Genomic DNA, 57,671 nt, shown 5'->3' with positions numbered 1-57,671 from the left:
ACAGATAGAGGTATTCCAAAAGGATTCCGTAACATGCACGGTTTCGGCTCACACACATACTCAATGTACAACGATGCAGGTGAACGTGTATGGGTTAAATTCCACTTCAGAACACAACAAGGTATCGAAAATTACACAGCAGAAGAAGCTGAACAGGTAATTGCTAAAGACCGTGAATCAAGTCAAAGAGACTTATTCAACGCTATTGAAGAAGGCAATTTCCCTAAATGGAAAATGTACATTCAAGTTATGACTGAAGAACAAGCAAGAAATCATAAAGATAACCCATTCGACTTGACTAAAGTATGGTTTAAAGACGAATATCCATTAATTCCAGTTGGTGAATTCGAATTAAATCGTAACCCAGAGAACTATTTCCAAGATGTTGAACAAGCTGCATTTGCGCCAACAAACATCATCCCTGGTATAGACTTCTCTCCAGATAAAATGTTACAAGGTCGTTTATTCTCATACGGAGATGCGCAACGTTACCGCTTAGGTGTTAACCACTGGCAAATCCCAGTAAACTCTCCAAAAGCTGCAACAAATGTTTGCCCATTCTCAAGAGATGGACAAATGAGAATAGATGGTAACCAAGGTGGCGGAATTAACTACTATCCAAATAGTTATGAAGCGCATCAATCACAACCTGAATACAAAAAACCAAGTTTAGAACTTGAAGGTGAATTATACGAACACGACTTCCGTGAAGATGACGATAATTACTATGAACAACCAGGTAAATTATTCCGTTTACAATCACCAGAACAACAACAACGTATTTTCCAAAATACAGCTAACGAAATGCAAGGCACTACTGACGAAGTAAAACACCGTCACATCCGTAACTGTTACAAAGCAGATCCTGACTACGGTAAAGGTGTAGCAGACGCATTAGGCATTGATATCAACTCAGTTGATTTAGAAGGATAATATATAAATAGCGTATAGGACATTCATTGTCCTATACGCTATTTTTTTAAGTAGTGTCTGAGACATCTCGGTGTCTCAGACTACATTATTATGAAGTTTAGAAATTGAGTATCGCTAACTATCATTATTCTGAATTGTGGTAGTTAGAGCGCTGTAACTTCCATTATTTCGAATTGTGGTGATTAGAATGCGCTAACTTCCATTATTCTGAATTGTGGTAGTTAGAACGCTGTAACTTCCATTATTTCGAATTGTGGTAATTAGAGCGCTGTAACTTCCATTATTTCGAATTCTGGTAGATAGAAAGTACTCATTTAGGGACACTTCTCGGAATTCTGTCCCTAACGACACTTCCACTTATTATAATTGACTTACTTTTTTAGCTTTAATCATGTGTAAGAAATAGAATGCGACTAATCCTAATAAAGCTACGATAGACATTGCTAGATATAATCCTGAATATCCAATCGAATGTGTGAAGTTACCTAATACATATGGTCCGAATCCTAATCCGAAGTCTAAGCCGATGAAATATGTTGATGTTGCTAATCCCATCGCTTCTACTGGTGATACTTTAACGACTAATGCTTGGAATATAGATTGTAAGTTACCGAATCCTAATCCTATAAATGCACCTGCGATTAATAAGATCACACCATTACTTGCAATACTAATTAAGAATAAACCGACAATTAAACATATAAATGCTGGTATTGTAACGATATTCTCACCGCGTTGGTCCATAATTCTTCCTGTAAATGGTCTTGTAATTAAGACTGCTACTGCATAAACAACAAAGAAGAAACTTGCTGCATCTACTAAATGATTTTCTTGTGCAAAGAATTGAATGAATGACAATACTGATGAATATGCAATACTAACAATTACAACTACGATTGCAATTGGTAAGGCATGTACTGAGAAGAAATCAGTAAGTTTAAATCCTTTTTTCTTTTCTGTTTTGACACTAGCCATTACAGGTGTTTCAACTTTCATGAATAGTGACATAACAAATGCTACAACAATAAGTATCGTACAAATTGTAAATAGTCCAGACATTGGAATGTGTTGATATAGTAATAAGCCTATAAATGGTCCGATTGCTGTACCGAGTACCATACTTAAACTATACATACTGATACCTTCACTACGACGTTGTGCTGGTGTGATAAATGCTGCAATTGTTCCTGTAGCTGTACTTGCTACCCCACTTGCAATACCATTTAAAATACGTACGATTAATAACAATGCGAATGATGATGCAGTCACGAGATATAAAACATTTGTGATAACTAGTAGAATCCCACCGATGACTAATACTTTTTTACTACCTACTATATTGATATATTTACCTGTTAAAAATCTACCTACTAATGATCCAACAATAAATAATCCTGATGCTAGACCAGCCATACTGTCTGAAACTCCAAATGTTTCCTTACTATAACCACCTACTGTTACTAATAGTAAGTACATTGATAAAAATATAAAAAAGCTAATAACAAAATTAAATATAAAATCTTTTGTCCAAATCGGTTTCTTAATTTGGTCATTCATTACTCTGTTTCCTCCTCTATTAAATAACTTCTCAAATTCTCTAAAATCTCTTGTGCCTTATTAAGTTCCGCTTCTTTGACACCAATTGCTTGCAGACATTTTTCTTGAAATACACCAATTCTATGATGAATTTCATCGAATTGATTTTGACCTTGCTCAGTTAATGTAAGGAATTTTTCTCTTTTATCTTCTTTACTATTAACTGCTTGAATCAATTCCCGTTCGATTAATTTTTTTATAATTTTACGAGCTGTAGGTTTCTCAATAAAAGAACGCTTAGAAACTTGAACAAGTGTGGTTGGTTGATTAAATGCGATATCATGTAACACTTTATACTGTGCAGCATATAAATCAAAAGGTTCTAATATTTCATTAATATGATGAATATATGGTCGATACAAATTTGTATAGGAATATAAAAAGTTCTTCATTGTTTTCACCTTTTCTCATAAAAATATAGTTAGCTTTGCTAACTAATACTCAATTATTCTACGCCCATTGTCATGTTATGTCAACACCCATTTACACTTCTGACAACAATTTTTCAAAAATTTCTATTATAATTAAATTAAACAAATATAAGGAGGAACATGATATGTTAAATGATTTCTATGAAAGATTATCTAAGAAAGAAAATAAAATGATTGAAATCAGAAGATACTTACATGAGCATCCTGAGTTATCTTTTGAAGAAAAAGATACAGCCCAGTATATTGCTGACTTTTATAAAGATAAAGATGTCACATTACAAACGCATATCGGAGGAGAAGGCATTTACGGTATTAAAGTAACAATTGATTCTGGTAAACCAGGTAAGACATTAGCGTTACGCGCTGATTTCGATGCTTTACCAATAAAAGAAGATACCGGCCTACCTTTCAGTTCTAAAAATGAGGGTGTCATGCATGCATGTGGTCATGACGCGCATACTGCATATATGATGGTCCTTGCTGAAACTTTAATTGAAGTGAAAGATCAACTTAAAGGTAAGATTGTCATCATTCACCAACCTGCTGAAGAAAAGCCACCTGGTGGCTCACAATACTTAATTAAAGATGGCATTCTTGATGGCGTTGATAATGTCATCGGCGTCCATGTCATGAGCGCACTTGAAAGTGATCACGTTTATTATAGAGAAGGCAATGTTCAATCTGGTCGAAATATATTTAAATTAAAAATCACAGGTCGTGGTGGTCATGGTTCGTCACCACATTTAGCAAATGACCCAATTGTTGCAGCAAGTAGCTTTGTCATGTCTGTACAAACAATCGTTTCAAGAAGATTGAATCCATTTGATATGGGCGTTATTTCTATCGGTTCATTTGATGGTAAAGGACAGTTTAATATCATTAAAAATGAAGTCACACTTGAAGGTGACGTTAGAGGTATGAACGAAGAAACACTACAACTCATTGAATCAGAAGTTAAACGACTTTCTAAAGGTCTAGAATCTATGTATGGTGTTCAATGTGAACTTGAATATACGAGAGATTATCCAGTTCTATATAATGATCCTGAATTAACGAAACAAGTTGCGAAAGCAATTGAAGCGGCTAATATTCCTGAAGTTAAAAGTGTTGAACGTTGCGAACCACAACCACCATCAGAAGATTTCGCTTACTATGCAAAAGAATTACCATGTACATTCTTCTATGTAGGCGCAAGTCCAAAAGATAAAGAAACATTCCCTCATCATCATCCTAAATTTGATATTGATGAAGGTTCTCTACTTATTACAGCTAAATCAGTAGCTGCTGTTACCTTTGATTATTTAGGTGTTCAATAATCCATTTACTTAACAGATGTTAAGTATTATCACACTGAGTGTAAATTTACCTGACTCATATTTCTTTTTTCTTATTTTATATTTTATACTTTTAAAAAAATAAGGAGTTGAGGGAAGATGAGTCAGACAGATACACTTTTATTATTCGGATGTACGTTGTTAGTTTGGTTAATGACACCTGGATTAGCATTATTTTACGGAGGATTAGTTCAATCTAAAAATGTTTTAAATACTTCGATGCACAGTATTTCAGCAATTGTTGTTGTAACATTCACGTGGGTATTAATAGGATTTTCTATTAGTTTTGGTGGTAACAATTTATGGATAGGTGATTTCTCACACGCATTATTAAACGGTGTTGGATTCACACCTAATGGTAATTTTAGTGAAACCATTCCATTCGCATTATTTATGCTTTTCCAATTAACATTTTGTACCATTGCCGTTTCAATTCTAACTGGTTCAGTAGCTGAAAGAATGAAATTCGGACCATTTTTAATCTTTATGAGTTTATGGGTCATTCTAGTTTATAGCCCAGTAGCACATTGGGTATGGGGTGGCGGCTGGATTCACAAACTTGGTGCAATTGATTTTGCTGGTGGTACAGTTGTCCATATTTCATCTGGTGTTTCTGGACTTGTACTTGCCCTACTACTCGGTTCTAGAAAACCTAGCAATAAGAAACCGCCACATAATTTAGTCATTACTTTAATCGGTGGTATTCTCGTATGGTTCGGTTGGTTTGGCTTTAATACAGGATCAGCACTCACTTTCGATTCAGTTGCCATGCTCGCATTTGTTAATACAATATTAGCATCATGTGCAGGTATTGCCGGTTGGTCTATCTTTGAATATATTCAAAAGAAAAAAGTCACTTTAATCGGAACATTATCAGGAATGTTAGCCGGACTCGTAACGATAACACCAGCAGCAGGTTTTGTCGGTTACGGAAGTGCAATGATTCTTGGAATATTAGGCGGATTCGTTTGTTACTATGTTATCACGCACCTTAAAGTATTACTTAATTATGACGATGCGTTAGATGCATTCGGTTTACATGGATTTGGAGGCGTCGTTGGTGCAATAGGAACAGGTTTATTCCAAAATTCTAGCGTTAACTCAACAATAGCAGACGGTGTATTTTTTGGTGGTGGCATTATGCCAGTAGTTGTACAAATCGTTGCAGTCGTCGTAACAATCGCATTTAGTGGCATCATGACATACATTATCGCTAAAATCATCAGTATCTTTACAACATTAAGAACAGACGAAAAAGCAGAACTAGAAGGCTTAGATGCCGTATTCCATGGCGAAACCGCATATGGATACGAACTCAAACAAGAAAAAGCATAAAAATATATAGCTATAAAAAACAAGCATATCACTTAACTGAACCATTCAGTCATAAAGTGATATGCTTATTTTTGTTTATAATATTTCTATAATCCCAAACCACATCATTTAAAATAATCACCATACATCCAATTAAATAACCATTGTAAATTAACCTGAGGCTTAGGTTGAACATCTATAATAGGCTGAAGAATATCCCTAATCTCCTGTTTAACCCGCTTCTCATTCACTTTTCTTAAACTAACATCACTGCCATCATTCTTCTTCACATGTTCGATTTTATAAGCATTATTAAATCTAAATTGAGTTCTAGCATGATTTACAAAGTCTATATATTCAAATTTATCATTTTCAGTATTAAATTCAATATAAGACTCTAATTCTTTATAACGACTCTTTTTATTTAATTTTTTCACTTTAAAATATCTATAATCATACAAATAAGAATCTTTATATTTGTATACAAATGAATCATCTTTAGGTTTTTCAATAGCTTTTAAATTTTTCATAACCATAATAACTTCTGGATCTATATTAGGACTATGATCAATATGTTTAGCGTAATATACAGAATAGTATTCCATATGGCTGATTAAAAGGTATCTGGATATTAATAATATTACAATTAGAGGTATAAGATACAAAATCGTTACCTCAAATGTCTTATAAATCGCACGTTTAATAAATTTAAATATTATCATAAAATATTCACTTCCAACATTAATATTCATTCCTAAAATAATCTTTATACCACCAATTAAATAACCACTGAAGATTAATCATAGGTTTAGGCTGAACATTAATTACAGGTTGAACAATTGTACGTACTTGTTTTTTTATTTCAACTTCATTAATATTTGAAATAGGTTTTTCTTGTCCTGATCTTTCATTAAATAAAATCAATTTATACTTTTCATTAAATAAATATATATCATGATTTTCTATATATTCAATTTCATTTTTGGAATCTCCCATAATTACAGAACGATGATATTCAGGATTTTTTGTATCTTCACTATTAATTCCATCTACTGAGTATTTTAAACAATTACCGATTCCATATATACACGTTGGAGTATAAGTTACACCCTCTATCTCTGGCGTTTCTGCCCTAGCGATATTTTTTATTAACATCTCAACTTCTGGATCTCTACCTTCGTCATGTTGTATATGTTTAGCATAGTAAACGGAATACTTTGAGAAGTTTAAATATAGATATAATGAGAGAATTAATACAACTAACGTGAACCTAAACAGGTTTAGATAAAACGCAAAAAATATCCAGACTTTATACTGTTTTATGCTATTCCACATGACTTGCTCACCTTCTAAATAACCTTTTTAATTTTCTAAATCCATTTCTTATAAATTTTTTACTTTTGCTGATACTACTTGTTATCTTCCTTGAATACCTTCTAGTTCTGTTCACAATAGTTTTTACTGGTCTATAAATTCTTCTAAAGACAAATTTCCTTGCAGGAGTATAAATTCTTCTAGAAACAAATTTCTTTGCAGAAGTATAAATTCTTTTAGAGACAAATTTCCTAACAGGAGTATAAATTCTTTTATTAAAGGCTCTTCGAATAGATTTTATTTTTCGAGCAACATATTTAATAGTGCGGCTATTATTAATTTTTCTCTTAATAATTCTTTTTATAGGCGAAATTATTCGTTTAGATAGCTTCATAACATTTTGCTTTATTTTTCTTCTAATTGAAACTAATTTTCTTTTTATAGGTTTAACAATCTTTTTTACAATATAGTTTTTAATATTACTTTTAACCTTCTTTAATTTCCTAGTCACTTTATTTTCAATGTTTTTTTTGACTATTTTTATATTTTTTTTGGTTCTTTCAATAATATTTTTTCCTTTTTCCACAAAAAATTTAGGTGTAAATTTTATAAATTCATATATATATTTTCTACCTAATATAAGCCCACCTAAAGTAGCAATAGATACAACAGATAAATAACCCGATTTATTGTCAATATCTTTTTTAACAATGATTGGTAAAATCTCACTCTTCAGTTTTTCTCTTTTGTAATTTAAATTCTCTGTACTGTAATATTTAATAATTCTCTCATTTAAAGGTAAGTCTTTAAATTCAGGATGATAATACATAATCATTGCATCAATATCAGCAGTCTTATCTTTTTTATCAATATGTGTTAATAAATCACCAGTGAGGGCATTTAATTGGAAAAATTTATCTTTTGATGATATGCCATCATATTTTTCAAGTGGTAAACTAGCTATTTTCTTTATAAGTTCCTTATACCACACACTCTTTTCAACACTTCCTATAGTAGCACCCATATGAGGGAGATCTATTTCATAGTCCTTCGACATATGTAAGTGATGAAGAAGATTATCACTTTTAATTACTTTATTTTTTCCTTCTATAATTTCTATCTCAAAATTTGCTTTAGGATATTTCACTTTACTTTTATCTATTTTCCATAAATCATTAACTGAATTTTGCAATGTATTATTTTTATAGTTATGATATGCTAATCCGTTTGCTATATAATGGTTTATTTCATTAAAATTACCTTTATACTGTTTATTCGCCTCTTCTGCTAGTTCATTTAAGAACCTTATGAATTCAATTTGTTCTTTACCTTTAAGACCTGTATTAATTGCAAACCAATCTATTTTGACTTTCTTTTTATATTTATGCAAATTATTATGTGACATTGGCTTATTATGATGTACTTCTTTAATTATTTTCTTAAAGTTTGTTATATAGTTCCTTTGTTCAGAAAATTTTGTATAACTGACTATTCTTTTTATTGCGTTATTTTTATTTTGATAATTTTGATATGCCTGAGGTATTTTTAGTTTTTTTGGCAATCTAATGTATGAAATGTTACGAGGTTTATATATGTTTTTCGTAGATTTTTTTTGTTTCATGCTTATAGTATTCTTGCTTTTTGAATTTTTAGTTTTAGTATATGTGGTTTTTTTGCTTTTTGATTTTATAGATTTATTTTTTATAGGCAATGCTTTAGTATTTTTTGTTTTTTTGTTCTTTTCTCTATTTTGATTAGTTTTATTTAATTGATTTGAAGGTTTAGTAGGCTTCTTAATATTTTTCTCTTTTACATAAACAAAATTATAAGTACTATCCTTATTGATAATTGACTTAAATATTTTAGGTTTATTATATCCTTTTATATTTGGAGGATTAAAGTTAATTTCGGTTCCTTTATCATAAGTATTTTTTAAAGAATCTCTAATCTTATTACCGTTTTCATCAGAAAAATTATAAATAATTTGAGGTTTTAATTGATAAAAAAGGTTAATAACTTGATCATTTTTATTTTGGTTATCAATTTTATAATATAACTTCGTATATTTATCTATTTTCGGAAATGGTATCTTATAATTTTTGTTATTATAACCTGTATATGTTTTTGATGCTAAAATTTTTTCTCCTTTTAAATTTAAATAATTAACTCTGTATTTTTGTTTAATTTTTGTATTCATTTTTACCTGTAAACTGCTACCAAAAATATCATATCTAACAGCAATTGCATAGTTATAGGAATCATTTCTCCGCATAGGCGCAGGTGAATAAAATGTATAATCAAAGTTAGATAAAAACCCTACTCCCAAATAACCACCTTTAGGTAAATCAATAGATCCATTCAACCCTTCAACACCTGGAGTTGCATCGTAAATAATATTATTAGAAACCTTGAGATTTGAATCTTCGGGAATTACTTCCCCAAGATTAGATAAATTACTTTCAACTCCCTGAGCAGCATCAATATCAGTTGATATAAAATTTACAAGAACAGGATTTTCCTCATAAGTACCATGTTTCACTATTTGATAAAATAAACTTAGTTTATTTGCTTCATTATATAATGTTACTACTGAGTTCCCATTTGTATTAGGAATAAACTGTTCACCTGTAAATGCTAAACCTTTTACTCTATTATCATTATTATATCCAGAGTTTTTCTTCCAATCTTCCTTATCAGAATTCTTTACAGTCCAAAGTAAATCTAAGTTAATACCTGATTTTGTTGTTCCAACAAAATTAATTCTCCCTTTATCCCCATTATTCATGCTATAAGCTTTAACTGGAACATTAGGAGTATTTTGACCTCCAAATGTATCACTATGATTAATAATACCTTTCTCTTTACCAGTTATAATATCTACATATGTTTTATCTGACCAATGTAATCCTTCTTTTGTTAACAAATTATCATCTGTTAAATTCTCACCGGTTATATTTAATTTAATATTATCGAAATATGAAATTCCAGATTTATTTTTGTCTCCCTTTCCTTCAATTTCAACATCTACAATTCTTGGATTTTTAGTGTATGTAGGATTATTATTTTCCGCTGAAGCTATGACTGATTTATCATCATTTGATTCTATATTTTTTACTGTAATAGTATCTACTTTTTCGTTAATTTCTATTGGTTGACCTTTACTATTACTAAGAACTGTTGAATCCTCAGAATTATTAATAACTTCGGTTGCGAATGTAATCGATTGGTTAAGTATAAACATAGTAACAATAAATAATAATATACTAATTAATTTCCATGTCTTCATTACACTATTCCTTTATTCAATTTTTCTTATAATAATCATCTGTTTTTCTACTATTTTCAATAATACTAATAACTTAAATTTTCTCCTACATTTGATTTCCTCCTTGTCTATTTTTGAATTAAGCTTATTTATATATCGATATTATATTATATAATCCACCTTCTATTTTCAAGCAAATATATAAAAACCCTATTCATCATGTTGATGGATAGGGGTTAATGGCTATTACTCCGCTTCTTTCTTCTTACGTGGATAGCCTATTACAATCGAAACGATACCGCATATGCCTAATAAATATGGATAAAATGAATATGGTAATAGTGATACTGTTGATATTCCTGCGACGCTTGTTGCTGCTAATACTTGTGCGCCGTATGGGATAATTCCTTGTACTGTACTTGCAAATATATCTAATATACTTGCTGATTTTCTGCGATCAATTTGATAATCATCTGCTATTTCTTTGGCGAGTGGTCCTGCTGTAATGATTGAAATTGTGTTGTTAGCTGTTGCTAAATTCGTCACGCCTACTAAACTGGCAATACCAAATTCTGCGCCGCGTTTAGATTTTAATCGTTTCGTTACGGTATTGAGCAACCATTTTATTCCGCCATGATATTCTATTAGACCAATCATACCGCCGATTAATAATGCGATCATAGAAATATCTTGCATGCCGATAAGTCCGTCTGAGATTGCTTTTAAATTTTCTGATAGTGTAAATGAGCCGTCTAATAATCCTATTAAGCTTGCTACGATGACACCAAACACTAATACCATCAATACGTTCATTCCACATAATGCACTAATTAATACAAATAAGTATGGAATGACTTTAATGACACTATAGCCACCTTGACTGGCATCTGTCATACCTGCATCTTTTGTAACAAACCATAGAATAAGTACTGTTAAAATTGCACCTGGTAATACAATTAAGAAATTCATCTTAAATTTATCGCTCATTTTCGTTTGTTGCGTTCTAACTGCTGCAATGGTTGTATCTGAAATCATGGATAAGTTATCACCGAACATTGCACCACCTACGACAGTTGCTGTTGTTAAAGCAAGTGAGATATCTGTCGCTTCTGAAATACCTACGCCTACCGGTGCTAATGCTGCTACTGTTCCCATTGATGTACCCATAGCTACTGAAATAAATGCACCAACTATGAATAAACCTGCTAGTAAAAACTGTCCGGGAATTAAAGATAATCCTAAATTAACAGTTGAACTTACAGCACCCATACTTTTAGCTGTTTGACTAAACGCACCTGCCATTAAAAAGACAAATACCATTAATAAAATGTTAGGATGAGCTGCGCCTTTTGTAAATATATCTAATTTCTTAGCTAAAGGTGTCTTTGGATACATGGCACATGCAAAGACTGCCGCAATAAGAATCGCTACATTTAAAGGTAAGTAATTAAAATCTTTCATGATTAATCCAGTACCTATAAACAGCGTTACAAATACGATTAACGGTAATAAAGCTATAAATGATCCTTTATGATTAATTTGATTCATTATTTTCTCCTCTTAAATATCTTGAATACTTTAAAAGGGTACAGGACATATTGATTCTCGTCAATTATTAATTTTTAATTTTACCATTTGATGATTAATTCATCAAAATCAGGTAATATAACTATCATAAGATTAAAGCAAATGCTAAGGGGTTCAATTATGATTATTAGTAATACAATCAATGATTTTTTTAATAACTTTCATTTAAATGAACAGTCTAGGCTTTCATATTTTACAAAGTATCATACAGAGTTTCAACATGCAGGTTATGATGAACATGTACTATGTCAAAATATCCATCCAACACTTCTTAAATTAGAACAAGACCTTCCCTTAATTTTAAAAATAAACACAACATTGGTTCATATTATCTTTGAAGTAAGGCTTAAATTTTTAAAGCAATATCAAACATATTTAAGGCCAGATATTTATTTTCTTGTTGGGACATATAAAGAAGATGCTTCAATTCAATTAGAAGATAACGCACATTTATATTTATTTATAGAATCTCTATGTCATAAATATGATGTATTATACGATGTGATAGCCTACTATTTTGCGAAGTTATACATATATGAAGTCATTAAAGATTACTATCCTGAAAAGGTCACGACGACTATTTTCAACAATAAACATGTCATATTAGAAGAAGCGATTATCTTACATATCTTAACGACACTCAATTATACATATCCTTATAAAGACAGACATGACTTTAAAGCCATTCAACAATCAGCTTCTAAACTTGAATATGAACTAACGACAGAAACAATCCTTCAAGTCATTCAAAAATAAAAAATACTTTCATATCCCATTCGTTTAAAAGAATTGGTTATGAAAGTATTTTTGTTTATAAAGTTTTCATTAAATCTCTAATTAATATTGTGATGTTATGTTTTTTAGATTGTTCACTTAAGAAAAGTGCAATTTCTAATTGTTTCTTATCTGTATCATTTAGAATGCCCATCTCTAATCGTGATTGCACAATATTATAAACTAATTCGCTATATAACATATATCTATTCGATTTAATCGTAATATCTAATGCAGATTGAGCATAAGCTAAACATCTGTCATAAGCTTTTTCATTCGAGTAAATATTAGATAATGTATATAACAATTTGATTTGATAATTATCGTCTACATTATAGCGTTTAGCAATTTCTAAACCTTGTTCTAATGATGACTTTGCTTTTTCATTTTCATTCTGTCTATAGTAGTAAATTGCGCGCGTATTACAGATAGAAACTTGTAATTTCTCATACATATTATGATCCATTAAACGATAAGCTTCTTCTATTAATTGTAGAGATTGTTCAACATCATCATGCTTATAAAAAGTAATAATTGATCTTACCCACTTCGAAGCAGCAATTTCATCTGTTGAACTATTTGATAAATAATTGCCATCTATAATAGGTATTAGCGCATCATAATCACGCTCTTCTAACAATCTTTCTATTACTTTTAACTTCTGTTCTAATTGTGTATCTAACTCATCGCCAATATATAAATAGTCCATACTACAATTTAATCTTCTTGAAATGTTAAATAGTAGTTGAGATCCCGGTTGTAATTCATTCTTTTCTATTTTTGAAATTTGACTTTGAGTCGCAATACCTTGCGCTAAATTCTGTTGAGATAGCTTTAAATCTATTCTCCTTTGTTTGACACGTTCTCCTAATTTCATATATAACGCTCCCCGTATTCAGTTATCGAATTAACATGTTTGAATAACCCACGCTATGCATATCATCTGGTATCGGTGTTGCTGTGTATATTTGTCCCGTCAAATATACACGACCTCGATTCATAAGCATTTTACGATGTATCATATGTTTCGAATTCTGCATGTTAATGTCCTCCTCTTTATTTTAAGTCTCAATGTGTGAAAATACAATTATTTTATCCAGTTACGCCTACTGAATTCCAAGCATTGACTACTTGTTGTACTTCTGTTGAGTTTGCACCATATAAATCAGACGCTGCTTGTTTTAATGCAAATTTAGTATCTAAGAATGAAGAGTTTGAACTTAAGTATTGTGTTAAAGCTCTATAATAGATGTCTTCTGATTTTTCTTTTCCAATTTTAGTAATCGTTAAATAAGCTGCTTTATTTGGAATACCACTATTAATATGCACACCACCATAGTCACCTTGTTCAGTATTTGGCAAGTTCTGATAGTTATTCATATGTGCAGGTTGATTATATTGTTCTGGGTTTGAAAGACTTCTTAATCCATCACCTGGTTTACCTGGTGTGTATGCATCTTCTCCCATTAGCCAGTCTTCAGGGTCAACGAAGTAACCAAACACATCTGACATTGATTCATTTAAAGCACCTGGTTGATTCTCATATACAAGATTTGCACTATGTTCTGTCACAGCATGTGTTAATTCATGTGCAACAACATCATCTGCAGCTGATAATGATGTAAATGTTTTGCCATCACCATCTCCATACACCATATATTGGCCATTCCAAAAGGCATTATTATAATTTCTATCAAAATGAACAATAGAATTAATTTCTGCACCGTTTCCATCATAACTATCTCTATTGTGAGTGTTTAAATAGTAATCATAAGTTTTAGCAGCATTAAAATGCGCATCCACACCTGCAGCTTGATTTTTACTATTAAAGTTTGTATCCGTATCTGTCATAAGTGAAAAGCTAGACGTGCCATTCTTTGCATCATAAGTATGGATTGTTCCAGAATGTGTTTCATCTTGTAAACCATAACCATTGCTTATTTTTGTTAAATTGAGTGGCTTTTTAGTATCCCCATTAACACCTACTCCACTCCCAGCAATATGTTCAATTTTATTTTTCTTACTTACGACTTCACCAGTCTCAGCATCAATTTTAATTTCCCAACGTGCTGGTTTAGGATCTAAATAAATAATTTCAACATTATAGACTAATTTTTTCTTTTCAGCATTAATCACTAATTCATCTTTATTAACGACTTTTTGTCCTTTAATATTTTTCACTTCATTTTGACTCACGCCGATACTTTCAAAAGCTTTATTAACCGCTTGATCTTTAGATAAGCTTTGTTTATTTGTATATGTAACTTTTTCTGTATTGACGTCCCCATTGACGAGTTCTAATTCTTGATTATGATTGGTATGTATCTTGACTTCTTTATCTTCGACAACGTAGTTATCTACTTTAGGTTTTAAAGTATAATGCGTATATCCTAAGTTATCTTTAAATTCATTTGCTACTTCAAATTGTTTGTAACTTTTCTTAATATTTGGATTGCCTGGTAACTGACTCAAAATGTCTTGCGCTTCAGCTTTTGTGTTAATTTCTTGTTTAGGAATTGATTTTAATTCCTTTTGATCTAAAGGACTACTTTCTTTCGCACTTGCCACATTTGATAATCCTAAAGTCAAAGCCATAACTGAAGTAAAACCTACTGATAAAATTTTTTTCGATCGATACATTTAATCCACCCCTATATATTTTTAGAATAAGTACAATTTAATTATATATAAACTGAAGTATAAAGTCATTATAAAAAGTGTAATTTTATATTACATTTATATTACATATAGAATATCGACATATATTAATTTGGTTTGCTACATTTTGATTTCACGACATACTTACACTAATATATATATAAAGAAAGCTTTAAAGGAGGATGCTGATGTTTACAATTATTAAAAATGGTGATGTATATTCACCGAACTATAAGGGTCAGCAATCGATACTTATTCAAGGGCGATCTATTATTAAAATCGGAGATATAGATATTGAATTAATAAAGCAACTGGATCCAAACTTAAAGATCATCGATGCTACAGGATATACGGTTATGCCTGGGATTATAGACCCACATATTCATTTGCTCGGAGGTGGCGGAGAAGCGAGTTATGTAACACGAACACCAGAAGTCCAATTAACAAATTTAATATCAAATGGTATTACAAGCGTAGTTGGATTAATAGGTACAGATGGTATTTCTCGAACACTAACGAGTTTATATGCAAAGGCTCAAGCATTAGAAGCTGAAGGTGTCTCTACATATATGTACACAGGTAATTATCACTTACCCGTTACTACAATTACAAACTCCATCAAAGAAGATTTGTTTTTAATTGATAAAGTGATTGGTACTGGTGAGATAGCAATAAATGATTTCAGATCATCTATCCCAATAACTGAAGAACTCGCGAGAATTGTGGCTGATACAACAGTTGGTGGTATGCTAAGTGGAAAAGCTGGTGTAACACATTTTCATATAGGTACAGGTAAACATAAATTAAAACAAATTCATGACCTAGTCGATCATTATGATGTTAAACCAAACAAACTATATGTTACACATTTTGATAAAGGTATAGATTTATTAGAAGAAGGGATCTCATTAAGTCATAAAGGTGTGTATGTTGACTTAACAGCAAGTACAAATACAGTAGAATACGTCAATTATTACCGTTCTCATGGTGGAGATATTTCGAAATTAACCGTTTCTTCAGACGGACATGGTAGTTTACCTAAATTCGATGAACACAATCAACTTGTAGGTTATGATGTAGCAAAATGCAGTACGCTAACAGACCAATTATTTAATTTATTGGTACAAGACTCGAACTGGGAAGAAGTGATTGCTTTATTTACTTCAAATGTCGCAAACGTATTAACACTGCATCATAAAGGTCATATCGAAGAACACTATGATGCAGATATATTAATAATTGATCCGAAAAAGAAACAAATAAAAGATGTATTTGCAAAAGGACAACATATGTTTTCAGATTATAAAATGATTAGAAAAGGCATGTTTGAATAAGATACAAAACAAGCAGGGACAAAATTGTCCCTGCTTGTTTACAATTCCTACTTAAACACCATCTATAAATTCTACGGAATCAAGCTCTATTTGCTCGCCGTCTTCTTTACGTTTTTTAATATGGAATTCTCCCCATTTACATAAGTGCTCTAGTAATTCATTTAATGTACTGCCATATTCTGATATCTCGTATTCAACCTTTGGTGGTACTTGTTGATATACAATTCGATTAATAATGCCATCTTTTTCTAATTCTCTTAATTGTTGCGTTAACATTTTTTGTGTAATATGTGGAATAGCTTTTTTAAGTTCAGATGTTCGCATTGTCCCATGCTTTAAATGACACAGTATCACTGGCTTCCATTTACCGCCAATGACATCTATCGTTGCTTCTACACCAATATTATATTCCGTAACTTCCATCATGATTCCTCCCTAAGGCACTTTTTAGTACCTATATGACTTTAAAGTGCGTACTTCCTATTTACCTTATTACGTTTTAAAATATCACATATCTTATAAAAAAGGAAGGAATTTAAAAATTGAAAAACAAATTTTCAAATCAACTCGCACTTATTTCACTTGCTATCTCAGCTTTTGCTATTGGTTCTACTGAATTTATTAGTGTTGGGTTACTCCCATTAATTAAAGACGCCTTTGATGTGACGATCCCATTAGCAGGACTTACTGTATCTTTATATGCTATTGGTGTTACAGTTGGCGCACCTATTTTAACGCCTTTAACAAACAATATGAAAAGAAAGACTGTTTTGATACTCATTATGGTTGTGTTTATCATCGCTAATGTATTTGCAGGACTTGCAACATCATTTAGTTTATTACTAGCTATGAGAGTGCTTAGTGCTTTCTCACATGGTGTATTCATGTCTATTGCAACAACTATTGCAGCTGACTTAGTCCCTGCGCATAAACGTTCAAGTGCCATCGCCATGATGTTTACAGGTTTAACAGTTGCAACGATTACAGGTGTCCCATTTGGAACTTGGGTCGGTCAAAACTTCGGTTACGAAATGTCATTCTATACGATTGCTTTAATAGGACTCATTAGTTTAATCGCAAATATATCATTCGTTCCAAAAAATTTAACAGAATATGAGCAAGCACCTATTATTAAACAACTTGCTGTCTTTAAGAACAAACCACTTATGTCTATTTATTTAATTACAGCGCTTGGCTACGGTGGTACATTTGTTGTTTACACATATATGACTGAAATTTTAACGAATATTTTAGGTTATGAAACAAATAGTATTGTTATTATTTTGATTTTGTATGGTGTAATGGTTGCGATTGGTAATACATTAGGTGGAAAATTAACGAACCATGCCCCAACAAAATCATTAACGATTATTTTTCTATTACAAGCATTAACGTTATTACTAGTCGGATTTACGATACATTTTCATGTCGTTGGTCTTATCAGTATTTTATTAATGGGACTATTCGCATTTATGAACGTACCCGGCTTACAACTGATTGTCGTACTTTTTGCTGAACGTAATAGTAAAGAAACTGTCAATTTCGCTTCAAGTTTAAATATATCTGCATTTAACATAGGTATTACACTTGGATCTGTTATCGGCGGATTTATATTAAATCATTTAACATTATCAAGTACACCTTATTTCGCATTCATCATGGTGCTTGTAGCAAGTATCTTAATGTTTGTCGTCAACAAACATGAAACAACTGAACCTTTACAAACAACTTAGTAATAATAGAAAAGCGAGAAATGTATGAGATATCAACTGGTACCTCATGTGTTTCTCGCTTTTTAAATACTTCAAATTTCTTCATTTTTTAATATTTTTCGTGCATTCTCTTTCAATCGTGTGACAGTTTCAATACTTTTCGTACGTTCTAAAAATTCATAAGCTTCTTTAATATGAAAGTTTCTATTAGAAGTATTATGAGCATCGCTTCCGACAATATGAATCGCATTTTGTTCTAATAAATAATCAGCTACTCTTTTAGCATCTTCACCATATTTATGAACTAAAGAGCCTGCTGTAACTTGGCATAATGCCCCTCTATCAATTAAATCAAATAAAATTTGTGGATCATCTTGAATAGGAATAATACGTTCTGGATGAGCTAATATTGGACGGTATCCAGCGTTAAATAACTTTTCAAATGTTTGTTCAGCAAATTCTGGTATTGAGAAAAATGGAAACTCAATTAACACATATCTTGAACCTTCAGTAATAGGTAACAATTCACCAGATTCTAATCCTTCAAGTTCTTCGCCAAACATATGAATTTCTTGGCTTGGATAAACTTTAATATCAATATGATGATCATTTAATATAGATTGTACTTCTTCAGTTCTACTTTTAACGATATCTGCAGTATTTCTAAATCGATGTTTTATATAGTGAGGTGTTGCAACTATATCTGTTATACCTATTTTCTCAGCTTCTCTTGCAAGTTCTAGCATACTTTCCTCATCTAATGGACCATCATCTAATCCATATAATAAATGATTATGAATATCTATCATGTGCACCTCTCCTTTTATCACGTAACTATAATCATACAACTTTATTCCCTTATTACTTATATTGTAACAAATAACCGTTTGTAACCAGTATTAAAATGACTGATTTTTGTAAATAAGCAGAAAAGTTGTTTTTAAGACTATTTTATATGAACATAAAAATATCGACATATAAGGAGTGGGAAAAACATGGAATTAGCAAAAGCATTAGAAAGAAGACGCTCTGTTAAATCTTATGAGCCATACGATTTAGATAGAGAAACAATTTATAATTTATTAGATCAAGCTGCATTATCACCTTCAGCTTGGAACTTACAACAATGGAAAGTAATCGTTGTTGATACAGATGAAGCAAAAGAAAAATTATATAACGCGGCTAATAAACAAATTAAAATAAAAGAATCTAGCGCGACATTTATTATTTTAGGTGACTTAAATGCACATGAAACAATTGGTGATATCGCAGATGATTGGATAGACCATAAACATATACCAGCTGATAAGAAATCAGGATTAATACAAAGTGTCCACCAATTCTTTGAAAGTGATTCAAACAGAAGAGACGAAGCAATACGTGGTGCTTCATTATTTGCGATGAGTTTAATGTTAGTCAGTGAAGACGCAGGACTTGCAACTTGCCCAATGATAGGCTTTGACAAACAAGCAGTTATTGATGCATTTAATATTGAAGATAACTTAGTACCAGCAATGCTTATCTCAATTGGTAAAGGTGAAATGAATAATGATAGAGCTTCACGCATACCAGCATCAGCATTTGCGAAATTCGAATAACGAATGTTCTAAATTTGTAAAAAACTCACCTCATTCATGCATGAAAAAGCATTATAATGAAAGTAACAAAGTGAGGTGTTTAAGATGAACAAACGTTATCAAAAGGTTCTAGTACTTTACTTAATTTCAACGTTCGTGCCATATGCATTATTCAGTAGAAAAAATGATAGCACATTAACTAAAACTTGGTTACCAAGTTCATTAGTAGGATACGGTATCTTTGCATATGGACTCAAAGTTTTAACAAAAATGAAAAAAGCAGCTTAAACATAAGCTGCTTTCCGATTATGAGCAACCTGAACTTATGTAAGTTCAGGTTGTTTTTTTGTTGTGGGAGGGGTGGTGGTGCGAAAGATGTGAGTTTATTCTGCCTTTAACTCACATGTTCATCGATCTCGTGAGTTTACTACCTCTTTAACTCACGTCTTTTACAATCTCGTGTGTTTATTCTGCCTTTAACTCACATCTTTTACAATCTCGTGTGTTTATTCTACCTTTAACTCACATCTTTTGCTATCTCGTGTGTTTATTCTGCCTTTAACTCACATCTTTTGCAATCTCGTGAGGTTACTTCACCTTTAACTCACATCTTTTGCTATCTCGTGTGTTTATTCTGCCTTTAACTCACATCTTTTGCTATCTTGTGAGTTTATTCTGCCTTTATCTCACGTCTTTCCTAATTTCATGACTCTAACCTACACCACTACTTCTCACTTTTTACCAATTCTGCATATTCTGTATCCGTTATGGCATAAATGACATCGTCTACTATTTTTTCTTTATGAATTCTGTTTTTAGGCATAACACCTATTTTCTTCATGCCGAGTCTTTTCATTACTTCTCCTGATTTAGGATTAATTGTACTGTGCATTGCTTTTACTTGATTAAGTCCTAATGTTTCAAATGATAGTGATAGCAATGCTAATCCCGCTTCTGTCATATAGCCATTACCTGTATATTTTAAGTTAAGGGCATAACCGAGTTCTCCGCGTTTATGTTCTTGCTCAACTCTTAAATCGATTGTACCTATTAATTTATCTTCGGATTTTAATTCGATACCATACTTTCCTAATGGTGCATTCATATAATAACCGGCAATTGTACTTTTAGTGTCTTCTTTAGATAAGTGTGTTGGAAATACATGTGTTGTATTTTCAACATCAGATGCATATTCGAATAATGATTCAACATCATTTAAATTAATAGGTCTTAAAATAAGTCTTTCTGTTTCTAATATTTGATTTTCTGCTAATTCTACTAATACATCCATACTTAACACCTACTTATGATTGATATTCGTTCAACGCTAATGCTAGACAACCGATTATACCTTGGTCATCATTTAAACTTGGTGTAACAATATATTCTTCTACTGGTGGCACTGCAATATAGTTGTTATTCAATCGTTCAAATTGCTCATGCACTTTTATTAATAAATGTGATTGATGCATCACACCACCGCCAAAAATGATTTTTTCAGGCGACAACATTAACGCTGTATTAAGTGCTGCTTGTGCAATATAATAAGCAACGATGTCCCAATCTTTATCATTTTCATGAATTTCTTTGGCAGAAATACCTGCCCTTTTTTCGATTGCTGGTCCTGACGCTAAACCTTCTAAACAATTACCGTGATATGGACAATTACCTTCAAAGTCTTGGTCATCTTTATGAATTTTAACAGACATATGTCCCATTTCAGGATGACTTAAGCCTTGTACAATTTTCCCTTTAACGATTGCACCGCCACCAATACCAGTACCGACAGTATAGTAAACAGCTGAGTCGATATTTTTTGCGATGCCTTTTTGATACTCTCCATATAAAGAGGCATTTACATCTGTCGTAAATGCTACAGATACATCGAAATGCTCTTGAACTGCACCTATAAAATCAAAATTCTGCCACGCAATTTTTGGTGTCGAAGTGATATATCCATATGTATCAGAATCTTTATTGATATCTATCGGTCCAAATGATCCTATACCTATACTACTAATTTGATATTGTTTTAAAAATTCTATAACTTTAGGTAATGTTTCTGATGGCTCAGTTGTTGGTATAGAGATGCGTTCTATTACATTTAAATCTTCATCACCAACTGCACATACAAATTTCGTTCCACCCGCTTCAATCGCTCCTAGAAGTTTCACTTATATCACACTCTTTCCCATTTTATTTATTTTTCATAAGTCATAATCTGAATCATAACGCATACGTTCATTAGAACCATCTCTTCTTCTTGAAGACGATTAACATGATAATTGCTATAACGGCCATAATTATAAGGACAATGTAGTAACCTGTATGCCATTCGAGTTCTGGCATATTTGTAAAGTTCATTCCGTAAATACCTGCAATTAAAGTTAATGGCATAAACACAACAGAATAAATGGTTAATATTTTCATTATATTGTTCATCTTGAATGAGTTCAAAGAAATATAATTATCTCGTATATCACTCGTCATTTCTCGTGATGAATCTACCATTTCCATTTGTTTCATAAGGTGGTCATTAATATGCGTAATATATAGAAATTGTTGTTCATTCAGGTGTAAAACTTTACCCTCACGCATTCTATATACTAAATCCTTCATTGGCTGAACAGTTCTTTTAATAATCAGTAACTCTTGTCTTAAATCAAATGTGTCATCGATTAACGTCTTTGTTGTAATATCTAAATTATGACGATCTTCGAAATTAAACACCTTGTCTTCAATGTCGTAAATAAACGGAAAATAGTTATCTACTATATCATCTAGAATATGTAATAGTATATCTTTAGGTTCATTTATTTCGATTGTTTCATTAAATAACTTTCTTTTGATTGTATCGATTTCTTCATAGCGTTCTCTATGAAATGTCACAATAAAATCATCGCCTATAAAGATATCCACTTCTTCAGATTCTAAAGTCTTTAAATCTAATGCATGGAATACAATAAATTGATAATCATCATATTGTTTAAACTTCGGTCTTTGTTGAACTTGCGTTGCGTCTTCTACTGATAAAGGATGAAAATCAAAATAATCAACTAATATTTCGGATTCTTCTTTAGTTGGTTCATTTAAATCAACCCATATCCATTTTTTCTCTTCTGAAATATCTTTAGGTGAATTCGTTTCTTTTAGTTCGTCATTTAAATTGACATAATAAGTTTTAATCATCTTTTTCACACCATTTTTCGCTTTACTTTATTTCATATTATACAACTAAAAAAGCAGTGAGCAAATATACTCACCACTAAAAATAAATTTATGAAAATACTACTGTCTTATTACCATTTACGATAACTTTGTGTTCACAATGCCATTGCACCGCTCTCGCTAATACTTGAGATTCAACATGTCTACCTGTATGTTTCATATCTTGAGCAGTATATCTATGGTTAACTCTTACAACATCCTGCTCAATAATTGGTCCTGCATCTAAATCTTCAGTCACATAATGACTTGTTGCCCCTATTAACTTAACACCTCTTGTATAGGCTTGCTTATATGGGTTCGCACCAATAAATGATGGTAAGAACGAATGGTGAATGTTAATAATTTTCAAGTGATGTCTTTCCACAAATGTTGGTGACAATATTTGCATGTATTTCGCAAGTACAAGTAAATCAACATTGTAGCTTTCACAAATACTTGTAATTTCATCTTCACTTTCACGCTTTGTTTCTTTAGTTACGCTGACATGATGAAAAGGAATGCCCATATCCTCAACAAATTTGCGATTATTCTCGTGATTACTGATGACACAACTAATTTCAATCGGAAATTCTTGTCTATTCGCACGTAACATAATTTCACTTAACGCATGGTCTTCTTTAGACACAAGTAATGCTGTTTTCACTTTTTCTTCAGCATCAAAAATTTGAAAATTAATCTTTCTATTTGTTAGTTCATTCTCTAAAAGCGATTTAACTTCATCGTTTTTATCAAATTCTATACGTAAATATAAATGGTTTTCTTCTTCTTGAATGTCTGTATAGTGATCTAAATGAAATATATTTGAATTTGTATCTTTTATAATAGTTGATATTAATGACGTAATGCCAATTTCATCTTTACAATCAGCCAATAATATATAATGCTTACTCATGTGCCTCATCCTTTGATTAATTTTGGAAATATTCTTACAATATCAACTATTATAAAATTTAATTTAAAAGAAAACAATAAATTACATCATCAGTTTCAGATGTAAACGTATTCATGTATTATTTTTCCCAATACATAAATTGGTCTAGTTGTAATGATGCTAACGTTTCACGAATTAATCTTTTGCGGTCGTAGTAATTAAGTCCATGTGATTTGAGTTTTGTAATCTTTCCTTCTTTAACATATTCACCTTTATACAAATTTTTATCCTTCGATACTTTAATCGTCGACTTAGCGCCTTCTTTAGGAGATATAAATAATGGATCAAATATTTTATAAACTAAGTTCCCAAATGTTTGATTATATTTTGTTTTTCCTAAATTAGTTGAAACAGCACCTGGATGTACTGCCGTAACATGTAAGCCATCTTTTGAAAATTTTTCATGTAATTCTTGCATAAAATATAAAGTCGCAAGCTTAGATCTTCCATAAGACTTAATCGGATTATACCTTAAAGGATATTTAAAGTTTCGTCTTCCAAGATGTGCAAATAAATATGCGCCAGATGATACGATAATAATTTGTTTGTCATGACTATTCATAATTGAACTAAATAATATATGCGTTAGCATAAAGTGTCCTAAATAGTTCGTACCAAACATTAATTCGTAACCATCTACTGTTTTTTGTCTTGTTAATGACATAACGCCCGCATTATTGATAAGACAGTCGACATAAGGATATCGTTCTAAAACAAGTGTCGCAGCTTTCATAACATTTGCTAAATCTGATAAATTAAATTTAATCACGTCTACTTTTATATGTTGATGTTCCGCTTCTAAAAGCTTTTTTAAGTCATTGCCTTTATCAACATTTCTACATAATAAAATAATAATGTCATAATCGTGTGCTAATTCAATAACGGTTGATTTTCCTATTCCTGAAGTTGGTCCAGTGATTGCTAGAATTCTATTCGACATTGTTTATCTCCTTATTTTTATTGCTTTTTCACATAATTTTGATGTACATAAATCAGTTCTTTAGCCATTTCTTTAATAACTTCAGTAGAAATAAGTTGATCTTCAGCATGGGACAATAACAAATTTAAAGGAATCGGTTCACCTGAAGCTTCTGCTTGTATAAGATCCTTATGCACTTTATGTCCTTCAACTAAAAATTGATTACCTTCAGAAACTAAGTTCTCAGATGTTTCAAAATTGCCTTCTTTTGCTTCTTGAATTGCTTGCATATAATTGCTTTTTGCCATTCCTACATTTGTAATAATTTGAAAAGCAATTTGTTCATATTTTTCCATATTCTCACCTTATTCCATTAAGCTTTCGGCATGTTTCAATACACCTTCTCCATCCATCATGCCATATTGTTGCATATCAATAACGTCTACTGGTACTTTACCATTAGCTACTTTTTCTACTTGTGCTTTTTGAAATCTTACTTGTGGTCCTAGTAGAATAACATCTACTTCATCAACTTTTGTTTCTGCTTCTGATAACGCTAACGCCTCAACTTCGTAATCTTTACCTTCTTTATTTGCAGTATCTTGCATTTTTTTTACTAACATACTTGTAGACATACCCGCTGAGCAAACTAATAATATTTTTTTCATGTTAATCTTTCTCCTTTATATTAAATTTAAAATGTGCCCAAGGTTTTAAATAGTTGAGCAGTGGTAAATCATGTGGCTCAATTCTGCCAATCACATTGACTTTCCCAGTATTGAGCATTGGCTTTAATGCAATTTGTAATTCACCTTTATATTGACCATATTCTTCATTGTCTATTAATATGTCACCACGTTTAATGGCAACTGTATGATGTGCTGGAAATGATTCATTTTTATATTTCACACGACTTTGTGTTGAACGAATCATATACTCACTGACATCACCTCTATAAAAATGTGGCTCTTCGATTGCAATTTTCTTCTCTAAATCAGAAATTTCATCAAATAATTTTACATCAAATGTAATAGGTTCATTTATCAAACGACTCAAAATCTCTAATTCCGCTTCCGAAGGGTAACAATTGCTGATGATGACATCATCTATCAATCCAGTTGCCCATAAATGCTGTGCTTGGGTCGTTACTGGTAAACCTCTATGTTCTTCTAAAGTTGGCAAACCTTCTGTAACTGGCCACGGACCAAAGTCAGCTACTTTACTTGAAACAAAAGCTGCAGTTCTTAACCCATATTTTTTGAATTTTTTACTACCTTCTAAAAAGAATGCTTCTGATATCCCTGCATATCGATGCGGATAAAAATTATGACATCCAACTAAACAAGCGCGATTCGGCTCAAAATCCATCACATTATCAATATAATGATTCATCACACTCATATTCAGTTCAATCTTAATGCCATAAGGATTATAGGTCATGTCACTTGTTTCTTTTGCGCCTACACCTTCATCAAGTCTAATACCGTCTACACCTAACTCATTGAAAAAAGATAAATCATTTGGTTCAATTCCTAGTACTTTAAATGTGCGAGGTGCCACATCTATAAAAATTTCAAAGTTTAAATTTTTAGCATAACGAATTGTTTTTTCAATTATAGGTAACAATGTCGCTTTATTTTCATCAGTAAGTTGCAATAAATTTGTAAATATTCTCGTAAAACCGTACTGATGAGCTTTTTCGATATATTGAATATCTTCAACTTCATTTGATTTTCCTGGATATAAAGAAATTCCTAACCGTTTCATCAAACTTCACTTCCATTCGCAATATATTTCTTTTTTTATAATTTTGAATAATTTATCTATTTAGTTTATACTATAACAAAATTGAAGCGCTTACAAACGAAGGGGGATTTCTATGAATAACTTTGCTACATGGATAGAAGGCAAACTTTCAGGTCCAATGACAAAGCTTTCTAACCAGCGTCATTTACTCGCCATTCGTGACGGGGTCATTTCAGCACTTCCATTTATTATATTCGGCTCATTTTTCCTAATATTTGCGACACCACCGTTACCTGAATCTTGGGCAATTACTCAGTGGGCAACAGAACATGCTGAGCAAATTTTAATTCCATATAGAATGACGATGTTTATCATGAGTTTGTATATTGTGTTTGGTATAGGTTACAATCTCGCCAAATCCTATAACTTAGATCCATTGTCAGCAGCACAACTTTCCACTGCTGCATTCTTATTAACAATCGCACCAACTATGGATAAAAAATTAGGTTTCGTATTACCAATGACCAATTTAGGTGGTCACGGACTATTTGTTGCAATGTTTGTTGCGATATTCTCAGTAGAAATATATCGATTATGTAAAAATAAAAATATTACGATCAAGATGCCACCTCAAGTACCGCCATCAGTAAGTCGCTCATTTGAATCTTTAATCCCAGTAGTTTTTGTACTCGGTGCAATGAGTATCATTACAGTAGTGTTCCAACTTGATTTACATACACTCGTTGATAAAATCGTAGGTCCACTCGTCTTTGCAGGAGATACATTACCTGGTGTACTAGTACCAGTATTCTTAACAACTTTCTTCTGGGCATTTGGTATTCATGGTATGTCGATTGTCGGGACAATCGAACGTCCTTTATGGGAAGTTTATTTAGCTAAAAATGCCGAAGCACATGCTGCTGGAGAACCATTACCACATATAGCACCAGAAACATTTTTCCAATGGTTTGTTTGGATAGGCGGCGCAGGTGCTACATTAGGACTTGTCATTTGTATATTATTATTTGCAAAATCTCAGTTCTTGAAGAAATTCGGTAAAGCCGTATCAATACCATCATTATTTAATATTAATGAACCAGTAATATTTGGATTGCCAATCGTATTAAACCCAATCATGGTTATTCCATTTATTATCATTCCGTTAGTATTAACCGTTATAACCTACTTAGCAACATTGTTAGGACTCGTAAATGCCACAAGTGTAATGGCACCATGGACATTACCAGCTCCAATAGGTGCATACTTAGCAACAGGTGGCGATTGGCGAGCAATCGTACTCGTACTATTTAATATCGCCGTATCAGTCATAATATATTTCCCATTCTTCAAAATGTACGACCGTAAAATGGTCTTAGAAGAAAGCGGCGAATCAAAAGAAGAAATCGAACAAGATATGAAAGAAGGCAAATAGTAGGAAAGAGGAACCCTCAGGGACACTTCAAACTGTGTTCCTGAGGGTTTTTTGGGGTTCTGGTCACTCGTGAGTTTATTCCTCCTTTAACTCACATGTTTTGCGTTCTCGTGAGTTTAATACCTCTTTAACTCACATGTTTTACGATCTCGTGAGTTTATTCCTCCTTTAACTCACATGTTTTGCAATCTCGTGAGTTTATTCCACCTTTAACTCACATGTTTCTCAATCTTGTGTGTTTACTACCCCTTTAACTCACATGTTCAGCAATCTCGTGGGTTTACACCTCCTTTAACTCACATCTTCCGCATCATACACAATAAACCTCCACTCCCCATACTCCTCATTCCAAATAAAAAACCTGATACAGCTATTGAACTGTACCAGGCCATCCCTACTATATTAAATAATAATATCAATCAAGAACCATATGATCATGACTACCATAATCAATGCTTTTGCTATTGAGCTTGTTAAGAATCCAAGTAATGATCCTACACTTGCATTTGTTGCAGCTGCGATATCACCTTTTTGAATAATTTCTGTTACAAATACTAATACAAATGGAACGATTATGATTCCAAATGGAGGAAATACGAAACAACCGATGATGACACCGACTGCTGCCATTGTCTCTCCTAATTTAGAACCTCCAAATTTCTTAACGAAATAACTATTCATAATAATATCTGACAAGATCATAAATATTGTAAATACAATCATTACTACCCAAAATATCCAAGACAATTTGCTTGAATCAATTGCAAAGTGATAAATGAAGTACCCTATCCATATAAATAATACGGATGGAATAATAGGTTTCACTAATCCTATAAATGCAATTACAAACATTAAAATAATTAATATCCAACTTATTGCTGTCATTTTTATATCTCCTAACTTACTTTAGTTTCGTTATGTGTCGTATGTTCTACTGTGAATATAAGTAATACAAATGCTACTGCTATTGATAAACTTGAAACAAAGAATACATTGCCTAGTCCAACTATATCACTCATAATACCACCTAATAAATTTCCACCTAACTGCCCGATGACCATTGCATTGGCAAACAATGTCGATGCGTATCCAGGAAATTCTGGTAAAATATCTTGAAAATAACTAATACCTAAGCCTAGTAAAATAGCTAAGAAGAATGCTAACGCTAGTTGTCCTATTAACATTGCTACGAAACTATCAAACACCCCGATGCTAAAGTAGTAACCGAATCCAAAAATAGATCCAACCATTAATAATGTTTTTGTTTTGAACTTACTTGCAATAATACCAAGTATAATCATAAACGGAACTTCTAATCCCGCACATAAACTTGCTAAATATCCGACATGTGATTCATTATCTTTAAGATATTCTGTTACATATAACGGCATATTCAACGTATACATCCACTGACCAACATGTAACAAAATGAATGCTAAGAATGGTATTAATAATGTCGGTTCTTTCATTAAGTTTGGTGCTTTCTTTTCTGTAAAATTACCGATAGCATTTTTAATAACTTTTTTCGGTTCTTTATAAAATATAATTAATAATACTAAAACTGTTAAAAATAGTGCCACCGTTCCACCAAACAATCCATCATATCCAAAGGTACTTAACAATACTGTACCAATTAAAGGACCAAATAAAAATCCTAATGAAAATGTAGAACGTAGAACTGTATTAGCAAATATACTTCTATCTTTATAAGCTGATTCATTAATTGATTCACGTGCTGAGGCATACATTTGAGGCATTGCTGGTGCAGCTAAACCTTGGAACATTGCGTAAAGTGCAATAAACACCCATATTGTATGTATGTAGAAATAAATGGAGAAACATAATGCACCCATAATAAGAGCGGTAATGATAAGATATTTACGATTAATTTTGCCACTATCTGAAAATCTAGCAACAATAGAGTTCACTGTAAATGAAGCTCCTGCTGCAAGCGCCATTAACAACCCATACTGTCCTTTCGTCATGCCTAAATGTTGCGTCGCATACAACACTAGAAATGGAACAGTAATCGCAACTGCCATACCAAGTAAACCCATATTTGCAGTAAAGAGTTTATAATTTTTTATTTGAAATAATTTCAAAAACATGAATTCACAACTTCCTATATTTTATTATATGCTTGTACTTTAAAGCTTATCCTCTGCTACGTCAATGCTTTATTGCTATAATTCACATTAACCGGTAAAATCATTATTAAATATTGAAAAAAGGAGTCATTCTAGTGAATTACAAAGTAGATTATATATCAGTCGGAAAAATTGCTAACATCACATTTAGCGATCAAAAATCTAAAAAAACTGCCATTTTCAAAGAACCTTTTAAAGATAAAATGTACTTATCACATACAGGCTTTGTTGAAGACGAACAGCAATACAAAGGACACGGTGGACCTGAAAAAGCACTCTGTTTTTACAGCAAAGATAACTACGCATATTGGGATGACATTATTGATTTGTTACCAAAATATGCAATTTTCGGCGAGAATATAACCGTTTCAGGTTTAACAGAAGAAGATTTAAACATTGGTGACACTTACGAACTTGGTGAAGCGATCATCCAAGTTTCATGTCCAAGACAACCTTGCGCTACAATCGCACAACGATATGGCATTAAAGATTTAGTTAAACGCATGGCTGATAGTTATAGAACAGGCTGTTACTTCAGAGTATTAAAAGAAGGATACGTTTCACAGAATGACAATATGAGACTAATTGAGCAAACTGAGCCTAAACTATCGATTTATGAATTGAATGAAACACGATTTAATGATAGTAAAAATCTACAACGTATCGACAATATTTTAAATCACGAAGCGATTAATGATGAAACCCGCGAAATATTTACTAAGTTAAGAAAGCGTCTGTCATAGAAATCAATATAACAAAAGCAGAAAAGAAATCCGTAAAGATTTCTTTTCTGCTTATTTTTTCCCGATTTCAAGTTGATTGATATAGTTCTTTAAGACTTCTATGAATGATTTCACTTGTGGTAATTGTAATACGTTATGTTCATAACATATATATGTAGATCTTGTCAGTGGTTTACGCATGACGTTTAATTTCTTGATTTCAAATTTATCTGTATCGATATCACCTATAACGAGTTCGGGTAAGACTGTTACTCCTACACCATTTAATAGTAATGCTTTACATGTAGCAATTTGATCAACTTTGATCAGTGCATGATATTCTTGTTGTAAATAATCTGTATACCACTCTTCTATTTGTTTTAAGTAGATAGGTTCTGCTTGAAACTCTATCATTGGTAAAAGGTGTAGATCTTGTTTTCTATTTTTAGGATATATAAAGTAATGCTGCTCATTAAGTAGGAGATCATTTTGAACATTCATGACTTCATTTCCTCTTACGACCATGATGTGAAAGTCATTCTGATATTGTTTAATGTGTTCACTTGAGCCAATTTGTAATTGTATATCCACATTAGGATATAAGTGCGTGTATTCTCCTAATACTTGTGGGAGAATGGTCTGTCCAATTAATGAAGATACCCCTATTGAAATGCTACCATTTACTTCGCCTATTTTAGAACTGATTTTATCTAATAATAAACGTTCTTCTTTTAACATTTTTCGAGCGTGCTCAATGACTAGTGAACCTTCATTTGTTGTAATAAGTTGCTTCTTTGTTCTTATAAAAATATCTATACCGAAAAAGTTTTCAATTGTTTTTAACCTTTGACTTACTGCCGGCTGAGATATATATAGAATGTCTGCTGCCTTCCTTAATGTCTTTACGTCTTCTAATGTTACCAGTAACTTATAATCGTCTACTTTCAATTGACACACACTCCTTACTTTCATTATATTATAACACGATTTGCCTACACGACCACGCCTACAACTTTAGACCGAAATATAAATTTTTTTATTTCATAAATTGAAAGTCGATTCATAATTCGTTATAGTTGACCATGTACATTAAATAGGAAGGATCATATCATGCTTATTATAGAAATTATTAAATATGTTTTTCTTGGGTTACTTCAAGGTATAACTGAACCAATTCCGGTTTCTTCAAGTGGACACCTTGTGATGGCACAAGAATTTTTAGGATTACATACGGACGGTTTAACATTTGAAATTGTTGTGAATACCGCTTCATTAATTGCCGTGCTTATCTTATTTAGAAAAGATATTATCACGCTTATTGTTGATACACTTAAATATATTAAAGGTGACCGTACCGAATCTATTAAGAAAAATTTCCAACTTGCTATGTACTTAGTCATTGCAACGATTCCTGCAGGTGTTCTAGGTATTATCTTTAAAGATATTATTGGAGATACTAAAAGTGTGATTATGGTAGGTATCATGCTTATCGTAACTGGTATCGCATTGTGGTTTATTAAGAATAAACGTGGACAAAAGCTTGAAAAAGATTTGTCACTTAAAGATGCTATTATCGTAGGTCTATTTCAAGCAGTTGCCTTAATACCTGGACTAAGTCGAAGTGGTGCAACGATTGTTGGTGCATTAGGTGTAGGTATGAACCAAAAAACAGCATTTAAATTCTCATTCTTACTATATATCCCGGTAAGTTTAGGTACAGCTTTACTTGGTATTAAAGATATTGTTGAAACACCACCCGATACATCATTGATGATTTCATATGTATTTGCATTTATTGCATCTCTTGTAGCAAGTTATTTCTCTCTAAAATGGTTACAAGGCATTATGGAACGTGGTCAATTAGGTATCTTTAGTAAATATTGTTTCATCGTAGGACCATTAGCAATTATACTAGCGCTAATCTTCTTATAATAAAAAAACGAGGAATTCCAACTTTAAAGGGGTTCCTCGTTTTTATATAGAAATATGCCATAACATTGTGGTTAAATCACTTCGCATTCATAATTTCGTGAAAACAATATCTGATTTTCTTTTCAATTCCTTTGAAATCCGTCTCTAATTTAAACATAATTTCATGAGCTGTAACATATGCCTTATGGAATTGGGCTTTGGATATTTTCTTCTCTTTAAGCATTCTTTCTAAATCATCTTCATCAACAAGTTCATATTCACCCGACTTCGGTATCACTAAAACATCAAGACATAAATCTAATGTTCTAGCATTTCCAAGTTGTGTGATATTCCTCAAATTCACATCAAAATAGTATTGTACTGGTTTATTTTGTTTATCGTACATTACAGTAATACTATATGGCTTTTTTTCAGGTAAGATTTGCATCCACTTATATCCATTATCCGCAACTGTAATTTCCCTGCCGACCACATTTACTTGTAAGGGCTCTTTTACTTGTACCATTGTTACTAATCCTACAAGCCCTTGAAAATGATTGGTGTCCAATACAACTTCTTTATATTCGCGATTAAGGAGACGTCGCCAATGACGTTTGTCAATATACTTAACTTTCATAAGTTACCAACTCCTTTTTTACATTATATAAAAAACCATGTCTAATTCAAAGCATTCAATATAGAATTTCATAAATTAAATTACTATTCTAAAAAAACACTACAAGAAACAGTGCTGTTTCTTGTAGTGTTTAAACAATTAAACATTAATATATAATTTAAAAATACAAAATGAATTTATATTTTTATATCTAGGAGTCGTTACTATTCTTTTGATAAATAATGAGATTTACCTTTTAAGAATAAACTTAAAATTAAAGCAATCACACTGAATAAAGTTGCAATCCAGAATGCATCGTTAATACCTTGAACTGTAGCCAGTTTGTTGAAGAATGTAAATAGTGCAGTTGTACCTGCTTCTTCTCCGCCAACAGATTCTGATAAAGCTTTAATTTGTTCTTGTATCATAGGATTTGTTGAATCCATATTATCTGACATATTTGCCAAATGTGTTGTCGTATTTTGAGTCATAACTGTAACAAGAATGGCTGTACCGATTGACCCTGCTAATTGTCTTACAGTATTACTAATTGCATTACCATGCGGAATTAATCGTTGTGGTAATGAATTCATTCCTGCTGTCATAATTGGCATCATGATGAAACTCATACCAAATGAACGGACAATATAAATAACAAGTATTGTTGTATATGGTGTATCCATATTTAACTGTGTCAATTCCCAAGTAGCAAATGTCATAATTGTTAAACCAATTAAAGCGAGTGGTTTAATACCAAATGAATCTAACATTTTACCAGCTATAGGACCCATGAAGCCCATTATAAGTGAACCTGGTAATAGTAATAACCCTGAATCTAGTGGTGTGAAACCACGTAAGTTCTGTAGGTAGATTGGTAATAAAATCATACCACCGAATAAACTCATTGTTACGATAACGTTAATGATTGTAGTCAATGTAAAGCCTGAATATTTTAATGCTGACATATCAAGCATTGGATTTTTCATTCTGACTTCACGAATAACAAATAATGCTGTAAAGATTACACCGATAATCAATGATAATGAAACTGTTAAAGAAGTCCATCCATCGTTACCCGCTTCACTAAATCCATAAAGCAATAATCCAAATCCTAAAGTACTAAAGATAATACCTTGAACGTCTGGTTTTGGATTAGATGTTTTTTGATAGATTCTAAACCAGAAGAAACTAATAAATATTGCCACTAAACCAATCGCAAACATACCATAGAACATGATGTTCCAATGATAATTTTGGACAATCCAACCTGATAATGTTGGTCCAATTGCTGGCGCTAGAATAAACGCAATACCTAAAGTACCCATTGCCGCACCACGTTTTTCTGGTGGGAATATTGTCATAAATACATTTGAACCTAATGGCATTAACACACCTGCACCAACTGCTTGGATAACACGGCCTGTCATCATCATTGGGAAGTTAAATGATAGCGCACATATAATTGATCCAATCGTAAACAGCGTCATTGCTATAAGAAATAGTCTTCTGTATGAATATTTACTTATTAGAAATGCACTGATTGGTATTAAAATACCATTCACTAACATAAATCCTGTCATTAACCACTGTCCTGTAGACGCTGAAATACTAAACTCATTGTTAATAACCGGTAAAGCAACATTTAATAATGTTTGGTTTAAAATAGCTATAAACATACCAAACATCATCGCAACTAAAATTTTGTTTCTTGAAATACCTTTGCCATATACGAAATTGACATGATGTTTTTTAATTTGTTCATTAATTGGTTCGTCTTCGTTTAATTCCATACCACGATCAGATAATTCAGTATGCTCATGTGATTCATCTGAATCTTTATCCTGATCTTCAGAAGACATATTGTTAGAAGTCGTTTCATTCATCTCTGAGTCAGATGACTTACGTTCAGTTTCCATTTTCTCAATATTTGAACGTACTGGTTGATGATCAACATCATCATCTTTTGATTTCAATTGTGTTTCTTTATTCTCTGTTGTTTCATCAGTTACTTGCTTAGAAACTGATTTACTTTTTTTGCGTTTTAAAACAAATGCATTAATTCCAATCCATAATAGGATTGCTACAATTATATAAGCCACCGTAAAGGTTGATGTCATAATACACCCTCCTTAATTCTTGTGGATTCGAACTTCAACATTCATTCCTGGAACAACATTTGTTGATGGCTTAGAATCAAATGTGATTTTCACTGGAACAACTTGTGTCACCTTTGTATAGTTTCCATTACTATTTGATGAAGGCATCAATGAGAAACTTGATGCAGTTGCTAATCCAACTTGAGACACTTTACCTTTAACACTAGCTTCTTGTCCGTCGATATACACGTCAACAGCTTGTCCTTTTTCAACATCTTCTACATCTGTATCGTCAATGTTTGCTGTTACATATAAATCATCAAAGTTATATGCATATGCAATTGGTGATCCAGCTTGAACTAAACTGTTTTCTGTTGCAGAAGTTTTTACGATTGTACTTTTAGATGGTGCTTTAATGTCCATTTCTTGAGACTGTCCATCTTCACCTTTACCAGCTACTTCTCCGATTTTGTCGCCTTTGTCATAAGTTTTACCTTCTTTAGCGTCGAAGCTTGTTAAGTTACCTGATACTGGGCTAGCAATTTTGATTTGCTCACCGTCAACTTTTGCATTTTCTGTTTTTACATAATCTGTTGCTTCACTATAATAATGGAATCCTACTAAACCGATAGCCACTAAAATTATTATAGTGATAACATTTACAAGCACTATTTTTTTCATTACTTTATTTCCTCCAAATTTCAATGATTTATTCATTATAAGGCTCTGGAATGATGATTTAAACCAACAAATTAAATAAGTTTGTCGGATTAAGATGGCGGAAAAATCAGATAATTATTCATAATATCTACATATTTAAATGGTATATGAATGTATCTTTGAACGGCTTTTTGTTAAAATATTATGTATGTATTTATTCGAGGTGACCTATGAAAAAACATGCGAGACAACTAATCATAAGTAATATGGTTTACTTATTAGAACATTATCATTTTGATGAAATCACAATAAAAATGTTATGTGCAGAATGTGGCATCAATCGTTCAACATTTTATGCACATTTTAAAGATAAATATGAAACGTATGAAGAAATCAAACAGTTTCATATGACGAACTATGAAACATTAATGGATAATATAGAACAATCTATTCTTGAAAACCCTGATAAAAGAAGAAAGTATGTTAAACAGTACTTTACGAATGTCTTTTATTACATAGCAAGACATCAGAGATTTTTCACAAGCGTCTTCGTTGTCCATCCAGAAAAAGAACTCATCATCAGTTTTATCAAACTTATTAAATTAAGATTTGAAAAATTGATTACACAAATAGGTACACTTCAAGACGTCAATTTCTTCCTAGACTATACAGTCGGTGGACAAATCGCTACCATTTATAGTTGGCTAAAAAATGGATGTGTAGAAAAACCAGAAAAAATGGCAGATATTATGTATCGGAATATTATTAAGATTAATAGATAATAGCGTAATCTCTCTGTCTTCGTGCGTTATACCCTTATTTTGTACACTAGCGCACGATATCTCTCAGTCTTCGTGCATTACACCCTAATATTCAGTCTTATCCAAAAAAAGACATTCACCTTAACGATGAATGTCTTTTTTATATACTGTTAAAAGCTTGATAAACCTGTACTTTCTTGAATTCTATATAATACTTTTTTCCAAAGTGCTTCGTCTTTGAATTCATCGTATTGTGCAGTCATATCGTGTTCACTATTATTCCAAGATTGTTTAAAGTTTTTGGATAATTTTTTAAAGGCTGCATCATTTTGTTTACCTTTAATGATGATATCTGATTCTAAATTATAATCTCCAATGTTTCTTCTTGTTAAATTGGATGACCCTAATATCATTGTGGCACGATTGTTTTCATTTTGCTCAAACAACATATATTTAGAGTGATATTGTTCGCCTTTTGAACGAGCCCATCGTACTTTAATGCTTCCTTTTGAGCGATTGATTAATTCACTTGCAACCGGCTTATTTGGTACGCCTGGCTTTTCTTTACCAAATGCTTCTTTATTAATATCAAGTATCAATTTGATATCTACATTTCTTTTGGAAGCTTTAATCAACTCATCAATCACATCTCTGTCTGAAAGATAAAACATACCTATTGAAATATGGTCTTTAGATTGTGCTTTTTTAATATTTTGAATGACTTGATTTTTAATTTTACCTTCAGTTGCTAATTGCACACTATACTTCGCGTTATCATTCCAGCTATTGTTTTTAATTTTGAAATCACTTGGTGAATATCGACCACCACTCATATTCGCAACTGCAATTTCTGATTTAATAATTGCATTTTGAATTGGACCTGATACTCTAACTCCAACATTTTGATGATAACCACTTGGATCATGTGGATTACTAGATAAGATCATGCCATGCTTTTCTGTAACTAAAGTCTTTCTATGATTTGCTTTCATATTTAAAATATTTAAATAACCTCTAACCGTAACGTCTGGTGCTTCAGGGCTTAATGGATTACTTAACTTACCATTTTCACTATTACCAAACCATTGGAAAAATGTTCGATACATACCTGAATAAATCGGGTTAGAATCTCTTAATTCGTTAAGATTTGTATAGTAAACATCTATATTATTGGCTTTTAGCTCCCTAATATGATCTGGCGTGTATGAACCATAGAATGAATTAAGTGGATCTGTAATCACAATAATTCTCATATCTGGGTTTTCTTTTTTCTTATCAATTAATGATTGTGTAAGACGTTGAGATATTTTTGGATAAGTCTTGTCTCCCGTTTGATAATGATTAAATAAGAACATATCCATAATAATAAAATCATCCGCTTCTTTAATCGTCTCATTTACTTTATCAAATATTTCTTGATTGTACTGCATCTTATTCCCGTTTTTATAAGTGACATCTGTTAATAGTTCCACATGGTCTGTCATTGTTTCTGAACTCACTTTTGAAACGCCATGTGGTAAAGGTTTAAACACATGATAAATACTCATAGCTATCACAATTCCAATAATCAATAAAAGGAATCCATAAATATATTTCTTTTTATTTTTACGCTTTGATTTGTCATTTTTCTTTTTTCTTTTTACAGACTGACTTTTCTTTTTGATATTTTTCTTTTTATTAGCCAAGTGTTTAATACCCTCCTTTTTATTTATTATATCAAAACTAAATTGACATCGATGTATTACTTTGGTATTTTTAATTAATATTGAATTTTTCAGAATTTTTAGAGTATATAAACAGGAGTGAAGTAAATTGACAGAACAATTAAGACCTTTCCGTGCCGACCATGTAGGTAGTTTACTAAGAACTGAGCCTTTAAAGAAAGCTCGTCAACAATTTTCAGAAGGTACGATTACACAAGAAGATTTAACGAAAGTAGAAAATCAAGAAATTAATAAAATTATTGAAAAACAATTAGGAGTCGGACTAAAAAGTATTACAGACGGTGAATTCAGACGTTCTTATTGGCACTTTGATTTCTTAGAAAACTTAACAGGTGTAGAAGATTATGAACCAGAAATTGGTTTAACATTTAATGGCGTAGAAACTAAAAAACATGACGTAAGAGTTGTAGGAAAAGTCAAATACAACCCAGATCATCCTCACTTCGCTCATTTTGATTATTTACATAAGCAAGTAAACGGAAGAGCTGTAAGTAAAGTATCTATTCCGAGTCCAAACCAGTTATTCCATCCAAACATATTAAACCATGACATCTACCCAGATATTTATGAATATGCGAAAGATGTTTCAGAAGCTTATCGTCAATCTATTCTTAAATTCTATGAATTAGGTTGTCGCTATTTGCAAATTGACGATGTATATTGGGCTGGATTAGCAGCAACAAAACAATTAATTAAAAATAGAGAGCGTTCTGAAGAAGAAAAAGCAGAAGCTATCAAACTAGCAGCAAAAGTTGTCAATGATGCATTAGCTGATTTACCAGAAGACTTATTGATTACAACTCATATTTGTCGTGGTAACTATCAATCATCATGGGCAATTACGGGTGGTTATGAACCAATTGCGAAAGAACTATTCACTGAAAAGCTACAAGGCTTCTTCTTAGAATATGATGACAATCGTTCAGGAGACTTTGAACCATTAAGACACTTTGATAGAAACGATGCATATATTGTATTAGGTTTATTCACATCAAAAACTGGTGAACTTGAAGACAAACAAAATATTCTTGATCGTTTAGACGAAGCAACAAAATACGTTTCGAAAGATCAATTATGCTTAAGTCCTCAATGTGGTTTCGCTTCGACAGAAGAAGGTAACATCTTATCTGAAGACGATCAATGGCGTAAATTATCTTATGTCATCGAAACTGCTAAAGAAGTATACGGAGAACTATAATTTCACAAAAAAATTCCCAATCCGACACATTCGGATTGGGAATTTTTTATATTAAGCTTTAAATTGTTTCGAAAGCGTATTTTTCAATTACTTCTTGATGCTGTGGATACTGTTCAATCAATTGAGCCTGTGTAAACAGTTCGAATTTTTCAAACTGGAATCCTGGTGCGCACATACAACCTACAAGTGCATAGTCATTGTCACCTTCAACAGTTGAAGCAAATATAACGCCTTTTGGTACGAGCGCTTGTAATACATCTCCCTCTTCAATATTTGGGCCGACTTTCACTTTTTCATAATGACCATCCGGATAAATCATATGCACAGTCAATGTTTGTCCTGCATGATAATACCATACCTCATCAGATTCTATTCTATGAAAATGCGAAATATTATTTTTTTCTAATAGAAAATAAATACTTGTATATAACGCATTGCCATCATTTAAAGCATGTTCTGATTTAATCGTTTCATGATAGAAACCACCTTCAGGATGTGGTATTAAATTGAGTGCGCTTATCCATTTCTCTTTATTCATCTAAACACTCCATTACAAGTCAACATTGTGGAATACTTGTTGCACGTCTTCTAAATCCTCAATTGCATCGACTAATTTTTCAAACGTTTGTAAATCTTCTTCTGATAATGTTACTTCTGATTGAGCTAACATTGAAAGTTCAGCAACGTCAAAATCTTCTACGCCATTTGCTTTAAGCACATTTTGAACTTGCGCAAATTGATCTGGTTCTGCGTATACAATTGTTAAATCTTCTTCTTCGATAACATCTCTCACATCTAAATCTTCTTCTAATAATAGTTCGAAAACTTCATCAGCAGATTTTCCTTTAAATGCGAATACAGCTGTATGATTGAACATGTAAGCAACTGAGCCTGATACACCCATATTACCGCCATTTTTACCGAATGCTGCACGTACATCACTTGCTGTACGGTTTACGTTATTTGTTAATGCATCAACAATTAGCATTGAACCACTTGGACCGAAACCTTCATATCTTAACTCATCAAAGTTTTCTTCTGATCCGCCTTTAGCTTTTTCAATTGCTCTATCTATAATATGTTTAGGAACAGAATAAGTTTTAGCTTTTTCTAATACAAATTTAAGATTTTGGTTTGATTCTGGATCAGGTTCACCTGATTTAGCAGCTACATATATTTCTCTACCAAATTTAGCATAGATTCTACTTGTATTTTTGTCTTTTTGGGCTTTTTTATCCTTAATATTATTCCATTTACGTCCCATATTTCCATCTCTCTTTCAAGTGAGTTATTTAACATACTTATTATACAATAATGATTACATCTGGCAAAGTTTACAAATCAAAAAATGTCTGAGACACGATGATTGCCTCAGACTTGTTAAGTTTAATCTTTTAAAATACTTGCGAGTCTTAATATGTGCATGATGATGTTGAGTAAATTAATAAACAAATTAAAGCCCATCTCTCTAGGAGAGAAGTTCCCTAGTTTCATACGGTTAAAATCATACACAGTATAAAGTAGAAACAGTCCAATGCCTATTACAGATAACACTGTATGGAAAATAGGATTATGGATGAATATACCTAATAAACTTGCGAAGATTAACGCAATTAATGTTACAAATAAATATTTTCCTAAACCTGAGGCATCATCAATCATAAAGTAACCGAGTATACCAAAAGCAGCAAATGCACCAATTGCTAAGGCAATATTGCCATAAAACGCTTGTGTACCTAATGCGCCTAAATAATACATAAAGGCTGTATATGAAATCACACCGATAAAGAATGCATATATATTTGAAATTAAACCGCCAAATTTTCTAGACGATTTTACAAATAATGAAATCATAATGAGTACAAACAATCCAATTGTAATTGGTAAATGTAATGCAGGTGGTACGAATTGACCTACATATGTCCCAACTCCAAAGATTACCCAATAATATAAGAAGTATAGCCATGTTTTTCTAATGGCTGAACCATGAGTATCTGTATGTTGATAAGATGCATATTGGTTATCATAATTCATCTTTAATCATTCCTTTTTATAACGTAATACCAACATTTTACATGCTATTTCTCTATATATCAAACGTCATGTCTTCTATAAATTGTAACATTCACCATACATACATAAATTACCATATTCCATATAGAAGCGCTCACAACGGTTTTGGCGCACTTCAATCAATGTAAAAAAGCAAAAATTAATTATTGTGTTTTTATTACAAAGTGATTACATCAGGTACATACAATATTATTTTTGTTACCATTACGTGTATAGAAGAAAGTTCATTTTAGTATTCTGTTTTTATATATTATATATACCTAAGGAGGATAAGCCTTTGAAAAAATTTGCATTCGCAGTAACAGCTGTTTCTGGTGTTGCAGCTATAGCAGCTCATAACGACGCCGAAGCTTCAACTCAACATACTGTAAAAAATGGTGAATCTTTATGGATGATTGCAGACCAATATGGTGTATCTGTTAATCAACTGAAATCTAGTAACAATATTTCAGGAAATATGATTTTCCCAGGGCAAGTCATTACTGTAAACGGAAGTAGTTCTACGGGAGGAAGCGGTTCTCAAGAAACAGCAACTTCAGGATCTACATACACAGTTAAAAGCGGTGACTCATTAGCAGTAATCGCACAACAAAACGGTGTTACAGTTGACCAACTAATGAAATCAAATAATTTACAAGGTTATATTATCTATCCTGGTCAAACTTTAAAAATTGCTGGTGGAAGCGGTAGTGATACTTCAACTGCTCCTTCAAATAACACACAACCTACTCAAACAGGTGGCAATAAATCTTTCAATGACCAAAACTTATATGACTGGGGTCAATGTACATATTACGTATTTGATCGCAGAACACAAGCTGGTAGTTCAATCAGCACATACTGGGGAGATGCTAAATATTGGGCAGGCGCAGCACAAGCTGACGGTTTCCGAGTAGACGGTACTCCTGAAGTAGGTTCAATTATGCAATCTACAGCTGGACAATATGGTCACGTATCATATGTAGAATCTATTAACGCAGACGGAAGTCTATTAATTTCAGAAATGAACTATAATACGCCTCCAGGTGTTAAGGATTACAGAACAGTACCAGCATCTCAAGTATATAACTATTCATATATTCATTAATAAAAAAACCAGTTCAGAAGACGAACTGGTTTTTTCTATGCAGAAAATTAGATTGTGGTTGTTAGAGTTCGCTAACTATCATTATTTCGAATTCTGGTAATTAGAATGCTGTAACTTCCATTATTCTGAATTGTGGTAATTAGCGCGTACTCATTAAGGGACATTTCTCGGAATTCTGTCCCTAACCCTGAACAAATCCACTCAAAAGCTCAGCTAACAATATATTCCTCATAATCTTCTCATTTTTCCATACAAAAAAACATCCAAACTTAACGAGTTGGATGTTTTGATGATTTATTATACGAATAAAGCACAAATATGATAAATGATGAAAGAAAGGATAATTGATACTGGTAAAGTTATAATCCAAGTAATAATCATTCTTTGTGCTGTTGTCCATTTAACACCTTTAACACGTTGTGATGAACCTACACCTAAAATAGATGAAGATACGACGTGTGTAGTTGATACTGGTAAGTGAATGAAAGTAGCACCAAAAATGACAAATGCTGATGATAAGTCAGCTGCTACACCGTTAGCTGGACGGATTTTCATAATGTTTCCTCCAACTGTTTTGATAATTTTCCATCCACCTACTGCAGTTCCAAGGCCCATTGCAGTAGCACAACTTATTTTAACCCATAATTCAATATCTGTTGTAGATTGCATATTAGCTGAAATAAGTGCCATTGTAATGATACCCATTGCTTTCTGAGCATCATTTGTACCGTGTGAGAATGCTTGTAAAGCTGCTGTACCAATTTGGATAAATCTAAAGTTTCTGTTCGTTCTTGTTAAATTATTATTTTTAAATACGACTTTGAAAATAGAATATACAATGAAACCAACGATAAACGCTAAAATTGGTGATGCAATTAAAGCTAATATAATTTTTGAAAATCCTTGGTAATGTAATATTCCAAATCCTGCAGAAGCAATAGCTGCACCTGCAATTGACCCTATTAATGCATGTGAAGATGAACTTGGAATCCCGAAATACCAAGTAATAAGGTTCCATGCTATAGCAGAAATCAATGCTGCTAAAATAACGATTGAACCATTTTCTAATTTAAACGGATCGACAATATCTTTAGCAATTGTTTGTGCTACACCAGTTGCCATTAATGCCCCAACAAAGTTCATAACCGCTGCTAAAATAATTGCATGTCGTGGTTTAAGTGCTTTTGTAGATACTGCTGTAGCGATTGCATTGGCTGTATCATGGAAACCATTAATAAAGTCAAAAAGTAACGCACACACAACAATAGCTACGGTAATAATGAGTAAACTATCCATTTTTTAAAACTCCTTAGCTATTTTTCATAATAATTTGTTCTAATTTGTTTGCTACTAATTGACATTTATCTGCTACATCTTCTAGAGATTCATAAATATCTTTAATTTTTATTAATGTTACTGGATCTGTTTCACTGTTGAAAATATATTTAATTGATTGTCTTAAAATACCATCACAATTCGTTTCATATTCTTTAATGTTGATAGAATGTACACGAATGTGTGAGAATTTCTTCTCAGCTACTAACGTTACAGCGATTTCAATTTCTTTAATTGCTGCTTGTATATTTTTCACGAATTCTGCCATGTATTCATCTGAATAACTGATAGAGTACATTTCAAACATTGCTGACGTTTCTTCCATTTCATCTAATACATCATCTAATGCATCACATAATTCTAAAATGTCTTCTCTTTCAATTGGTGTAATGAAAGTTTGATTTAAATCAGTAATCATTTGGTGCATAAGATCATCACCATTAGACTCATAGGCTTTAATTTTATCTGAATAAGCTTTTAAGTCGAAATCTGAATCAAAATCCATTTCTCCAAATTCAACTGATGCGCGACTTAAATTCTCAGCTATAGCTTCTAACTGAATACCAAACTTATCCTTTTTCTTATTAAACATTAGTAATCCTCCCAAAATTTACATCATAATTTATGTAATTACTCTTTCATTGTACTCTTTCAAAATGAATTCGACCACAGTTTATTAATTTATTTTTGAAAATTTAATTTGTCTGTAAACTTTACGTAAACACAAAGTTCACATTGGTACTTTATAACACAAAAAAAGGCTAATGACAAGCACTAGCCTTTATTTTAAATTTTTATTTTTAAAGTACTCTTTGAATCACGCGTTTAGAGTGGATATACGCTAAGAAAGCAAACAGTATATAGATTAATGAATAAAGTGACATTACGATCAGCACTGGTGTATAGAATGATTGCCCCATAAAGAACCAAGCTGATTTAGCTGCGAAATATCCATGACATAATCCTATGATTAATGGTAATGCAAAGTTAAAGCCAATTTTTAGTGCAATACCTTTAGACATATCTTTAGATGTATAGCCTAACTTTCTTAAAATAATGTAGTTTGATGTTTCATCTTCCGTTTCATCAATTTGTTTGATGTAGATGATACATCCTGTAGATAGTAAGAATGCGATACCTAAGAACCCAAGAATAAATAGCATAACACCAAGGCTACTTTTAGAATCATTGTAAATTTCATGATATGACATAGATGACTCGGTTTTACTTTGTAACTTACTAAAGATTTTTTCTGCTTTCTTAACATCTTTATCATTTGTTAAGTTCACACCAAATTGCTGATTCATGTCATCATTTTTAGCTTCATGTTTTTTCATTTGGTCGAATGTGTGATCTGACACAACATAAACAGGTGCATTATAAGAAACCATTGAAGATAAATAAGTTTCTTTACTTATAGATTTCACTTTAAGATGATGAGTTTCATCACCCATTTTGTAAGACATTCTTTCTTCATCATTCACAGTGACAACTTTATCAAGAATATCACTGTATCCTACGATTGCTACTTCATCATCTTTCAATTTTAAATCTTTAAATTCAGATGATTTAGCAACTGTTGATGGTGACTCAGGCGCTTTACCAGTTGTTTGATTAGCATTCTTCAGCACTTTTCTGTCATCAATGACATAACGCGCTATGTTATAATTACGCTCTTTATATTGGATATGTTCAGCATCTAAGGCATTTTTAAATTGTTGATTAGCATCTCTATTTACAAAAATATAATCATCTGGTGCCGTGCTTCGAGCTGTTTCTTCGGCATTGTAATATTGCACGTAACTTAACGCTAGCAGACCAACTGACATAGCTGACACAATTGCGATAATCGTAAGAGATAAAGCATTTGTTTTCATTTTGTGCATAATAGATGAAGTTGAAACAACATCTGTTACGCTTAACATACCTTTTTTATATTTACGAATTGTATTAAATATCAGTGAAATTGAACATCTGAAGAGCAAGTATGCACCCACTATTGTTAAGAATAATATTGTGAGCATTCTTATATATAATGTTGTCATTCCTGCATTACTAAGATTATCGAACATGACACTTGATAAATAGTAGCCACTAACGATCATGACGATACCAATTGCACCAAAAATCAATTCATATAGTTTAATTTTCTTAATTTTAGTATCTGTAGCATTGTATTCATGCATAAGTGCTAAAATTGTTTTTCTCTTAATAAATATTGCATTTTGAAAAGCGATAATGATATAAACTGCAATCATAAGTACAATCGTTTGAATGAAAGCTTCTATGCTAAAATTCAAATGCGCTTCTTGTTGGATACCGATGATTTTATATAAAATCATCAATAATATTTTGGATGAGAAAAATCCTAACATAGATCCAATTACAGCTGTTAATGTGAATAATACAAAGTTTTCTAAAGCAAATATTTTAAAGACTTCACGTTTTGTCATACCAATTAATTGGTACAACCCAATTTCTCTAGATCTTCTCTTTATAAAGAGTTTGTTTGCATAAAGTAGAAATATAACGATGATAATCGTCAGTATTGTTACACCTACTTTAATAGCTGCACCAACTCTTATACCAGATTGAACACTATTTAAATCTTCAGAGAACCTTAACGTGACAAATCCGAAAAAGAGCATGACACTCATCGTTATTGAAAAGACATACATACTATAATGTCGAATGTTTCGTCTTAAATTCTTAATAACAATTTGATTAAAGCTCATTTACAACACCACCTAACACACTTTGTGTTTTGATGATTTCTTTGTAAAAAGTCTCTCTATCATCGTCTCCTTTATAAAGTTCAGAATAAATTTTACCATCTTTTAAGAATATGACTCTGTTTGAATAACTTGCTGCTGATGAATCATGTGTAACCATTACAATTGTTGATTGTGTTGTCTGATTCATTTGATTTAATTTGTTAAGTAAATCTGATGCAGATTTAGAATCTAATGCACCAGTAGGCTCATCAGCAAATATAATAGATGGCTGTGCTATAAATGCCCTTGCTGCTGAAGTCCTCTGCTTTTGACCACCAGAGATTTCACTAGGATATTTATTTTGTATATCTAAAATACCTAACGCCTTGCTAATTTCTTCAAATCTAATTTGCGCTTCTTTTTTAGAAACTTTTTGAATCGTTAGTGGTAACATAATATTTTCTTGCACGGTAAGCGTATTAAGCAAATTATATTCTTGGAATATAAATCCGAGCTCTTTTTTTCTGAAATTAGACATTTGTCTATTATTCATGTTTTGTAGTTGATGACCATTTATTTCAATTTGCCCCGTTGTCGCATAATCGATGGAACTTAATACATTTAAAAGTGTCGTCTTTCCTGAACCAGATGGACCCATAATACTAATGAATTCACCTTTTTCAACAGTCATATCTATTTGTTTCAACACTTCTTGTTGATTCTTTTTAGAACCATAAACTTTAACGAGTTGTTCAGTTTTTAATATACTCATATTCAAAACTCCTTTGAAATTTGTTTATGATTCCATAATATAGCCTTTTTTACGATTCTTCCTTTGATTCATCGTACATTTTTAAGTTTGAAGTGACATTATTGTCACTTGCCTGTTCTATTGTTGTTAAATCATTTGGTTGAGGAAAAATAAGCAATACAGTCGTACCTTCACCATAAGTAGATTTAACATTGACTTTAATACTTAATCCTTCAGTAATCTCTTTAACTAAATAAAGTCCCATTCCAGTGGCTGTTGACTCACGCCTATTTGTCGTTGAAGTAAAGCCCCTTTCAAAAATACGTGGTAAATCTCTCACTTTAATACCTCGCCCAAAATCTTGAATTTTCAAGTATGTTTGATCGTGCTGCTCATAAGTTGAAATGATAATATCTTTATTCTCAGTATATTTCAGAGCATTACTTATCAGCTGTCTAATGACAGTACGACACCATTTCTCATCTGTATAAACTTTTTCGTCTTCAATTTGTATATCATACCCTATGCCTTTAGCCATGCTGATATTGCGTGCATGTTGAATCTCTTTAATAACCATTTCTTTTATATCATAATGACCAAAATAAAAATCGTTACCTTTAGAGCTTAAACGTCTAATATAAAGTTGTTGATCCAATAAGTAGTCGATTCTACTCCACTCATATAATAAATTCTTTTTTAGAGCTTGTTCTTCGATTTGATCTAGTAATAATTTCATTGCGGTTATGGGTGTTTTGACTTCATGTATCCAATCTAATAAATCATTTTTAGTTGCTTGTATTTCTTTATTTTGATTATGAATAGTACGTCTCGTACGCTCATCATAAAGTTGAATATAATCAAAAACAATCTTTTCATAAGTTGATTGATTCAATTCTTTATGTTCAATTTCTTTAATCGGCATATCATTTTTTAATGCGCTATAAAATCTTGTTTCGCGCGTGTAAATCAACCATATAAACACGATAAAAATAATCAAATTTATACCAATTAAGTATAAAGCGCTTTTAAAAGAAAAGGCTACATCTAACCAACTTGTTAACAGTATAATTGCCTGCATGACTAAAAAAAGTAATATCCAAATCCATCTTTCTTTCAGAAATGACTTAATCATTTTATCCCTCCGGCTCGTGCGCTATATAGCCTTTACCTACTTTAGTTTCAATTAAATCATTGAAGCCAATTTCAGTAAGTTTCTTTCTTAATCGATTAACATTAACCGTTAATGTATTGTCACTCACAAATTGTTCATCATCCCATAAAGCAGTGATAATCGTATCTCTACTCACGATTTCATTCTTATGATTAAGCAGAATTTCTAAAATAAACATTTCATTTTTAGTTAACGAAATTTCAATGTCATTCTTTTCAATAATATGTTTACCGTAATCCACTCGCGCTTTATGCCATAATTTAATTCTAGGCTCATCTTTATTATATTGATAAACTCTTCTATAAATTGCTTGTAGTTTAGCAACTAACACTTCCGTGTGAAATGGTTTCTGTATAAAGTCATCAGCACCCAGTTCCATACTCATGACTTGGTCCATCGGGTGATCCCTTGAAGATAAGAATACAATCGGTATATTGGACTGTTTTCTTATCGCACGACACCAATAGAATCCATCATATTGAGGTAACTGTATATCTATAATGACCATGTCTGGTTGCAATGTTTTATATTCTTCAAACACGGCACCAAAATCATTTATGCCATGTACTGACCAATCCCATTTTTCTAGTTGTTGCTTCATAGCATTAAATAAAGTTTCATCATCTTCAATTATTAGTAATTCCATACTATCCCTCTACTTTGTATATTTTTTAACTTCTCCCGCTATACTGCGCAGTTGAAAATCTTTAATTCTACAATCAACTTCGAATCCCTTCATCGTTACATTATGAATAGGTGCTTGTGATAAATAATATATACTCCAAGGTAATCTTGGTACATAATTAAATAAATGAACTATAAACTCATTTGTTAACCTTAACTTTCTAAATTCTAACATGCCGTTATCTTCATACAAATCTACAGTAAGTGAACCGCCAATAACTTTGAACTGTATAATATCTTCATCAATATTTGGATGTACTCTTTTTAATTTTAATAATGGTTTACTGCGATGTTGAAAATAAACATAATAAATATCTCCAATTAACTCTGTTCTCACTAACGTTCCACTAGTCTCTTGTAACCACTGAAAATAGTATTTCACAACATCCTCTAAATCCCATTTATAAGGAATAGGCATTCTATCAACGCTTCTAACGTCATCAATTTTAGACTTTTGTAATTCTATCGATACAGCTGGTCGCTTAATAGATTGTTCTGTCACTTGAACTTCAATACCGGTTGAACTTAATATTTCCATCGTTTCTATATCAAAAGGCGAACCTTTAATATATATAATTTTTTTAACATTATTTACTTTACATGCTTTTGCCATATTATGACTCGCAATGATGTTTAAATTACGGGCAGTACTTTGTGTTAACTTTGCTGATTTCTTGTTTGGATCTAAATAATAAATTGCAATATCTATATTTTTCAATGCTTCAATCATATCTTTAATTACAAAAATATCACATTTTCTCCAAGTAACTTCATCATCTATCATATCTGATTCATACTTTGTAATCGTATAAAGATTTCCGATATCTTTTAACGTACTGATTAAATGCTTGCCTATATACCCTGATCCACCTGAGATGAGTACATTCGCTTTCATTTTAAGCACTCCTTTATATTCGGACTTTACATATGTGTTATACTGTTTATAACTTATTGTTTAATTACCATAAATATACCACTGTTTGTAATTTATAAATAGAAATAGGAGACATTTTATGAAAGAAATCATACGCGAAATTCGAATAAATGATGTTGAAGACTTTAATAAATTGTTAGATAGCGTGATTAACCAATCCGAATATTTACTATTTAATCCAGGTGAGCATCAAATATCTATACAGAACCAAACTTTATTTCTAGAAGAAATGATTACGACAAGTAACTCTACAATCATTGTTGCGGAATTAAATGACACATTAATTGGTTATGTAACTATTCAAGGTGGCAAAACGAATCGAAATCGTCATGCTGCTAAAATTGCAATGGGTCTACTTCCGACATTTAGAAATAAAGGGATTGGATATAAACTATTACAAGAAACTGAAGCTTGGGCGGTGAGAAGACAACTGCATAGACTAGAGTTAACAGTCGTTACGGAGAATGAACCTGCATACCGATTATATGAGAAATTTGGTTTTAAAGTAGAAGGAAAGAAAGAACAAACATTGTATTTTAATGATAAATATTACGATGAATTTATGATGGCAAAATTATTATAAAAAAGGCAAACTCATCACGTATTTCGCGTAGTTTGCCTTTTTTATTATTCATCTTTTTTAATCACTGTTTCAGAATCTTGGTTTGCATTATTTTCATATGGTGACTGTTTCGTATTAGCCCCTAGAAACATCATGACATTATTGTAATTCTTCTTAGATTCCTTCAAGTTCATATGGAATTGGTATTGATGACGTAAACCGTGCGTACCATCAAAGAATGTTGTAGTCGTTTGAACACCTTGCTTTTTAAGGACTTCATCAAATTCTCTATTTTGTGGATCAAATGGGTCAGCATCTCCAACCGTTAAAAATGTAGGTGGATAATCTTTTGTAACTTGATCAACAGTAGATAGTTGATTAATTCTCGCAAAGTTCTGTTCCCATTCCTTAGTACCCGTATAACTCGTCATAAATAAATCAATTCTAGGAAACTCTGTAGATCTTACAGTTTGCATATTATATAACCCACCAAACAGAATGGCAGCTTTTAAATAGTCTTTTTTTATACTTGGCTTCATACGCATTTGTTGTTGCAATTTATCATTTGTTTGTAAAGCCACATATTGACTGGCAATTTGGGCACCTGCAGAATCTCCGCCATATACGATTTGTCTGTAATCGATATTAAATTTATTTCTATGTTTTAATGTATATTTAGTAGCTTGATCTAATTGCTGTATTGGTGTCGGATATTGGTAATCAGGTGCTAAAGCATAATTAACATTTACGATGATATATCCTTTTTCAGCAATTTGTGCTAAGTATGGATTCTTATGTCTTTTGTCTCCCGCAATAAAACCACCACCATGCGTCCAAAAAATAACTGGCAATTTCTCACCTTTTTTCATTTTTGAAGGCATAATAATATCCATTTGACTATTTGGTGCACTGTGTCCATAAGATACATCACGTATCAATTTTACTTTCTTATTGTTTAGTAATAATTGATTGGCTCTTTGAGCTTGTAATTGTGCTTCCCTTTGCTTATGTTCCTGATATTTGTTATAACCGTAAAACCCACTTACAACAACGATGATCGCTACAATCAAAATAAACAATCGTCGTTTTTTCCTTTTCATATGTTCACTTCCTCATGTAAGAAGATAGTTTAACATATTCAATTATTTTATGCGATATGTTTTTTGTTATCTCTTTTACGACTAATATATTTAACAACAATTGCAGCACAAATCACTAAACCTATAACACCCATAGCTGGATATAATTTATCAATAAGTGATGAGAAACCTACAAAGCTTAAGCCATAAGCGAGAACCATAGATATCGTCAATAATACAACGTATTTTTTAGAAAACGGTACAGTAAATCTTGCCGTAAATGAGTACATAAGTCCTAAAATCGTGTTGTACATAACCATAAGCATAATCACTGATAATGCAAACCCAATAATAGGTGAAATTGTTCTAGCGAGTTCTAACGTTGGTATCTCAATATCTTTAATATTAGGATATTCAACTAATAATCCAGCATTGATAAGTGCTAATAAAATTAAATAAATCACTCCACCTATAATGCCACCTAAGCCTGAAATACGTCGCTTATCAGCATCTCCACCAATGGCAATTAATGTACTAAATCCTACTGAGAAGGCTAAACCACCATAAATAAATCCTTGAACAATTCCCCAGAAAAGACTTGGTGATTCAACCGTATCGTTAATTTCAGATATGCCTACTTGGCCATTCACAAAGAAGTAACCTGCTATTATTAAAATAACAATGATTAAAAACGGTGTTACGACACCTAGTGCTTTTACAATTTTATCGAAGTCTAATAAAAGTGTGACATATATAACAATACACATAATTAAAGCACCTAACCAAGTTGGCACTCCAAAGCTTTCATTAAATGCTGATCCAGCGCCAGCTATCATCGTTACTGATATACCGAATAAGAAAAATATTAATACATAATCTATAACGATACCTGCTTTACCAAATAAATAATTAATCGTTGAGCTATGATCATCTGCATCTAATGCCGTACCAATCTTAGCTACTTGTCTACCAAAAAACGCCAACATTATACCAGATATAATAACACCTAAATATCCGTATAAACCATAGTGAGTAAAAAATTTCATCACCTCTTGCCCTGTTGAGAATCCAGCACCTACGACAACCCCAACATAAGCAAATCCTATTTTTGTTGCTTCTTTCAAATTTGACACAAACTTTCCTCCTCATCATTTTGTTCAACATAATGATGTATACCCACTATTCACGAAAGTATTCCAAAAAATGAGCGGGACAGAAATCTAATTTGTACAAATTAGATTTCTGTCCCGCTTTCTATTTAATATCTTTATGAATTATCTTTAATTGATTGACTATAATTTGCTCTTGTAACTGTAAAGCCAACAATAACTGCTAGTGCAAGTAAAATGATACCAAACCAGTATGACTGATGAATACCTTGTGTCATAGCATGATTGATTTGATCAACTGTTGGGTTCTTGATACCTTCTAATGCTGCTCTTTGTCCACCGTTCATAATACTTACAAAAATCGCAATACCTAATGCGCCACCAATTGGCTGTAACATGTTAGATACAGCCGTTCCATGTGGATACATTTCTTTTGGTAAAGCGTTCAATGCATTTGTATTAGCTGGCATCAATACTGCAGAAATACTAATCATTAATATAATATATACAATCACAAATACCCAAACCGAGATACCTGGATGAATTGTTGAATAAAATATTGATACACATAACAATATGATTAAACCTGGTACAACAAGTTTTCTAGGACCAATTTTATCAAATATTGCACCCATAAAAGGTGACAAGAAACCATTTAATAAAGCACCTGGTAACAAGATCAGTCCAGCAACTTTAGCACTGAAACCCATAGGACCTTGCAAATACATTGGCATTACAATTTCAGAAGCAAACATTGTCATAATAACGACTACGAAAATGATAACGCCTTTAGTATAATTGTGATATTTAAACACTGTTAAATCTAATAAAGGTTCTTCTAATTTAAGTTGTCTAAAGACAAATAGTATCATTGTAATGATACCGATGATGAGTGTGATATATATTGAAGGACTTGAGAATCCGCCTTCTGTACTACTCACAGAAGAAACACTATATATAATAGTTGCAATACCAATTGTTGATAAAATGATTGAAAAGACATCAATTTTTGGTCTTGTAACTTCTCCAACGTTTTGTAAATATCTATATGCGAATATAAACGTAAATAGCATGAATGGGATAACGATTAAAAATAACCATCTCCATCCTAAATAATCAACAATAACACCTGATAATGTTGGACCTAATGCTGGTGCAAACATAATGACTAATCCGAATTGCCCCATAATTTTCCCGCGTTCATTTTCATTATAAAGCATGAGCATTGCATTCATGACAGTTGGAATCATAAGCCCCGTTCCAGCTGCTTGAATCATTCTTCCTACTAATAACATTGGGAAATTAATAGCTAACCCCGCAGTTAAAGTCCCGATAGAAAATATTGTTACTAACCCTAAAAATAACCGTCTCGTTGTAAACCATTGATTTACGACTGCTGACAATGGTGTTAGTACACCCATTACTAACATGAAACCAGTTGCCATCCATTGGACAGTTGGTGCATCAACATCAAATACTGACATTAATTCTTTTAATGCAATATTTAAGAGTGTTTCATTTAAAATCATGAAAAATGTACCAACTAAAAAGACAATCATAATTATTTTTCTTTTAAACTGATTCTCCATTTTTTTCTCCTAAATTTTATTTTGTAACTTGTCTATAATGACATAAAAAAGAAACCTAGTCAAAAGACTAGGTTTATGCATTTTGAGATTTGGATAGTTGTGAAAAATCTACCACTACTTGGTCCATTCTCTTCGCTGTTTCTTTCATAATATTTCTAGCAACTTTATTTTCTGGGTCTATCTTAAGTATTTGCTTACTTATATCAAAAGCTTGTTTGTCAGAAAGTAAAGGTTCCGGTATAGCATGTAATAGAAGCATCTGTAATAAACTCTTAACTTCTTTATGATCTGTTAAAATCATCGATCTTTCAGCATGATAATAAGCTGAATGAAATGCGCCATCATGTTCACTATATGGATAAACGTGTAACAAGAACGCTAAGTCATGAAGTTCACTTGTTTCTTCCTTCTTAATACAGTCTAATATAAATGTATAAAACATCGTACTTTCTTCTTCGTGAGCTGCTGAAATAAAGTGTTCTTCAAATTCTAAGAAATCCACTTCGGACATCAATCTATATGCAGTATCAAATTCGCCACTTAATATATGACCTTTAATCAAATCCTTCATTCAATGTCCTCCTTTTCTCTCTATGCAACATTCACATTCTTTTCAATTTTAAAATTTTAAAGTCAAAAATATTATAACATGTTTTGTAATAAATTACCTTTAAAAAAGAAAACCCACTTAAATTTTAAAATATAAATGGTGATGATACTTGCATCGGTGATTAAATCGAGCATCACAATTTGGGCATACCTCTTTTAACATATAATCATTGATAGAAATTGTTTCTTTACAAACCCCACAAAGTATCGCATGTTCATCAAATTCAGATTGATCCCATCTTTTAATGTCATGCTTTTCACATTCATTATGGCACTTGTAACAAGGATAGAATTTATCACAACATTTAAATTTAATAGCGATGATATCAAGTGGCGTATGATAATGTTCACATCTAGATTCATTATCTACAGTTAAGCCATGTATTTTCACCATATTATCCTCCAAAAAATTTACTTTAAGTGAACATCTCATAATTATAGCTGTTTTGTCAATTTATAATGATTTGACATAAATGATAAATTTTAATAAAATTAACATATGAACATATATTCATATGTTAGGAGAATAATATGATTACAAATACTATTTTAGATGACGAAACATTATTACTTGTATCACAAACTTTTAAAGCATTAAGCGATCCGACTCGCGTAAAGATATTACATTTATTATGTACTGGTCGACATTCTGTAGGTTGTATAGCTGAAACACTTTCGCTAAGTCAATCTTCCGTGTCGCACCAATTAAGATTTTTAAAGAATCTTAGGCTTGTTAAATTTGAACGTGAAGGTAAAAGTATTTACTACTCAATAGATGATGATCACGTTATCTTATTATTAAAACAAGCCATCGAGCATGCCAAACATTAACAATATAGGAGGTGTTTTCATGGGACATGAACATCATGGACATGAACACAATCATGTTCATACAAATAATAAAAAAATACTGCTCATTTCATTTATTATCATTGCTGTATTTATGATAGTTGAAGTGATTGGTGGATATATTACAAATAGTTTAGCTTTACTATCTGATGCTGGTCATATGCTAAGCGACGCCATTTCACTCTTTATTGCATTAATGGCATTTAAATTTGGTGAACGTGTTGCAAATAAGAATAAGACATATGGCTATAAGAGATTTGAAATTTTAGCTGCTTTAATTAACGGTGTCTTGTTAATTGTCATTAGTATTTATATCTTTTATGAAGCCATTTCAAGATTCATTGATCCACCAGAAGTCGCTTCAACTGGAATGTTAATTATAAGTACAATCGGTTTACTTGTGAATATATTCATTGCTTGGTTAATGTTTAAAGGATCTGATACGAAAGACAACTTAAACATGCGTGGTGCATTCATTCATGTACTCGGAGATTTATTAGGTTCAGTTGGCGCAATCGTAGCAGCACTCATTATGATTGCATTCGGTTGGAAATTAGCTGACCCGATAGCAAGTGTTATTGTGGCACTATTAATTATTAGAAGCGGATATGGTGTTACAAAGTCTGCATTAAATGTATTGATGGAAGGAACACCATCAAATATCGATGTTCATGAAATATCTGAAACGATCAAGTCGCACCCAGATATAATAGAAGTACATGATTTGCATATATGGTCCATTACAAGTGACTTAACAGCATTAAGTTGCCACGCAGTCGTAGATAAAGATAAGACTGTACAGGAATGCGACAATATAATAGAAGAAATCAATCATAAACTTATTCATAAATCTATACAGCATGCAACAATCCAATTAGAAACACCAGATCATCAACATGACAGTTCCCTACTCTGTTGCATGGAACAAACAGAACACGTACATTAGAAAAACTAGTACATTTAGGTATATATACCTAATTTGTTCTAGTTTTTTTACTTTATATAATTTGGTATAGGAATCTCTCTCAGTCTTCGTGCGATACACCCTTATTTTGTACCTTAGCACACGATATCTCTCAGTCTTCGTGCGATACCCCCTGATTTTGTACCTTAGCGCACGATATCTCTCAGTCTTCGTGCGATACACCCTTATTTTGTACCTTAGCGCACGATATCTTTCAGTCTTCGTGCGATACACCTGGATT

58 protein-coding genes (1 of these 58 running past the window's edge) are annotated in these 57,671 nt (G+C 32.0%); 17 read left to right on the top strand and 41 right to left on the bottom strand.

What is annotated here, in order from left to right; genetic code table 11:
- Window positions 1–933: the 3' portion of a catalase gene (locus LQ694_RS03990; protein WP_058611443.1), read on the top strand. The gene continues 540 nt to the left of window position 1, outside the view; only the last 933 of its 1,473 coding nucleotides appear in the window; its start codon lies beyond the left edge, outside the window; the stop codon is at window positions 931–933.
- A 360-nt stretch (window positions 934–1,293) separates the two neighbouring features.
- Here LQ694_RS03990 and LQ694_RS03985 read toward each other — a convergent pair whose 3' ends face one another.
- Both LQ694_RS03985 and LQ694_RS03980 read right to left on the bottom strand, forming a co-directional pair.
- Window positions 1,294–2,490: an MFS transporter gene (locus LQ694_RS03985; protein WP_196968367.1), complete on the bottom strand. Its 1,197-nt coding sequence runs from the start codon at window positions 2,488–2,490 to the stop codon at window positions 1,294–1,296.
- On the bottom strand, window positions 2,490–2,921 hold the full coding sequence (locus LQ694_RS03980) for a MarR family winged helix-turn-helix transcriptional regulator (protein ID WP_058611445.1): 432 nt from the start codon (window positions 2,919–2,921) through the stop codon (window positions 2,490–2,492). The genes LQ694_RS03985 and LQ694_RS03980 overlap by 1 nt, the downstream gene beginning before the upstream one ends.
- 164 nt (window positions 2,922–3,085) lie before the next feature.
- Between LQ694_RS03980 and LQ694_RS03975 the strand changes: the two genes are divergently transcribed.
- Entirely contained in the window at window positions 3,086–4,276 is a 1,191-nt protein-coding gene (locus tag LQ694_RS03975; RefSeq protein WP_196968366.1) for a M20 family metallopeptidase, read from the top strand.
- A gap of 117 nt (window positions 4,277–4,393) precedes the next feature.
- Window positions 4,394–5,629, top strand: a complete 1,236-nt coding sequence (locus LQ694_RS03970) for an ammonium transporter (RefSeq protein WP_037589100.1) — start codon at window positions 4,394–4,396, stop codon at window positions 5,627–5,629.
- Window positions 5,630–5,733: 104 nt separating this feature from the next.
- Here the strand turns inward: LQ694_RS03970 and LQ694_RS03965 are convergent, their stop codons facing one another.
- From LQ694_RS03965 to LQ694_RS03950, 4 genes are all read right to left on the bottom strand, one after another.
- Window positions 5,734–6,330: a hypothetical protein gene (locus LQ694_RS03965; protein WP_218697201.1), complete on the bottom strand. Its 597-nt coding sequence runs from the start codon at window positions 6,328–6,330 to the stop codon at window positions 5,734–5,736.
- Between the two features lie 19 nt (window positions 6,331–6,349).
- On the bottom strand, window positions 6,350–6,943 hold the full coding sequence (locus LQ694_RS03960; RefSeq protein ID WP_218697200.1) for a hypothetical protein: 594 nt from the start codon (window positions 6,941–6,943) through the stop codon (window positions 6,350–6,352).
- Window positions 6,944–6,950: 7 nt separating this feature from the next.
- Window positions 6,951–10,208: a hypothetical protein gene (locus LQ694_RS03955; RefSeq protein ID WP_096791957.1), complete on the bottom strand. Its 3,258-nt coding sequence runs from the start codon at window positions 10,206–10,208 to the stop codon at window positions 6,951–6,953.
- Window positions 10,209–10,433: 225 nt separating this feature from the next.
- Window positions 10,434–11,735, bottom strand: coding sequence for a Na+/H+ antiporter NhaC family protein (locus LQ694_RS03950; RefSeq protein WP_070369172.1), 1,302 nt, complete (start codon window positions 11,733–11,735; stop codon window positions 10,434–10,436).
- A 159-nt stretch (window positions 11,736–11,894) separates the two neighbouring features.
- Here LQ694_RS03950 and LQ694_RS03945 point away from each other — a divergent pair, with 159 nt between their 5' ends.
- Window positions 11,895–12,530: a hypothetical protein gene (locus tag LQ694_RS03945; RefSeq protein WP_096791956.1), complete on the top strand. Its 636-nt coding sequence runs from the start codon at window positions 11,895–11,897 to the stop codon at window positions 12,528–12,530.
- 55 nt (window positions 12,531–12,585) lie between these two features.
- On the opposite strand, the gene LQ694_RS03940 is transcribed toward LQ694_RS03945, so the two are convergent.
- The 3 genes from LQ694_RS03940 to LQ694_RS03930 are packed head-to-tail and all read right to left on the bottom strand — an operon-like array spanning window position 12,586 to window position 15,188.
- Complete coding sequence (locus tag LQ694_RS03940) at window positions 12,586–13,425, bottom strand: helix-turn-helix domain-containing protein (protein WP_025906882.1); 840 nt, start codon at window positions 13,423–13,425, stop codon at window positions 12,586–12,588.
- 22 nt (window positions 13,426–13,447) lie between these two features.
- Window positions 13,448–13,588, bottom strand: coding sequence for a hypothetical protein (locus LQ694_RS03935; protein ID WP_158087713.1), 141 nt, complete (start codon window positions 13,586–13,588; stop codon window positions 13,448–13,450).
- Between the two features lie 52 nt (window positions 13,589–13,640).
- Complete coding sequence (locus LQ694_RS03930) at window positions 13,641–15,188, bottom strand: M4 family metallopeptidase (RefSeq protein ID WP_218697199.1); 1,548 nt, start codon at window positions 15,186–15,188, stop codon at window positions 13,641–13,643.
- 206 nt (window positions 15,189–15,394) lie between these two features.
- On the opposite strand from LQ694_RS03930, the gene iadA reads away from it, so the two are divergent.
- The gene (iadA, locus tag LQ694_RS03925) at window positions 15,395–16,540 is read left to right on the top strand and encodes a beta-aspartyl-peptidase (RefSeq protein WP_218697197.1); all 1,146 of its coding nucleotides are present in this window, start codon (window positions 15,395–15,397) and stop codon (window positions 16,538–16,540) included.
- Between the two features lie 51 nt (window positions 16,541–16,591).
- On the opposite strand, the gene LQ694_RS03920 is transcribed toward iadA, so the two are convergent.
- A complete protein-coding gene (locus LQ694_RS03920) occupies window positions 16,592–16,963 on the bottom strand; it encodes a winged helix-turn-helix transcriptional regulator (RefSeq protein WP_048541216.1) in 372 nt (123 codons plus the stop codon).
- 119 nt (window positions 16,964–17,082) lie between these two features.
- On the opposite strand from LQ694_RS03920, the gene LQ694_RS03915 reads away from it, so the two are divergent.
- Window positions 17,083–18,273 (top strand): MFS transporter, encoded by a 1,191-nt coding sequence (locus tag LQ694_RS03915; protein WP_048541217.1) that lies wholly within the window; start codon window positions 17,083–17,085, stop codon window positions 18,271–18,273.
- 71 nt (window positions 18,274–18,344) lie between these two features.
- Here the strand turns inward: LQ694_RS03915 and LQ694_RS03910 are convergent, their stop codons facing one another.
- Window positions 18,345–19,061 (bottom strand): tyrosine-protein phosphatase, encoded by a 717-nt coding sequence (locus LQ694_RS03910; protein WP_196968361.1) that lies wholly within the window; start codon window positions 19,059–19,061, stop codon window positions 18,345–18,347.
- 186 nt (window positions 19,062–19,247) lie between these two features.
- On the opposite strand from LQ694_RS03910, the gene LQ694_RS03905 reads away from it, so the two are divergent.
- Complete coding sequence (locus LQ694_RS03905; protein WP_048541221.1) at window positions 19,248–19,850, top strand: nitroreductase family protein; 603 nt, start codon at window positions 19,248–19,250, stop codon at window positions 19,848–19,850.
- An 84-nt stretch (window positions 19,851–19,934) separates the two neighbouring features.
- Window positions 19,935–20,117 (top strand): hypothetical protein, encoded by a 183-nt coding sequence (locus LQ694_RS03900; protein ID WP_025906889.1) that lies wholly within the window; start codon window positions 19,935–19,937, stop codon window positions 20,115–20,117.
- Between the two features lie 436 nt (window positions 20,118–20,553).
- On the opposite strand, the gene LQ694_RS03895 is transcribed toward LQ694_RS03900, so the two are convergent.
- The 8 genes from LQ694_RS03895 to LQ694_RS03860 all read right to left on the bottom strand — a co-directional run bounded on the left by LQ694_RS03895 (window position 20,554) and on the right by LQ694_RS03860 (window position 26,674).
- A complete protein-coding gene (locus tag LQ694_RS03895) occupies window positions 20,554–21,120 on the bottom strand; it encodes a GNAT family N-acetyltransferase (RefSeq protein WP_196968360.1) in 567 nt (188 codons plus the stop codon).
- 13 nt (window positions 21,121–21,133) lie between these two features.
- Entirely contained in the window at window positions 21,134–22,003 is an 870-nt protein-coding gene (locus LQ694_RS03890) for an ROK family protein (protein ID WP_218697195.1), read from the bottom strand.
- Between the two features lie 70 nt (window positions 22,004–22,073).
- A complete protein-coding gene (corA, locus tag LQ694_RS03885) occupies window positions 22,074–23,018 on the bottom strand; it encodes a magnesium/cobalt transporter CorA (RefSeq protein WP_058611455.1) in 945 nt (314 codons plus the stop codon).
- 88 nt (window positions 23,019–23,106) lie between these two features.
- Window positions 23,107–23,949: a formyltetrahydrofolate deformylase gene (gene purU, locus LQ694_RS03880; protein WP_096791949.1), complete on the bottom strand. Its 843-nt coding sequence runs from the start codon at window positions 23,947–23,949 to the stop codon at window positions 23,107–23,109.
- A 118-nt stretch (window positions 23,950–24,067) separates the two neighbouring features.
- The gene (locus LQ694_RS03875; RefSeq protein ID WP_218697193.1) at window positions 24,068–24,928 is read right to left on the bottom strand and encodes an SDR family NAD(P)-dependent oxidoreductase; all 861 of its coding nucleotides are present in this window, start codon (window positions 24,926–24,928) and stop codon (window positions 24,068–24,070) included.
- Window positions 24,929–24,945: 17 nt separating this feature from the next.
- Window positions 24,946–25,263, bottom strand: a complete 318-nt coding sequence (locus LQ694_RS03870) for a PTS sugar transporter subunit IIA (RefSeq protein WP_049319956.1) — start codon at window positions 25,261–25,263, stop codon at window positions 24,946–24,948.
- Between the two features lie 9 nt (window positions 25,264–25,272).
- Window positions 25,273–25,575 (bottom strand): PTS sugar transporter subunit IIB, encoded by a 303-nt coding sequence (locus LQ694_RS03865; RefSeq protein ID WP_037589973.1) that lies wholly within the window; start codon window positions 25,573–25,575, stop codon window positions 25,273–25,275.
- A gap of 1 nt (window position 25,576) precedes the next feature.
- Window positions 25,577–26,674: a DUF871 domain-containing protein gene (locus tag LQ694_RS03860; protein ID WP_096791947.1), complete on the bottom strand. Its 1,098-nt coding sequence runs from the start codon at window positions 26,672–26,674 to the stop codon at window positions 25,577–25,579.
- A 112-nt stretch (window positions 26,675–26,786) separates the two neighbouring features.
- On the opposite strand from LQ694_RS03860, the gene LQ694_RS03855 reads away from it, so the two are divergent.
- Entirely contained in the window at window positions 26,787–28,085 is a 1,299-nt protein-coding gene (locus LQ694_RS03855; RefSeq protein WP_058611460.1) for a PTS sugar transporter subunit IIC, read from the top strand.
- 402 nt (window positions 28,086–28,487) lie between these two features.
- Here LQ694_RS03855 and LQ694_RS03850 read toward each other — a convergent pair whose 3' ends face one another.
- Window positions 28,488–28,970: a DUF456 domain-containing protein gene (locus tag LQ694_RS03850; RefSeq protein ID WP_058611461.1), complete on the bottom strand. Its 483-nt coding sequence runs from the start codon at window positions 28,968–28,970 to the stop codon at window positions 28,488–28,490.
- Between the two features lie 11 nt (window positions 28,971–28,981).
- The gene (locus tag LQ694_RS03845; protein ID WP_048541241.1) at window positions 28,982–30,193 is read right to left on the bottom strand and encodes a sugar efflux transporter; all 1,212 of its coding nucleotides are present in this window, start codon (window positions 30,191–30,193) and stop codon (window positions 28,982–28,984) included.
- Between the two features lie 134 nt (window positions 30,194–30,327).
- On the opposite strand from LQ694_RS03845, the gene LQ694_RS03840 reads away from it, so the two are divergent.
- Window positions 30,328–30,975 carry an MOSC domain-containing protein gene (locus LQ694_RS03840; protein ID WP_058611462.1) on the top strand — a complete coding sequence of 216 codons (648 nt, stop codon included), beginning with the start codon at window positions 30,328–30,330 and terminating at the stop codon, window positions 30,973–30,975.
- A gap of 51 nt (window positions 30,976–31,026) precedes the next feature.
- Here LQ694_RS03840 and LQ694_RS03835 read toward each other — a convergent pair whose 3' ends face one another.
- Window positions 31,027–31,902 (bottom strand): LysR family transcriptional regulator, encoded by an 876-nt coding sequence (locus tag LQ694_RS03835; protein WP_049319949.1) that lies wholly within the window; start codon window positions 31,900–31,902, stop codon window positions 31,027–31,029.
- Window positions 31,903–32,064: 162 nt separating this feature from the next.
- On the opposite strand from LQ694_RS03835, the gene LQ694_RS03830 reads away from it, so the two are divergent.
- Complete coding sequence (locus LQ694_RS03830; protein WP_048541246.1) at window positions 32,065–32,886, top strand: undecaprenyl-diphosphate phosphatase; 822 nt, start codon at window positions 32,065–32,067, stop codon at window positions 32,884–32,886.
- A 76-nt stretch (window positions 32,887–32,962) separates the two neighbouring features.
- Here the strand turns inward: LQ694_RS03830 and LQ694_RS03825 are convergent, their stop codons facing one another.
- From LQ694_RS03825 to LQ694_RS03815, 3 genes are all read right to left on the bottom strand, one after another.
- Window positions 32,963–33,502: a ribonuclease FAU-1 family protein gene (locus tag LQ694_RS03825; protein ID WP_048541247.1), complete on the bottom strand. Its 540-nt coding sequence runs from the start codon at window positions 33,500–33,502 to the stop codon at window positions 32,963–32,965.
- A gap of 203 nt (window positions 33,503–33,705) precedes the next feature.
- Window positions 33,706–35,598, bottom strand: coding sequence for a DHA2 family efflux MFS transporter permease subunit (locus LQ694_RS03820; RefSeq protein WP_218697190.1), 1,893 nt, complete (start codon window positions 35,596–35,598; stop codon window positions 33,706–33,708).
- Window positions 35,599–35,610: 12 nt separating this feature from the next.
- On the bottom strand, window positions 35,611–36,258 hold the full coding sequence (locus LQ694_RS03815) for an HlyD family secretion protein (RefSeq protein WP_037589989.1): 648 nt from the start codon (window positions 36,256–36,258) through the stop codon (window positions 35,611–35,613).
- A gap of 209 nt (window positions 36,259–36,467) precedes the next feature.
- Between LQ694_RS03815 and LQ694_RS03810 the strand changes: the two genes are divergently transcribed.
- The gene (locus LQ694_RS03810) at window positions 36,468–37,019 is read left to right on the top strand and encodes a TetR/AcrR family transcriptional regulator (protein WP_096791944.1); all 552 of its coding nucleotides are present in this window, start codon (window positions 36,468–36,470) and stop codon (window positions 37,017–37,019) included.
- Between the two features lie 149 nt (window positions 37,020–37,168).
- On the opposite strand, the gene LQ694_RS03805 is transcribed toward LQ694_RS03810, so the two are convergent.
- Window positions 37,169–38,683, bottom strand: a complete 1,515-nt coding sequence (locus LQ694_RS03805) for a phospholipase D-like domain-containing protein (protein ID WP_081289199.1) — start codon at window positions 38,681–38,683, stop codon at window positions 37,169–37,171.
- Between the two features lie 127 nt (window positions 38,684–38,810).
- Here LQ694_RS03805 and LQ694_RS03800 point away from each other — a divergent pair, with 127 nt between their 5' ends.
- Window positions 38,811–39,920, top strand: coding sequence for a 5-methyltetrahydropteroyltriglutamate--homocysteine S-methyltransferase (locus tag LQ694_RS03800; protein WP_058612702.1), 1,110 nt, complete (start codon window positions 38,811–38,813; stop codon window positions 39,918–39,920).
- Window positions 39,921–39,978: 58 nt separating this feature from the next.
- Here the strand turns inward: LQ694_RS03800 and LQ694_RS03795 are convergent, their stop codons facing one another.
- The 3 genes from LQ694_RS03795 to LQ694_RS03785 all read right to left on the bottom strand — a co-directional run bounded on the left by LQ694_RS03795 (window position 39,979) and on the right by LQ694_RS03785 (window position 41,954).
- The gene (locus LQ694_RS03795; RefSeq protein WP_096791942.1) at window positions 39,979–40,458 is read right to left on the bottom strand and encodes a cupin domain-containing protein; all 480 of its coding nucleotides are present in this window, start codon (window positions 40,456–40,458) and stop codon (window positions 39,979–39,981) included.
- Window positions 40,459–40,470: 12 nt separating this feature from the next.
- Window positions 40,471–41,184: a YebC/PmpR family DNA-binding transcriptional regulator gene (locus LQ694_RS03790; RefSeq protein WP_048541255.1), complete on the bottom strand. Its 714-nt coding sequence runs from the start codon at window positions 41,182–41,184 to the stop codon at window positions 40,471–40,473.
- Between the two features lie 122 nt (window positions 41,185–41,306).
- Complete coding sequence (locus LQ694_RS03785; protein WP_049319944.1) at window positions 41,307–41,954, bottom strand: Bax inhibitor-1/YccA family protein; 648 nt, start codon at window positions 41,952–41,954, stop codon at window positions 41,307–41,309.
- 316 nt (window positions 41,955–42,270) lie between these two features.
- Between LQ694_RS03785 and LQ694_RS03780 the strand changes: the two genes are divergently transcribed.
- Window positions 42,271–43,080, top strand: coding sequence for a LysM peptidoglycan-binding domain-containing protein (locus tag LQ694_RS03780; protein ID WP_167811930.1), 810 nt, complete (start codon window positions 42,271–42,273; stop codon window positions 43,078–43,080).
- A gap of 297 nt (window positions 43,081–43,377) precedes the next feature.
- Here the strand turns inward: LQ694_RS03780 and LQ694_RS03775 are convergent, their stop codons facing one another.
- From LQ694_RS03775 to LQ694_RS03745, 7 genes are all read right to left on the bottom strand, one after another.
- Window positions 43,378–44,376: an inorganic phosphate transporter gene (locus LQ694_RS03775; protein ID WP_048541261.1), complete on the bottom strand. Its 999-nt coding sequence runs from the start codon at window positions 44,374–44,376 to the stop codon at window positions 43,378–43,380.
- A gap of 13 nt (window positions 44,377–44,389) precedes the next feature.
- Complete coding sequence (locus tag LQ694_RS03770; RefSeq protein ID WP_037590003.1) at window positions 44,390–45,007, bottom strand: DUF47 domain-containing protein; 618 nt, start codon at window positions 45,005–45,007, stop codon at window positions 44,390–44,392.
- 208 nt (window positions 45,008–45,215) lie between these two features.
- Window positions 45,216–47,150, bottom strand: a complete 1,935-nt coding sequence (locus LQ694_RS03765) for an FtsX-like permease family protein (protein WP_058612705.1) — start codon at window positions 47,148–47,150, stop codon at window positions 45,216–45,218.
- Window positions 47,140–47,901 carry an ABC transporter ATP-binding protein gene (locus LQ694_RS03760; RefSeq protein WP_048541263.1) on the bottom strand — a complete coding sequence of 254 codons (762 nt, stop codon included), beginning with the start codon at window positions 47,899–47,901 and terminating at the stop codon, window positions 47,140–47,142. The genes LQ694_RS03765 and LQ694_RS03760 overlap by 11 nt, the downstream gene beginning before the upstream one ends.
- Window positions 47,902–47,950: 49 nt before the next feature.
- Window positions 47,951–49,012 (bottom strand): sensor histidine kinase, encoded by a 1,062-nt coding sequence (locus LQ694_RS03755; RefSeq protein WP_196968353.1) that lies wholly within the window; start codon window positions 49,010–49,012, stop codon window positions 47,951–47,953.
- 1 nt (window position 49,013) lies between these two features.
- Entirely contained in the window at window positions 49,014–49,697 is a 684-nt protein-coding gene (locus LQ694_RS03750; RefSeq protein ID WP_058612707.1) for a response regulator transcription factor, read from the bottom strand.
- A gap of 9 nt (window positions 49,698–49,706) precedes the next feature.
- Complete coding sequence (locus tag LQ694_RS03745) at window positions 49,707–50,630, bottom strand: NAD-dependent epimerase/dehydratase family protein (protein WP_058612708.1); 924 nt, start codon at window positions 50,628–50,630, stop codon at window positions 49,707–49,709.
- A 118-nt stretch (window positions 50,631–50,748) separates the two neighbouring features.
- Between LQ694_RS03745 and LQ694_RS03740 the strand changes: the two genes are divergently transcribed.
- Entirely contained in the window at window positions 50,749–51,252 is a 504-nt protein-coding gene (locus LQ694_RS03740; protein ID WP_048541269.1) for a GNAT family N-acetyltransferase, read from the top strand.
- A 44-nt stretch (window positions 51,253–51,296) separates the two neighbouring features.
- On the opposite strand, the gene LQ694_RS03735 is transcribed toward LQ694_RS03740, so the two are convergent.
- From LQ694_RS03735 to LQ694_RS03715, 5 genes are all read right to left on the bottom strand, one after another.
- A complete protein-coding gene (locus tag LQ694_RS03735) occupies window positions 51,297–52,331 on the bottom strand; it encodes an alpha/beta hydrolase (RefSeq protein WP_058612709.1) in 1,035 nt (344 codons plus the stop codon).
- Window positions 52,332–52,378: 47 nt separating this feature from the next.
- On the bottom strand, window positions 52,379–53,443 hold the full coding sequence (locus tag LQ694_RS03730; RefSeq protein WP_196968352.1) for a YkvI family membrane protein: 1,065 nt from the start codon (window positions 53,441–53,443) through the stop codon (window positions 52,379–52,381).
- A 134-nt stretch (window positions 53,444–53,577) separates the two neighbouring features.
- Window positions 53,578–55,008 carry an MDR family MFS transporter gene (locus tag LQ694_RS03725; RefSeq protein WP_096791937.1) on the bottom strand — a complete coding sequence of 477 codons (1,431 nt, stop codon included), beginning with the start codon at window positions 55,006–55,008 and terminating at the stop codon, window positions 53,578–53,580.
- A gap of 73 nt (window positions 55,009–55,081) precedes the next feature.
- Window positions 55,082–55,579 carry a hypothetical protein gene (locus tag LQ694_RS03720; RefSeq protein WP_037590018.1) on the bottom strand — a complete coding sequence of 166 codons (498 nt, stop codon included), beginning with the start codon at window positions 55,577–55,579 and terminating at the stop codon, window positions 55,082–55,084.
- Window positions 55,580–55,696: 117 nt separating this feature from the next.
- On the bottom strand, window positions 55,697–56,011 hold the full coding sequence (locus LQ694_RS03715; RefSeq protein ID WP_058612301.1) for a CHY zinc finger protein: 315 nt from the start codon (window positions 56,009–56,011) through the stop codon (window positions 55,697–55,699).
- Between the two features lie 137 nt (window positions 56,012–56,148).
- Between LQ694_RS03715 and LQ694_RS03710 the strand changes: the two genes are divergently transcribed.
- Window positions 56,149–56,448 (top strand): ArsR/SmtB family transcription factor, encoded by a 300-nt coding sequence (locus LQ694_RS03710; protein ID WP_058612302.1) that lies wholly within the window; start codon window positions 56,149–56,151, stop codon window positions 56,446–56,448.
- A 19-nt stretch (window positions 56,449–56,467) separates the two neighbouring features.
- Window positions 56,468–57,412 carry a cation diffusion facilitator family transporter gene (locus LQ694_RS03705; protein ID WP_058612303.1) on the top strand — a complete coding sequence of 315 codons (945 nt, stop codon included), beginning with the start codon at window positions 56,468–56,470 and terminating at the stop codon, window positions 57,410–57,412.
- Window positions 57,413–57,671: the final 259 nt, after the last annotated feature.

Source organism: Mammaliicoccus sp. P-M58, assembly GCF_022386165.1.
Taxonomy (GTDB): domain Bacteria; phylum Bacillota; class Bacilli; order Staphylococcales; family Staphylococcaceae; genus Mammaliicoccus; species Mammaliicoccus sciuri.
Note: the sequence above shows the minus strand (reverse complement) of the source record. Positions and strands in the feature narration are given on the sequence as shown.

What these genes read in the sequence shown, in the direction of transcription:
- LQ694_RS03985 (WP_196968367.1), bottom strand. Translation starts at nt 2,490, where the DNA reads ATGAATGACCAAATTAAGAAACCGATTTGGACAAAAGATTTTATATTT.
- LQ694_RS03980 (WP_058611445.1), bottom strand. Translation starts at nt 2,921, where the DNA reads ATGAAGAACTTTTTATATTCCTATACAAATTTGTATCGACCATATATT.
- LQ694_RS03975 (WP_196968366.1), top strand. Translation starts at nt 3,086, where the DNA reads ATGTTAAATGATTTCTATGAAAGATTATCTAAGAAAGAAAATAAAATG.
- LQ694_RS03970 (WP_037589100.1), top strand. Translation starts at nt 4,394, where the DNA reads ATGAGTCAGACAGATACACTTTTATTATTCGGATGTACGTTGTTAGTT.
- LQ694_RS03965 (WP_218697201.1), bottom strand. Translation starts at nt 6,330, where the DNA reads ATGATAATATTTAAATTTATTAAACGTGCGATTTATAAGACATTTGAG.
- LQ694_RS03960 (WP_218697200.1), bottom strand. Translation starts at nt 6,943, where the DNA reads ATGTGGAATAGCATAAAACAGTATAAAGTCTGGATATTTTTTGCGTTT.
- LQ694_RS03955 (WP_096791957.1), bottom strand. Translation starts at nt 10,208, where the DNA reads ATGAAGACATGGAAATTAATTAGTATATTATTATTTATTGTTACTATG.
- LQ694_RS03950 (WP_070369172.1), bottom strand. Translation starts at nt 11,735, where the DNA reads ATGAATCAAATTAATCATAAAGGATCATTTATAGCTTTATTACCGTTA.
- LQ694_RS03945 (WP_096791956.1), top strand. Translation starts at nt 11,895, where the DNA reads ATGATTATTAGTAATACAATCAATGATTTTTTTAATAACTTTCATTTA.
- LQ694_RS03940 (WP_025906882.1), bottom strand. Translation starts at nt 13,425, where the DNA reads ATGAAATTAGGAGAACGTGTCAAACAAAGGAGAATAGATTTAAAGCTA.
- LQ694_RS03935 (WP_158087713.1), bottom strand. Translation starts at nt 13,588, where the DNA reads ATGCAGAATTCGAAACATATGATACATCGTAAAATGCTTATGAATCGA.
- LQ694_RS03930 (WP_218697199.1), bottom strand. Translation starts at nt 15,188, where the DNA reads ATGTATCGATCGAAAAAAATTTTATCAGTAGGTTTTACTTCAGTTATG.
- iadA (WP_218697197.1), top strand. Translation starts at nt 15,395, where the DNA reads ATGTTTACAATTATTAAAAATGGTGATGTATATTCACCGAACTATAAG.
- LQ694_RS03920 (WP_048541216.1), bottom strand. Translation starts at nt 16,963, where the DNA reads ATGGAAGTTACGGAATATAATATTGGTGTAGAAGCAACGATAGATGTC.
- LQ694_RS03910 (WP_196968361.1), bottom strand. Translation starts at nt 19,061, where the DNA reads ATGATAGATATTCATAATCATTTATTATATGGATTAGATGATGGTCCA.
- LQ694_RS03905 (WP_048541221.1), top strand. Translation starts at nt 19,248, where the DNA reads ATGGAATTAGCAAAAGCATTAGAAAGAAGACGCTCTGTTAAATCTTAT.
- LQ694_RS03900 (WP_025906889.1), top strand. Translation starts at nt 19,935, where the DNA reads ATGAACAAACGTTATCAAAAGGTTCTAGTACTTTACTTAATTTCAACG.
- LQ694_RS03895 (WP_196968360.1), bottom strand. Translation starts at nt 21,120, where the DNA reads ATGGATGTATTAGTAGAATTAGCAGAAAATCAAATATTAGAAACAGAA.
- corA (WP_058611455.1), bottom strand. Translation starts at nt 23,018, where the DNA reads ATGATTAAAACTTATTATGTCAATTTAAATGACGAACTAAAAGAAACG.
- purU (WP_096791949.1), bottom strand. Translation starts at nt 23,949, where the DNA reads ATGAGTAAGCATTATATATTATTGGCTGATTGTAAAGATGAAATTGGC.
- LQ694_RS03875 (WP_218697193.1), bottom strand. Translation starts at nt 24,928, where the DNA reads ATGTCGAATAGAATTCTAGCAATCACTGGACCAACTTCAGGAATAGGA.
- LQ694_RS03870 (WP_049319956.1), bottom strand. Translation starts at nt 25,263, where the DNA reads ATGGAAAAATATGAACAAATTGCTTTTCAAATTATTACAAATGTAGGA.
- LQ694_RS03865 (WP_037589973.1), bottom strand. Translation starts at nt 25,575, where the DNA reads ATGAAAAAAATATTATTAGTTTGCTCAGCGGGTATGTCTACAAGTATG.
- LQ694_RS03860 (WP_096791947.1), bottom strand. Translation starts at nt 26,674, where the DNA reads ATGAAACGGTTAGGAATTTCTTTATATCCAGGAAAATCAAATGAAGTT.
- LQ694_RS03855 (WP_058611460.1), top strand. Translation starts at nt 26,787, where the DNA reads ATGAATAACTTTGCTACATGGATAGAAGGCAAACTTTCAGGTCCAATG.
- LQ694_RS03850 (WP_058611461.1), bottom strand. Translation starts at nt 28,970, where the DNA reads ATGACAGCAATAAGTTGGATATTAATTATTTTAATGTTTGTAATTGCA.
- LQ694_RS03845 (WP_048541241.1), bottom strand. Translation starts at nt 30,193, where the DNA reads ATGTTTTTGAAATTATTTCAAATAAAAAATTATAAACTCTTTACTGCA.
- LQ694_RS03830 (WP_048541246.1), top strand. Translation starts at nt 32,065, where the DNA reads ATGCTTATTATAGAAATTATTAAATATGTTTTTCTTGGGTTACTTCAA.
- LQ694_RS03825 (WP_048541247.1), bottom strand. Translation starts at nt 33,502, where the DNA reads ATGAAAGTTAAGTATATTGACAAACGTCATTGGCGACGTCTCCTTAAT.
- LQ694_RS03820 (WP_218697190.1), bottom strand. Translation starts at nt 35,598, where the DNA reads ATGACATCAACCTTTACGGTGGCTTATATAATTGTAGCAATCCTATTA.
- LQ694_RS03815 (WP_037589989.1), bottom strand. Translation starts at nt 36,258, where the DNA reads ATGAAAAAAATAGTGCTTGTAAATGTTATCACTATAATAATTTTAGTG.
- LQ694_RS03810 (WP_096791944.1), top strand. Translation starts at nt 36,468, where the DNA reads ATGAAAAAACATGCGAGACAACTAATCATAAGTAATATGGTTTACTTA.
- LQ694_RS03795 (WP_096791942.1), bottom strand. Translation starts at nt 40,458, where the DNA reads ATGAATAAAGAGAAATGGATAAGCGCACTCAATTTAATACCACATCCT.
- LQ694_RS03790 (WP_048541255.1), bottom strand. Translation starts at nt 41,184, where the DNA reads ATGGGACGTAAATGGAATAATATTAAGGATAAAAAAGCCCAAAAAGAC.
- LQ694_RS03785 (WP_049319944.1), bottom strand. Translation starts at nt 41,954, where the DNA reads ATGAATTATGATAACCAATATGCATCTTATCAACATACAGATACTCAT.
- LQ694_RS03775 (WP_048541261.1), bottom strand. Translation starts at nt 44,376, where the DNA reads ATGGATAGTTTACTCATTATTACCGTAGCTATTGTTGTGTGTGCGTTA.
- LQ694_RS03770 (WP_037590003.1), bottom strand. Translation starts at nt 45,007, where the DNA reads ATGTTTAATAAGAAAAAGGATAAGTTTGGTATTCAGTTAGAAGCTATA.
- LQ694_RS03765 (WP_058612705.1), bottom strand. Translation starts at nt 47,150, where the DNA reads ATGAGCTTTAATCAAATTGTTATTAAGAATTTAAGACGAAACATTCGA.
- LQ694_RS03760 (WP_048541263.1), bottom strand. Translation starts at nt 47,901, where the DNA reads ATGAGTATATTAAAAACTGAACAACTCGTTAAAGTTTATGGTTCTAAA.
- LQ694_RS03755 (WP_196968353.1), bottom strand. Translation starts at nt 49,012, where the DNA reads ATGATTAAGTCATTTCTGAAAGAAAGATGGATTTGGATATTACTTTTT.
- LQ694_RS03750 (WP_058612707.1), bottom strand. Translation starts at nt 49,697, where the DNA reads ATGGAATTACTAATAATTGAAGATGATGAAACTTTATTTAATGCTATG.
- LQ694_RS03745 (WP_058612708.1), bottom strand. Translation starts at nt 50,630, where the DNA reads ATGAAAGCGAATGTACTCATCTCAGGTGGATCAGGGTATATAGGCAAG.
- LQ694_RS03740 (WP_048541269.1), top strand. Translation starts at nt 50,749, where the DNA reads ATGAAAGAAATCATACGCGAAATTCGAATAAATGATGTTGAAGACTTT.
- LQ694_RS03735 (WP_058612709.1), bottom strand. Translation starts at nt 52,331, where the DNA reads ATGAAAAGGAAAAAACGACGATTGTTTATTTTGATTGTAGCGATCATC.
- LQ694_RS03725 (WP_096791937.1), bottom strand. Translation starts at nt 55,008, where the DNA reads ATGGAGAATCAGTTTAAAAGAAAAATAATTATGATTGTCTTTTTAGTT.
- LQ694_RS03720 (WP_037590018.1), bottom strand. Translation starts at nt 55,579, where the DNA reads ATGAAGGATTTGATTAAAGGTCATATATTAAGTGGCGAATTTGATACT.
- LQ694_RS03715 (WP_058612301.1), bottom strand. Translation starts at nt 56,011, where the DNA reads ATGGTGAAAATACATGGCTTAACTGTAGATAATGAATCTAGATGTGAA.
- LQ694_RS03710 (WP_058612302.1), top strand. Translation starts at nt 56,149, where the DNA reads ATGATTACAAATACTATTTTAGATGACGAAACATTATTACTTGTATCA.
- LQ694_RS03705 (WP_058612303.1), top strand. Translation starts at nt 56,468, where the DNA reads ATGGGACATGAACATCATGGACATGAACACAATCATGTTCATACAAAT.